Origin of the sequence: Serinicoccus hydrothermalis (genome assembly GCF_001685415.1) — a bacterium.
Lineage (GTDB): Bacteria > Actinomycetota > Actinomycetes > Actinomycetales > Dermatophilaceae > Ornithinicoccus > Ornithinicoccus hydrothermalis.
The window spans coordinates 3,103,633-3,159,052 of sequence record NZ_CP014989.1; the positions used below are offsets into that span (position 1 = coordinate 3,103,633).

The following is a 55,420-nucleotide window of genomic DNA, read 5'->3' on the forward strand; positions in this document are numbered from 1 at the left end:
CGCGCTCCCCGCCGACTCGGTCGACCGGATCCTGGGCCTGCTCGCCACCCTGCCGGGCTGACCGCGTCCCGTCTACGATCGACACCCATGGCGACCGTGACCGACCAGAGCCTGCCGACGCGCCCGGAGCGCATGGGGCGACTCCCGTACACCCGCAAGCACACCCGGGTCCTGCTCGGCTCGGGCACCGGCTGGGCGCTGGACGCGATGGACGTCGGGCTCATCTCCTTCGTCGGCCTCGCGATCGCGACCCAGTGGGACCTCACGCGCACCGAGCAGTCCTGGCTGCTGTCGATCGGCTTCGTCGGGATGGCGCTGGGCGCCACCTTCGGTGGCATGCTCGCGGACCGCTACGGCCGCCGCACCGTCTTCGCGACCACGCTGCTCGTCTACGGCCTCGCCACGGGCGCGTCGGCGCTGGTCAGCGGGCTGGCGGCGCTGCTCGTGCTGCGCTTCCTCGTCGGCATCGGGCTCGGTGCCGAGCTGCCGGTCGCCTCGACGCTGGTCAGCGAGCTGTCGCCCACGCGGATCCGCGGGCGCATGGTCGTCCTGCTCGAGTCGTTCTGGGCGGTGGGCTGGCTGCTCGCGGCGCTCATCGGCTACTTCGTCGTGCCGGCCAGCGACAACGGCTGGCGCTGGGCGTTCGCGCTCGGGCTCGTCCCGGCGATCTACGCCGTCGTCATCCGTTGGGGTATGCCCGAGTCCCCGCTCTTCCTCGAGCGCCGCGGTCGCGAGACCCAGGCGGAGGAGGTGGTGCGCTCCTTCGAGGAGTCCGCCGGGGTCCCGCACGAGCAGAGCCGGCCGCTGCCCGAGGCGCCGCCCCGGAGCGCGGGGGCGCTCTGGTCCCCGGCATACCGGGTGCGCACCGTCGGCATCTGGGTGGTGTGGTTCTGCGTCAACTTCTCCTACTACGGCGCCTTCATCTGGCTGCCGACCCTGCTCTACGCGCAGGGCTTCGACCTGGTGCGCTCGTTCGGCTACACCCTGGTCATCACCCTCGCCCAGCTCCCCGGGTATGCCCTCGCGGCCGTGCTCGTCGAGGTCTGGGGGAGGAGGGCGACGCTGGCGACCTTCCTGCTGGGCTCGGCGGTCTCGGCCGTCTTCTTCGGCTTGTCCGGCGAGGTCTGGCAGATCATCGCCGCCGGTTGCGCCATGAGCTTCTTCAACCTCGGTGCCTGGGGCGCGCTGTATGCCGTCACCCCGGAGATCTACCCCACCAGCGTGCGCGCGTCCGGGGCGGGCGCCGCGGCGGGCTTCGGCCGCATCGCCTCGATCGCCGCGCCGCTGCTCGTGCCGGTCATCCTCGGCACCTGGGGCAACGCCGCCCTGTTCACCCTCTTCGGCGCCGCCTTCGTCGTCGGCGCGCTCGCGGCATACCTCCTGCTGCCGGAGCAGGCCGGCGACGCCCTCGAGACCTCCTGACGCCGGGGTGTCCGATCCATGAGTGATGCATAGGTATGCTGGATCATGCATGACTACACAGCGTGGTGTGGTCGTGCGCACCGATGCGCCGCACCGACCCGCCCCACGTGACCCCTAGGATGACCGCATGACTGAGCTGTCCACGAACCAGGCCTACATCGACCTCGAGGACAAGGTCGCCGCCCACAACTACAGCCCGCTTCCGGTGGTCGTCGAGCATGCCGAGGGCATTCACGTCACCGACGTCGAGGGCAACACCTACATCGACGCGCTGTCCGGCTACTCGGCCCTCAACTTCGGCCACCGCCACCCCGCTCTGGTGCAGGCGGCCAAGGACCAGCTCGACCGCTCCACCCTGACCTCCCGGGCCTTCCACAACGACCAGCTCGGTCCGTTCTGCGAGTCCCTGGCCGAGCTCGTCGGCAAGGACATGATCCTGCCGATGAACACCGGCGCCGAGGCGGTCGAGACCGCGCTGAAGATCGCCCGCAAGTGGGCATACCAGGTCAAGGGCGTGCCGGACGGCCAGGCCGAGATCATCGTCATGGACGGCAACTTCCACGGCCGCACGACGACGATCATCTCCTTCTCCGACGACCCGGAGGCGCACGACCACTACGGCCCCTACACCCCCGGCTTCGTCGCGGTGCCCTACGGCGACCTCGCCGCGATCGAGGCCGCGATCACGGACAACACCGCCGCCGTCCTCGTCGAGCCGATCCAGGGCGAGCAGGGCGTCATGATCCCCAAGGAGGGCTACCTGCCCGGCCTGCGCGAGCTGTGCACGAGCAAGAACGTCCTCATGATCGCCGACGAGATCCAGTCCGGCCTCGGCCGCACCGGGACCTCGCTGGCCTGCGAGTACGAGGGCGTCGAGGCCGACATGTACACCCTCGGCAAGGCGCTCGGCGGCGGCATCGTGCCGGTCTCGGCGGTCGCCGCCGACGCCGAGGTCATGAATGTCATCACCCCCGGCACGCACGGCTCGACCTTCGGCGGCAACCCGCTGGCCGCCGCGGTCGGCAAGGCGGTCGTCGACCTGCTGGCGACCGGCGAGCACCAGGCGCACGCCAAGGAGCTGGAGTCGGTCTTCGCCGACGAGCTCGGCAAGCTGGTCGGCCAGGGCGCCGAGACGGTCCGGGTGCGCGGCCTGTGGGCCGGCATCGACATCGACCCGGAGCTCATGACGGGCAAGGAGGCGTGCAAGGCGCTGGCCAAGAAGGGCGTCCTCGCCAAGGACACCCACGGCTCGACCATCCGCCTCGCCCCGCCGCTGACCATCACCGCGGACGAGCTGCGGCAGGTCACCGACGCGCTCGCCGCCGTGCTCGCGGAGGCCCGCGGCTGAGCGCTCCCCTGCCCGTCCTCGTGACGGGCGTCGTCCTGGCCCCGCTCGGCCTGGTCCTGCCCGGGCTGCTGCTCCGGTATGCCGGGACCCGGCTCGCGCGGGGCCGTCGCGACGCCGACACCCGCGGCGCGCTCACCGGTGGCGTCGCCACGCTGCTCGTGCCCGTCGTCGGCCTGCTCCTGCTGGGGTATGCCTCCGCCCCCGTCCTCGTCGGCCTGGGCGCGGGTCTGATCCTCCTCGCGGCGTGGCCGGGGCTCGTCATGGTGCTGCTCCTGGCCCGGCGCTGGTGGCTGTGCCGGCGCCCGGTGTCGGCGGACCGCCGCGCCGTCATCGTGCTCGGGGCCCCGGTGCCGGACGGCGAGGTGGGGGAGGAGCTCGCCGCCCGTCTGCGTGGTGGCCTCACCGCGCTCGCCCGGCTCACGGCGCTCGGCTCCGGCGCGGTCGGAGCGGCGGTGCTGCCGCTGGTCCTGACCGGGGGACGCGCCCGGGGGGAGCGCCCGGCCGAGGCGGAGGCCATGGCGCGCTGGGTCCGCGCGCAGGACCCCGAAACCCCGCTGATCCTCGAGGACCGGGCCGCGACCACGGAGGACAACCTCCTGCTGTCGACCCGGCTGCTGCAGGAGCAGGGCTGCCCGCCGCCCTACGCGGTCGTGACCAGCGCCTACCACGCCGCCCGCACCAGCCTGCTCGTCGCCCGGCACCGGCTGCCGCTGCAGGTGGTCGGGGTGCGGGTCCCGATCGACTCCCCGGTCGGGGCATACCTGCGCGAGCTGCTCATCGTGCTCAAGGAGGCGCGCCGGCCGCACCTCGTGGCGGGGCTGGTGGTCCTCGGGGGCGCGCTGCTGGCGGGGGTCCTCGCCCGCTGACCACGCCTGTGCACCTCCTGGTGCCGAGGCATGCGTCCTACCCGTCGTGGGGACGACCGGTGTGACACCACCTGCTGCACAAGCCTGCCCGGAGCGGCTCGGGCGGCACCTCCCGCCTCCCCGTGCACCCTTGCGCCTGCCTTGGTCATGTGGTCTACTACTCTAGTAACTAACCAAGGAGGCGAGAGTGATCGAGGAAGGCCGGCCGATCTTCGTGCAGATCGCGGAGAGCATCGAGGGCTCGATCGTCGACGGCACCCTCGCCGAGGAGGAGCGGGCGCCCTCGATCAACGAGCTCGCCGCCTTCCACCGGATCAACCCGGCCACCGCCGCCAAGGGCATCAACCAGCTCGTCGACGACGGCGTGCTCTACAAGCGGCGCGGCGTCGGGATGTTCGTCGCCGAGGGCGCCCGCGCCACGTTGCTGGCCCGGCGGACCACGGACTTCGCCGCCGCGTATGTCGACCCGATGCTGACCGAGGCACGTCGCCTCGGTCTCGGGCCGGACGACGTGGCGGCCCTCATCGCCCAGCGGAGCGCAGGGACCACCAGGAAGGAGCCGAGCTGATGGGTTCGGTCATCGAGGTGCAGCACCTCACCAAGAGATACCGCGAGACGACCGCGTTGGACGACGTGTCCTTCGCGATCCAGGAGGACGCGATCTACGGCCTGCTCGGCCGCAACGGCGCGGGCAAGACGACGCTCATGTCGATCCTCACCGCGCAGAACTTCGCCACCTCGGGGCAGGTCCGGGTCTTCGGCGGGACGCCGGTGGAGAACCCCGCGGTCCTCTCCCGCGTGTGCTTCGTCCGGGAGAGCCAGAAGTACCCCGACGACGCCACCGGACGGCACGCGCTCGAGATGGCCCGGTTGTTCTTCCCCCGGTGGGACGACGACCTCGCGCAGGAGCTGGTGCAGGACTTCGGCCTGCCCCTGGGCCGCCGCATCAAGAAGCTGTCCCGCGGGCAGCTCTCCGCGGTCGGCGTCATCATCGGGCTGGCCTCGCGCGCCGAGATCACCTTCTTCGACGAGCCCTACCTCGGTCTCGACGCCGTCGCCCGCCAGCTGTTCTACGACCGGCTGCTGCAGGACTACGCCGAGCACCCGCGGACGATCGTCCTGTCCAGCCACCTCATCGACGAGGTCGCCCCGCTGCTGGAGCGGGTCCTCGTCATCGAGCAGGGCCAGATCCTGCTCGACGAGGACACCGACGCCCTGCGCGGCCGTGCGGCCGCGGTGGTGGGCGACGCGGCGGCGGTCGAGGACTTCGTCGCCGGACGCGAGGTGATCCACACCGAGAGCCTGGGCCGGGTGACCTCCGCCACGGTCCTCGGGGGCCTGTCCGAGCAGGACCGGCAGCGGCTCGCCGCCGCCGACCTCGAGGTCGCGCCGGTGTCCCTCCAGCAGCTCGTCGTCCGCCTCACCCGACGGGCCAGCGGGTCCGTCCCGGAGCACAAGGAGCTCGTGCCATGAACCGCACCCTGTCCGTCGTCCGCCTGCAGCTGGTCAACAAGCAGACCTACGTCTGGGTCCCGCTGCTCGTCCTCGGTGGCGCCTTCGTCATCACGCTGGCCATCTTCGCCATGCTGCCGGTCGAGGGGATCGTGGGGGGCGGCGCGCAGGCCCCGATGTGGTACTTCCTCGTCGTGGGCGTGCAGTCGCTCACGCTGACCTTCCCCTTCTCCCAGGCCCTCAGCGTCACCCGACGGGAGTTCTTCCTCGGCACCATGCTGACGGCCCTGCTCGCCTCAGCCGCGCTCACCGTGATCTACGTCCTCGGCGGTTTCCTCGAGGAAGCCACCGACGGCTTGGGCACCGGCAGCGTCTTCTTCCAGGTCCCCGGCGTGTGGGCCGAGGGCTGGGCGCCCGCGGCCCTGGCCTACCTCGTCATGTCGATGGCCTTCTTCCAGGTCGGCTTCCTCAGCGCGACGATCTACAAGCGCTTCGGCGCGCTCGTCCTCACCGCCGGCCTCATCGTGGTGGCGCTCGCCCTGCTCGTCGGGGTATGGCTGCTCACCCGGACCGGTGCCTGGGGCGACTTCTTCGGCTGGATGGGCGGCGTCGGGACCCTCGGCCTCACCCTGTGGAGCCTGCCGGTCCTGGCGCTCCTCGCGCTGGTGTCCTACGCCTCGCTGCGCCGCGCCCTGCCCTGACCCCTACCGGAGCCGGTCGCGCACCGTGTCCAGGTGCGCGACCAGCTCCGGTGGCTCGAGCACCTCGACGTCGGCCCCGAGCAGCACCAGCTCGGCCGCGAGGTAGTCCAGGGACTCGCCGCCGGTCACCAGCTCGCACCACCCGTCGGCCAGCTCGGTGACCTCCCCGGCCAGGGGGGAGACGTGCTCGGCCAGCTCGTCCGCACCCATCCGCACCCGCGCGCGGGCGACCCAGCGGTAGGGCGCCTGCGTCACCGAGCGGGTGATGTAGGACGCCGGGTCCGGCACCGGGCGCGCGGCGTTGCGCATCGTCCCGACGGTCAGCCCCTGGACGCGGTCCAGCCGGAAGCTGCGCCAGTCGTCCCGGTCCAGGTCGAAGGCCAGGAGGTACCAGCGGTGGCTCACCGCGACGAGGGTGGCCGGCTCGACCCGGCGGGTCGACGCCTCACCGTCGCGGGCGACATACCGCAGCGTGGTCCGCAGCCGGTCCCGGCAGGCCCGGGAGGCCGCCATGAGGACCTCCGGGTCGACGACCGCCCGCGCGCTGCCGACGGTGACCGTGCTCTCGTGGATGGCCGCCACCTGCTCCCGGGCGTGCGCGGGCAGCACCTGGTCCAGCTTGGCGAGGGTCCGCACGGCGGCCTCGCTCACCCCCGCCACGGTGCCGCCGGCGGCCAGGCGCAGGCAGACCGCCACGGCCACCGCCTCGTCCTGGTCGAGCAGCAGCGGCGGCAGCGACCCGCCGGAGCCGAGCTGGTAGCCGCCCCCGACCCCGCTGCTGGCGCGCACCGGGTAGCCGAGCTCGCGCAGCCGCTCGATGTCGCGGCGGATGCTCCGGGTGGTCACCCCGAGCCGGTCCGCCAGCTCCTGCGCGCTCCACAGGGCCCGGGTCTGGAAGAGCCCCAGGAGCCGCAGCACCCGGGTCGTGGGGTCGGTCATGGCGACACCCTGTCACGCGCCGCGGACAGGATGTGTCCTCGTGCTGTGGTGTCATCGCAGCATGGACTCCCTCACGACGGACCTCGCCGAGCAGCTCGACTTCCACTGGACACACCACGCCCGGCCACGGCTGGACGGGCTGGGCGACGAGGAATACCTCTGGGAGCCGGTCCCGGGGACCTGGAATGCGCGCCGCCGCTCGGACCAGCCGCCGCCCTCGGTGACGGCGCGCGCCGGGGGCGGGGAGTGGCAGCTGGACTGGGCCCACCCCGAGCCCGACCCCGCGCCGGTCACCTCGATCGCCTGGCGGCTCGGGCACGTCATCGTCGGGGTGCTGGGGCTGCGCGCCCACAGCCACTTCGGCGGACCCGAGGCGGACATCCTGCAGTGGGACTACGCCGGCACCGCGCAGCAGGCGCTGGACCAGCTGGACGCGGCGTATGCCGCCTGGTCCGGCGGGGTGCGCGCGCTCGACGACGAGGCGCTCCGCCGGCCGGTGGGTCCGGCCGAGGGCCCGTGGGCGGAGGCGCCGATGCTCACCCTGGTCCTGCACATCAACCGGGAGGTCATCCACCACCTGGCCGAGGTGGCCCTGCTCCGGGACCTGTGGGCCAACGGCGCGCGCTGAGGGGGAGGGCCCGGGACGTGCCGGGCGGGCTCAGACGTCGGCGCCCGGGGTCCAGCGCGCCGAGGTGTCGTCCTGCAGCATCTGCGAGTTGAGCCAGGTCTCCGGGATCCCGAGCCCCTCGACGAGGTCCAGGACCTGGGGCCGCAGCTCGGCGCAGAGCTCGTTGATCTGTGCGACGACGGCCTTCGCCCGCCCCGCGGACATGCGGTTGTGCGCCTGGAACCACCCGGAGTCCGCGTCGATCGAGGTCAGCGCGTGCAGCGTGCAGAGACGGTCCAGCACCTCGCGCACCTGCTCGTCCTCGCACTCCTCGATCCCGGCCACGAAGGCCTCCAGCACGACCCGGTCCATGTGGGTGCGGGCTGCCAGCAGCACGTGGTCCTGGGCGGAGTTGAAGGCCTCGAAGGAGTCCTGGTCGTCGGCGCGGCGGCGCAGGCGGGTCGCGAGCGTCTCCAGCACGTGGCGCTCACGGTCGGCGAACATCGCCAGCTGCCAGCCCCGGTCGAGCAGCGTCTCGCCCTCGCCCTTGCGGGCCGCGGCCGTGCGCAGCCGCTCGATGAGCGGCCGGGCGGCGGTGGCCTCGACGAACTGCCCGCCGAAGGTCCGTGCCGCGAACTGCACCATGCCGCGCATGTCCAGGTCGCCCCACATCTCCTTGTAGCCGGAGAGCAGCCCCTTGGCGACGAGCTGCAGCAGGACGGTGTTGTCGCCTTCGAAGGTCGCGAAGACGTCGGCGTCGCCCCGCAGGACGGTCAGGCCGTTCTCCGCGAGGTAGCCGGCGCCGCCGCAGGCCTCCCGGCAGGTCTGGATCGTGTCGTTGCCGAAGCGCGTGATGACCGCCTTGAGGCCGGCCGCGCGGGTCTCCAGCTCGCGCTGGGCCACCTGGTCCTTCTCCGGCATCTCGTGCAGCTCCTGCAGCCGCTCGACCACCTCGTTGACCGCGAAGGTGTGCGCGTAGGCGGTGGCGATGGCCGGGATGAGCTTGCGCTGGTGGGCGAGGTAGTCCATGAGCACGACGTCGCCGTCGTGCCCGGGCGCGCTGAACTGGCGCCGGCGCAGGGCATACCTCGTGGCGATCGAGAGCGCCTTGCGGGACGCGGTGGCCGCCCCGGCGGCGACGCAGATCCGGCCGCGCACCAGGGTCCCGAGCATCGTGAAGAAGCGCTTGTTGTCGCTGTCGATGTCGGAGACGTAGCGGCCCTCGTCGTCGATGCCGCCGAAGCGGTTGAGCAGGTGGGCGCGAGGCACCCGGACGTGGTCGAAGGTGATCGTGCCGTTGTCGACGCCGGCGAGGCCGCCCTTGGCGCCGTTGTCGCCGAGGGTGACGCCGGGCAGCGGGTTGCCGTCGGCGTCGCGGATCGGCACGACGACGACGTGCACCCCGTGCGACTCCTCGCCGACGTGCAGCTGGCCGTAGACCGCGGCGACGTGCGCGTCCTGGGCGGCGGCCCCGATGTAGGTCTTGGTGGACGACGGGGTGGGGGAGTGCACGACGATCTCGTCGGTCTCCGGGTCATAGGTATGCGTGGTCTGCAGCGACGCGACGTCCGACCCGTGGCCGAACTCGGTCATCGCGTAGCACCCGATCTGCTCCAGCGCGAGATTGGGGCGCAGGAAGGTCTCGTGGTGCCACTCGTTGCCCAGCGCGGTCACCGCTCCGCCGTAGAGGCCGAAGTGGACCCCGGACTTCACCGTGAGCGAGAGGTCGCCGTGCGCGGTCATCTCGAAGTCGACGCAGGAGCGGCCGACGTCGTCCAGGCCGCCCACCGTCGTCGGGAAGCCGCTGCCGGCCATGCCGTACCGCACCAGGCTGCGCAGGGCCTCGTTGGTCCACGCCCGGGCGCCGGCCATGTCGAGCGAGGCGTCGCGGACCATGACCTCGGCGGGCACGCTCGCCCGCGCTAGGTCGCGCACCGGGCCGTAGCGCCCGCCGGTGGCCGCGCGCAGCCCCTGGCCCAGGTCGGTCAGCTGCTCGGTGGAACGGGGCTCGCTCGCCTGCGGCGCCGCGGCGTCCGGCATGGCGACGTCGGTGCCGGGGTGGGGGGTGGTGGTCTGCCGGGTGGAGGTGGTCATCGGGTGCTCTCTCCTGCGAGTGCGGGTCGGATGAGCTCGATCACCGCGTGGGTGGCGTCGTCGACGCCGAGCCGGGTGGTCGAGGTGCTGGTGAGGACGTGGTCGGCGGTCGCCCGGACGAGGCCGACGATGCCGTGGCCCCACGCGGGGGCCAGCAGGTCCGCCTCGTCGGCGCGGCCGTGCTGCTCGAGGTGGGTGCGGATCGCGCCGGTCAGCTGCTCGCTGACCCGGTCGGTGATCCGGTGCACCGGGTCGTCGGGGTCGCCCTCCGTGGTCTCCAGCGGGCGCGTCATGACGAAGCGGTAGATCTCCGGGTCGCGCTCCACGAGCGAGAGGTAGGAGTGCACCATCGCCTGGATCTTGGCGAGCGCATCGGTGCCGTGCTGCGAGGCCGCCCCCAGGTCGCCCAGCACAGTCTCGTCCACGGCGGCGACGACGGCGCCGTAGAGGCCGGCCCTGTCGCCGAGGTGGCGGTAGAGCACGGTCTTGCTCGTGCCGGCCTGGGCGGCGATCTCGTCCATGCCCACCCCGGCGCCGTGCTGGCGGATCGCCTTGAGCGCCGCCTCGACGAGCTGCTGCCGGCGCTCGGTGCGGTGCGCCTCCCAGCGCGAGTCCCGCCCGTCGCGCACGACCGGGCCCGAGGCCGTCCGGGGCTGGGTGTGCGTGGTCATGCCGACCACAGTACCGCGTACGTGCCGTATCGGCTACAGTCGGTACCGGATAGTTCGGGACCACAGCTCACCAGGAGACCCTTCTCATGCCAGACCAGCTCACCGACGCCGTCATCCTCGGCGGCAACCGGATCCCGTTCGGCAAGGCCGGTGGCGCGTATGCCCACGCCTCGAACCAGGCGATGCTCACCTCGACCCTCGACGGCCTGGTGGCCCGCTTCGGCCTGGCCGGCGAGCGCCTCGGCGAGGTGGCCGCGGGCGCCGTGCTCAAGCACGCCCGCGACTTCAACCTCACCCGGGAGGCCGTGCTCGGCTCCGCGCTGGCCGCGGACACCCCCGCCTACGACCTGCAGCAGGCGTGCGGCACGGGGCTCGAGACGGTCGTCCAGGTGGCCAACAAGATCCGGCTCGGCCAGGTCGAGTCGGGGGTGGCCGGCGGGGTCGACTCCGCGAGCGACGCGCCGATCGCGGTCGGCGAGGGTCTGCGCAAGGCGCTGCTCGGCGCCAGCCGCGCCCGCACCCCGATGGCGCGGGCCAAGGCCCTGGCGGCCGTCCGGCCGGGCGACCTGGCCCCCGAGACGCCACGCAACGCCGAGCCCCGCACCGGGCTGTCGATGGGCGAGCACCAGGCGCTGACTGCCCGGGAGTGGGGCATCACCCGCGAGGCCCAGGACGAGCTCGCCGCCGCGAGCCACCACAACCTCGCCCGGGCCTGGGACGAGGGCTTCTTCGACGACCTGGCCACCGGCTTCCTCCGGCTCTCGCGCGACGAGGGCCTGCGGCCGGACACCTCGGTCGAGAAGCTGGCCGGCCTCTCCCCGGTCTTCGGCAAGGGTGAGGGGGCGACGATGACCGCGGGCAACTCGACCCCGCTGTCCGACGGCGCGGCCCTGGTCCTGCTCGGCAGCCCGGAGTGGGCGGAGCAGCACCGGCTCCCGGCGCTCGCGCGCTTCGTCGACGCCGAGGTCGCGGCGGTCGACTACGTCGACGGCGAGGAGGGCCTGCTCATGGCCCCGGCGTATGCCGTCCCCCGGCTCCTCGCGCGGCAGGGGCTGACGCTCGCGGACTTCGACCGCGTCGAGATCCACGAGGCCTTCGCCTCCACCGTGCTGGCGACGATGGCCGCCTGGGAGTCGGAGGAGTTCTGCCGCGACCGGCTGGGCCTGGACGCGCCGCTCGGGTCGGTCGACCGGAGCCGGCTCAACGTCAACGGCTCCTCCCTCGCGGCGGGGCACCCCTTCGCCGCGACCGGTGGGCGCATCGTCGCCTCGATGGCCAAGATGCTGCACGAGATCGGCCCGGGCTCCCGTGGCCTGATCTCGATCTGCGCGGCCGGTGGTCAGGGAATCGTCGCGATCGTGGAAGGGTGCTGACATGGCCGACCTGATGCAGATGCTCACCACCAACCCGCTCGCCAGGCAGCTCGGCGTCCCGCAGCCCACGCGGCTGCGCCGCGGCCGTGAGCTCCCCTCGGGCACGGTCGCCCTGGGCTCGGCCGGCGGTGGACGGCTCGCCGCCCGGACGCTGGAGCTGCTCGGGGTGCCGGTGCGCGACGCGCTCGTCGACACCGCGCAGACCCGGGTGGCCGAGACCACGGACGACGGTCGCACCCGCGAGGTGCCCGAGGCATACCCGAGCAAGATCGGCGCACTGGTCCTCGACGCCACGGCCGCGACCTCGCTCGCCGACCTGGAGACGGTGCGCGGGCTGCTGCGCCCGGCGATGAAGGGGCTGGAGCCCTCCGGTCGCGTCGTCGTGCTCGGCGTGGACCCGGAGACCGCCGGTGCCCCCACCGCCGTCGCGACCCAGCAGGCGCTCGAGGGCATCGTGCGCAGCGTGGGCAAGGAGCTGCGCGCCGGTGCCACGGCCAACCTCGTGCGGGTCGACCTGCTCACCAGCGAGCCGACCACCGCCGCGGAGCTCGCCTCGACGCTGTCCTTCCTGCTCGAGGGCCGCTCGGCCTACGTGTCCGGGCAGGTGCTGCGGCTCGGGCACGCGGCGGTCGAGCCGGGTCAGGTGGAGGCGCGGCCGTTCGAGGGCCGCATCGTCGTCGTCACCGGCGCCGGACGGGGGATCGGAACCGGGATCGCCAGGACCTTCGCCCGGGACGGTGCCCTGGTCGTCGCCGTCGACGTCCCCGCAGCGGGGCAGGGGCTGGCCGAGGTGGCCAACGGCATCGGCGGCACCGCGCTGCAGCTGGACATCACCGCTGCCGACGCCGGCAGCCGGATCGCCGCCCACGTCGCGCAGCGCTTCGGCGACGCCGCCCGCATCCACGCGATCGTGCACAACGCCGGCATCACCCGCGACAAGCTGCTCGCCAACACCGACGAGGAGCGGTGGGGCAGCGTGCTCGAGGTCAACCTCGCCGCCCAGATCCAGATCAACGAGGTCTTGCTCGACCCCGACCTGCCGGGAGGCCTGGACGAGGGCGGCCGCATCATCGGCGTGGCCTCCACGTCCGGGATCGCCGGCAACCGGGGCCAGGCCAACTACGCCGCCTCCAAGGCCGGGGTCATCGGCCTGGTCCGCGCGATGGGTGCCGACCCCCGCCTGGCCGGGCGGGGCATCACGGTCAACGCCGTGGCCCCGGGCTTCATCGAGACCGAGATGACCGGCAAGATGCCGGTGGCCACCCGCGAGGTGGCGCGCCGGATCAACAGCCTGCAGCAGGGCGGCAAGCCGGTGGACGTCGCCGAGACCATCGGCTACCTCGCCGACCCGGCTAGCTCGGCGGTGACCGGCCAGGTCGTGCGGGTCTGCGGCCAGAGCCAGATCGGGGCCTGAGCATGTCCTCGCGCCCGGAGACGACCCAGGCACCCTCAGACGTGGAGGTGGAGCTGCTCGAGGGGACGCCCAGCATCGCGGCGGCCTTCGCCACCGGGATCGCCACCGGCCTGCGCCGACCGGGCGCACGCGGCGAGCTGCCACGGCGCCGGCTGGTGCTCACCGGCGTCACGCAGGACGTCGCTCGCCTCGCCGACTTCTGCGAGGTGACCGGCGGGCTGGTCGAGGACACCGTGCCCGCCACCTGGCTGCACGTCCTCACCTTCCCGCTGCAGGTCCGGCTGATGGCCTCACGCGACTTCCCCTTCCCGATGCTCGGGATGGTGCACGTCGCCAACCAGATGCGGGTGCACCGCCCGGTGCGCGTGGACGAGGAGCTGACCCTGTCGTCCTGGGCCGACAGCCTCGCGCCCCACCGCAAGGGCAGCACGGTGGACCTCGTCGGCGAGGCGCGTGTCGGGGACGAGGTCGTCTGGGAGGGGCGCAGCACCTACCTAGTTCGCGGCGACAGCCCGCCGGGGACGTCCGCGCCGGAGCAGGAGCCCGGAGCCGCGGAGCAGCAGGCGCCCGACCCGGCGCAGGACGCGACGACGGCCCGGCAGGTCGCGCTGTGGCGGGTCCCCGCCGGCCAGGGGCGGGCCTACGCCCGCGTCGCGGGGGACGCCAACCCCATCCACCTCTCGGCGCTGTCCGCCAAGGCCTTCGGCTTCCCCCGCGCCATCGCGCACGGGATGTGGACGCACGCCCGGGTGCTGGCCGCGCTGCGGCGCCGGCTGCCGGAGCGGTATGCCGTGAGCGTCACCTTCGCCAAGCCGGTCCTGCTGCCCTCGGTCATCGTGCTGCGCCGCCTCGTCTCGTCGGGTCCGGGATCGTATGTCGTGACCAACCGGGACGCCTCCCGGGTGCACCTGTCGATGCAGGTCACGGACCTGGACTGAGCACGTCGTCGGGGCCGCTCGCTCGTTTTGGAATCGCCCGAGGGCCTCGTGTAAAGTTGCATCTCGCTGCCTGCGGGGCCCGGCGCCCCGGCAGGACCCACAGCCCGCCCCTATAGCTCAGTCGGTAGAGCGTTTCCATGGTAAGGAAAAGGTCAACGGTTCGATTCCGTTTGGGGGCTCTGGTGTGCCGGCTCGGCCGGTCGCCGCGAGGCGGAGTAGCTCAGCTGGTTAGAGCGCACGACTCATAATCGTGAGGTCGCGGGATCGAGCCCCGCCTCCGCTACCACGTACCTCGCCGGTACGCACCGCACAAGCACAGATCACCACCCGAGAGCAGGTTGCACCGTGGCCAAGTCCACCGACGTCCGCCCCAAGATCACCATGGCGTGCACGGAGTGCAAGGAGCGCAACTACATCACCAAGAAGAACCGTCGGAACAACCCCGACCGGCTCGACATGGCGAAGTTCTGCCCGCGCTGCGGCAAGCACACCGCGCACCGCGAGACCCGCTGACGCACCGCGCCAGCCACGACCGGGCCGTCACCCCTGCGGGGTGGCGGCCTTCGTCATACCTCCCTACTCACGCAGGTCAAGGGTCACGCTCCGCATCGGTCGCAGGGTCGCGAGACCGGCGACCACCAGCGATACGGCGAACGCCACGAGCGCTCCCCGCGCTCCGTAGGCGAGAACCGCCGGCTGCAGGGGCCCGACGATCAGCGCCATCAGCAGGCATACCTGCATCGCCAGGATGGAACCACCTGCCATCCCTGTGAGGAACTCCACGACCCGCAGCACCCTGATCTCGGGCGCCCTCGCGCCCAGCGTGATCAGCAGCGCGTCCTCGCGCCGGCTCATCCACCAGCGCAGACCCACGAGGAGTCCCAGGGCTGCGCCGAGGAGCGCAGCGACGAGGAAAGGATGCCGTTGCTCCTGGCGCTGTTCTGGCGTCAGGTCGAGTGCTCCGTTCGCCAATCTCGGGCTCACCACGACGCCTTCTGTACCGCCAAGGAGCAACGGCAGCACGGACGCTACGGTGTCCTGACTCGCTGGCGACGAACGGACGAAGCACCGGTCGACACCTCCGAGATCGGCGGACACCAGCAGCACATCCGTCGCGCGCTCGTCCCCGAGGACGGAGAGATCGGCTGCGTGGACCGGAGCCAATGGCGAGTCAAGATATGGAAGCAAAGCGGTCGTCGCAGGGTCTGTCTCAGGCCGCGCCTCTGTGAGCACGATCGCCCCACCCGTGGTGCCGGTCTCAGTCGTACCTTCGGTAGGGGTGGGGCGGATCGCCACAGCTGGCGCTGCCGTGAAGAAGTCGACGACGCCGGGGGTGGCCAGTGTTGCGGCGAAGACGCTTCCTGGCCGCGAGGCCTCGACGAGCGGGACCGCAGCGCGCCTTGCTCCGAAGGCCCCTTCGACGCCAGACAGGGTGGCTAGGCCGTCGCAGGCCGCGCCGTCGATGACTCCGTCGTCCGAGGTGGAGACGATCAAGATGTGGCCGCCGCTGCTGATCCATCGTTGTTCCTGCTGGGTGATCGAGTGGGTCGGCAGAGCCTCTGCTAGGGCGGCCAGGACGAGGCAGGCCGCGCTGGCGATGCAGGTGACCAGCCCGTGGCGGTTCGCTGAGGACGATATGCGCACCCCTTCGAGCAGGACCTCCTGCCAGCGCCACCCACGGTTCGACGTGCTCGTCCTCATGCCGGCCTGAGCCTTCCGTCGTCGAGGACGAGCGTTCGGTCGCAGGACGCCGCGACCTGCAGGTCGTGCGTGACCACCAGCAGGCCGGCTGTGTCGCGGACGGTTTGCATGGCTTCCATCACTTCTCGAGTGGTGTCCGCGTCGAGCTGGCCGGTGGGTTCGTCGGCAAGGATGAAGGAGGCCCCACTGATGGTCGCTCGGGCGACGGCCACGCGTTGCGCTTCGCCGCCGGACAAGGTGGCGGCTCTGGCGTGCAGGCGATCCGACAGGTTCAACGCGTTCAGAGCCATCCGGGCGCGTGCACGTGCCTCCTTCCAGGCCAGGCCTTGCTGGAGGCCGCCGAGAGCCACGTTGTCCTGTGCGGATCGGAACGTGAGGAGGCTGACGGTCTGGAGCACAAAGGCGACGTGGTGACGCGGTCCGTCCTGCCTGCCATCGTCCGTGCGGACTGTCGCCGAGCCTTCATCCGGTGAAAGAAGGCCACCGGCCACTTGCAGGACCGTCGACTTGCCGGATCCCGAGGGTCCCACCACAGCGACGGTCTCGCCCGCCTCCATCTCGAGGTCGATCCCCCGGAGTACGCGATGCCCGGTGAACGACTTCGTGACCCCCGTCAACGAGAGGTGCATGACAGCCCTGGCATGAGCCGGCGTGCGTTGACCAGCACTGCATCGAGGTCGGTGTCCGCGGGAAGCCGTGTTCCGCCGGCGTCGCTGTCCACCGCGTCCACGCGCACGATTCTCTGTCCAGGCATCGCGACGACACAGGTCGCGCCGGTCGCGTCCGTCACCACCGAGGCCGATGGGACCACCAACGCAGGTTGTGGGTCGCGTGCACGGATCTCCCCGACGCCTTCGGTCCGGGGCAGGGCCTGCGCGATGCGTTGTGCCTCTTCAGGGTCTGTCACGGCCCATGCTTCCCGGTCGAGAGTCGCCTCCTCACCTGCAGCCCGGAGCGTGAGAGGACCCTCCGCCAGCGCTGTTCGTGGGCGGGCGTCGATGCGTTCGACGACATCGGGGGTGCGGGCGACAGTCTGTCCGGGTGTCGTGATGGCACCTACGGCTACGACCCGTTCGACGAGGGACGTCGCAGGTTCGTGGGGAATCCACACCACCGAGGCGACACCGAAAGTCTGCCCCTGACGCCCGTGCGCGGTATTCCACTCCTCCACAGCCGCGACGACCTCCTCTGTCATCGTGTCTCCCTCGACGTCGGCGCCCCCCTGAGCCAGGAATTGCACGAGCCGAGCGACGTCTGGTCCGGTATCGCCAGGCCCGAGGTCGCGGTGCAGTGGTGCCGACGCGGCCATCAGCACAACTGGAGTGTCGTCAAGAGCCAGCAGCGTTTCTCCCGACTCCAGACTGGCGCCGAGCTCGACGGACCAGGAGGTGATGGTCCCTCCACCTCGCAGGATCAGTTCAGGACCCGGTCGCGACACCACCTCGAGCGTCTGGCTGACGGTTGGGGAGACATCGTCTCGCTGCACGTGTACCACGACAGGTGCTGGAGCAGTGTCCGCTTCCAGCGGGCTCGAGGCAGTCACAACGACCAGAGCCCAGATCCCGAGCCCGGTGCCGATCACGCCCAAGAGTGTGATGACACTCCATAGGGGCCGGGGCAACTTCATGGGCCGAGTCCGGCCGCGACCAGACAATCAGTCCCGTCGTCGATCAACAGATCTGTCGCCTGACGTCGTAGGACCCAGGGCTCGGCGTCGGCCATCACGTCGAGGCCTGCTTCCTCCAGGCATGACACCAGCTCTTCACGAACCTGGTCGAGCTGGACATCGCGCGCCTCGCGTACCTGCGGCGAAGAGGTATAGATGGCCTCCATATACAGCGAGTGTGTCCTGAGGCACTCCTGCGCGAGAGCATCGGTCTGCTCGGCGGATCTTCCTTCTGACGAGGCGCCGTAGGCATAGTCGAGTCTGGGATATCCCTCGGACTCGTCGACGGTCGCATCGATGACGGGGATGTCCGCCGAACGCATACACGACAGGCTCCGGCCCACTGCCTCTTCCAGCTCTGGAAAAGTCAGTTCCCCCTGATCCTGCGCCGCTCTCAAGTCGCGCAACTGTGCGTCGGATGCGCCTTGCTCTGATGCCCTCTCCAAGGCTGACTCCACAACTTGATCCCATGCAGGAGGTGGTTCGTACCTCTCTTCAGGTGGCGTTTGGCATCCGGTGAGGACGACACCTACGGTCAGCATGGCGGCAGGGACACCTTCACGCATTCGAGTCCTTACCATCCCCTCGCCCTTACATCGTAGAGAACTGCATTGGGAACCGTTCTGTAGTAGTTGTCAGATCCGCCAAACCAGGGTGTCCAGTAGTTGACATTTGACCAGTAAGGGTCGTAAGCATGGCGAACAGAGACGTAGTCGCAGTTGTCACCCAGGTCATGCACCTCGGCCGAATCTCCTACCTGGCGTGACCACATGCTGCACTCATCGGAGGCGCTGGCGGGATTCACCATCACTGCCGTCGTCGCAAACAATCCTGCGATGGCAGCGAGGCCGAACCACCGTCGGCCAGACCGTCTACCTGTCGAGGATGATGCCATCAGAACGTCACCTCGTGAAAGCGCAGTTCGGGCGATGGGCGAGTGTATCCAGGCTCTCCCCAATCGCCAACCACCCAATTGGTATAGAAATTGTGGCTGCTCCACGCGGGATCATAGTGATGTCTGACGAAGACCGGCGAGCACAGTCCGACGGGAACGGCCCATGCGTAGTCGCCGGCCGTCGTGTGTTGTGATTTTGCTTCACATGCCTGAGCGGGAATCGCGGTGGCTAGTATCCCCCCCCGCTGCCAGTCCGACGATGGAGAAGAGCGCAAAGTGTCGTTTCATGAAGAAACCTCCTAGGTATTCTTAGGCGATCATGGATGATCGAGGGTGTCAAGCGGGGTCGACGCCAGACGTCGGGAGTTCCTGCGCTCCCGCTGCGACTTGACGAGAAGTTGCGTCCCGGCGGCGGTGTGGCCACGCCCGTGCCCGATGACTCGAGTGTCGTCCGGGCGCAGCTTCCGCTCCGCGCGGGCAGCGTGATGGTGCGCGCCCTGATCGCTGGAATGCTTGCGATCGTGAACTACGCGGGTCCCGACGCAGCCGCGCTCGACATGCGCGGGCCATCAGCCTGCGGGGTGGAGCCTTCGTCATGCCCGCCCTTCCCACTCGGTCCCGCAGGGGCAGGGCATCGCTAGGCTGGAGGTATGTCCGTCAACCCAGACTTCGCCGGGCGGGAGTACCCCCCGGCCGGCCCGTTCGAGGTGACCGCCGACCAGATCACCGCCTTCGCCGACGCGGTCGGCGCGACCGGGGCCGCGCACCGTGACCCGGCCGCCGCGCAGGACCTGGGGTATGCCGACGTCGTGGCACCTCCGACATTCGCCGTCCGCCTCGCGCAGCAGTGCGAGGCGCAACTGGTCCAGGACCCGCAGGCCGGGATCGACTTCTCCCGGGTCGTCCACGGGCAGGAGGGCTTCGTCCACCACCGGCCGATCGTCGCCGGCGACGCGCTGACCGGCACGCTGCACGTCGACACCATCCGCGAGGCGGGAGGGCACGGCATGGTCGCCACCCGGGTCGAGCTCACCGACGCCCAGGGCGGCGCGGTGACCACCGTGACCTCGACCATCGTCGTCCGGGGGGAGGGCTGATGAGCGACCTGACCCGCACCGTCACCGTCGACCGGGACCTGCTCGTCGCGTATGCCGCGGCCTCCGGCGACCAGAACCCCATCCACCAGGACGCCGAGGTCGCGCGCTCGGTCGGCCTGCCCGACGTCATCGCCCACGGCATGTGGACGATGGGGGCGGCGCTCGAGCTCGTCACGGACCACGTCGGGGGCGATCCCGGCCGCATCCTGTCCTGCCAGACCCGTTTCACCGGCATGGTCGTCGTGCCCGAGGGCAGATCAGTCGAGGTGCTCGTCGAGGGCGTGGTGACGAAGACCGACCCCGAGGCGGGCACCGAGACTCTCGAGCTCACCGCCACCTGCGCCGGCGAGAAGGTGCTGGGCCGCTGCCAGGCCGTCGTGCGCACGGGCGGTGCCGACGCGTGAGCGGAGCCGTGGGGCATACCGCTGCCGCGGACGTCGGGACGACACCGCTCGCCGAGCTCACGACGATGCGGGTCGGCGGGGCCGCGCGCCGCCTCGTCACAGCCACCACCGAGGCCGAGCTCATCGACGCCGTCCGCGAGGCCGACGAGGCAGGTGAGCAGCTGCTCGTCGTGGGTGGCGGGTCCAACCTCGTCGTGGCCGACGAGGGCTTCCCGGGCACCGTCGTGCTGGTCCGGACGCGCGGCGTCGCGGTGCCGCACGACTCCGCCTGCGGCGGGGTGAGCGCCACCGTCGCGGCGGGGGAGAACTGGGACGAGGTCGTGGCCCACGCCTGCGAGCAGGGCTGGTCGGGGATCGAGGCGCTCTCCGGCATCCCCGGCGCCACCGGCGCCACGCCCGTGCAGAACGTCGGCGCCTACGGCCAGGAGGTCGCCCAGACCATCGCCAGCGTCCGGGTCTGGGACCGCGACCAGGGCCGGGTGCGGACGCTCTTCTCCGCCGACCTCGGCTTCGCCTACCGGCACTCGGTGCTCAAGGAGTCCATGGTCGGCCCGGAGGCGACACCGGGGGCGGTCACCCCACGGCACGTCGTGCTCGACGTCACCTTCTCGCTGCGCCCGACCGAGCTCTCCCAGCCGATCAGGTATGCCGCGCTCGCCGACGGTCTCGGCGTCGAGCTGGGGGAGCGGGTCCCGTTGGCAGACGCCCGGGCCGCGGTGCTGGAGCAGCGGGGGCGCCGGGGGATGGTCCTGGACGCACCGGACCACGACACCTGGTCCTGCGGCTCGTTCTTCACCAACCCGATCCTGCCGCGCGAGCAGCTCGAGGAGGTCCGTGCCCGGGCGGCGGCGGGAGCCGGTGAGGACGCCGATGCGGCGGTCCCGCCGATGTACCCCACCGACACCGAGGAGCTGGTCAAGACCTCCGCCGCCTGGCTCATCGAGCACGCGGGCTTCACCAAGGGCTACGCCACGCGTGAGGGCAGGCCCGCCGGGCTGTCGACCAAGCATACCCTGGCGCTGACCAATCGCGGCTCTGCCCGCGCGCAGGACGTCGTCGAGCTCGCGCGCGAGGTGCGCGACGGGGTGGAGGAGTCCTTCGGGGTGCGGCTGGTCAACGAGCCGGTGCTGGTCGGCCTCAGCCTCTAGGGACGTGGGTCCAGCGGGCGGCGCCAGGCCAGTCCGGGGAACCGGGCGAAGTCGGCGTCGTCACTGATGAGCGTCGCGCCATGTTGCATCGCCGTGGCCGCGTGAGCCGCGTCGGCGACGAGGTTGCCGGTGGCGCCGGCCCGCTCGCACAGGTCGAGGACCAGTTGCCAGTGCCCCGCCAGCGTCCGCAAGGTGCGCACGTTGGGGTGTCTCAGCAGGTTGCTGATCGACGCGGCCGCCTCCGGCACCGTCGCAGGGGTCGTGAAGACCCGGGGGTGGGTCACGACGCGCAGGGTCCCGGTGAGCACCGCGTCGCTGATGCCCACGACCTCCTCCCCGTCGACCGCCCGCTCCAGCCAGGGCCGCAGTGTCGTGTGGCCGGGTGAGCCCCGGTGGAGCGCCCCCACCAGCACGTTGACGTCAAGGGCGAGCATCGGTCATGAGCTCTTCCAGGGCGGCCTGGTCGCTCAGGTCGACGCCCGGACGGAGCCCGCCGTCCCCGCCGACCGGCGTGAGCGAGAAGGGCGCGTCGTGGCGCCGGTGGCTCCGTGAGGCCAGGGCCTCGCGCAGCGACTCCTCGATGAGTGAGGTCACGGTCCTGCGCTCGCGGAGCGCCGTCTCGCGCACCTCGTCGTAGAGGTCCTGGGGCAACCGGATGGTCGTGCGCACAGGTCGAGCATACCGTGGCTGACATATGTATGTCGGGCCCTCGCCTACCGTTCGCGGACGCCGGAGGCGTCGGCGTCAGCGATGGTCTTCAGCTCGGCAGCAGGCACCTGCTCAACTGGGTCAACCTCTCGCCGGGTGACGAAGCGCACGTGGCGACCGTTGTCGACCACGGGGGCGATCTGCGGCGAGCCCGGTCGCTGTTCCGCCGGCAGCGCGTCGACCCGCGCCTCCACCGCCTCGAAGAGCGCCCGACCGGCTTCTGGCGGCGTCTCGCGGTCGGTGACGTAGGCCAGGGCCGAGGAGAAGAAGGAGTACTGCATGGACACGGTGGCGACGTCGCCGCCGGTGAGGTACTCCAGCGAGGAGACCGATCACGCCTGCACGTAACCGGTACCGTCGAGGTGACGTGTACCACGGACCGGTCGAGGGCGCCGGTGCGGTCGATCTCCGCCATGACGGCGGCCACCGCGGCCTCGATCGTGTCGTTGTCCTCCTTCCCGGCATACAGCCGGATGGGCTCGAGCGCCGGGGCGCCGGTCACCCGCTCGAGGTCCGCCGCCCTCGGGCCGTCCGCCATGATCGCCTGCCCGTCGCGCCCCAGGTCGTCCCACGACGAGCAGCGCCGCGGCGACGAAGGAGGCGACCACCCCGGGCAGCCAGCGGCGGCCCAGCCGGGCGAGCCTGCGCCACAGCGAGCCGACCAGCTCGACCGCCAGCACGAGCAGCACGCCGAGCCCCACCCCTCCGGCGACGCCGACGGCCATCCCCGCGTTGCCGACGGTGTCGAGCCCCACCAGCTCGGCGTTGCTCGCCTGCTGGCGCACGCTCCACCACCACACGACGACGCTGATGATGAGGGGGAGCAGGCTGGGGCTCAGGGCGACCCAGAGCATCACCAGCCCGAGGGTGAACCCCATCTGTGACACGCGACCGAAGAGCCACGCCCGCCCCGAGCGCACCGTGCGGGGATAGAGCAGCACGGTCCGGGTCGCGCCCACGACCCAAATCTAGGACGAGGTGCCCTCCGACCCGAGCCAGGTGTCGACCTGCGCCAGCAGGTCGCGCCTCACCTGCGGGGGAGCGGTCGAGCCCTCGATCGAGCCACGCGCGAGGAGCGCCAGCCCGGCGTCGTCGAGCCCGTGGTCGAGGCGGGCCGAGACGTACTGGTCGGCCAGCCGGTTGCCGAAGAGCAGCGGGTCGTCGGCGCCGAGCGCCACCCGGGCCCCGACCTCGAGCAGCCGCCGCAGCGGCACCGCGCCCGGGGAGTCGTAGACCCCCAGCGCGACGTTGCTGCCGGGGCACACCTCGAGCGTCACCTGCTCCTGGACCACGCGGTCCAGCACCGCCGGGTCCTCGACCGCGCGGATCCCGTGCCCCAGCCGGTCGGGCAGCAGGTGGTCCAGCGCCACCTGCACGTGGTCGGCTCCGAGCAGCTCGCCGGCGTGCGGCACGCTCGCGAGCCCGGCCCGCGTCGCGATCCGGAAGGCCGGCTCGAAGTCACCGGTCCAGCCCCGCCGCTCGTCGTTGGACAGCCCGAAGCCCACCACGGTGCCGGCACCCTCCCCGGCATACCTCGCCGCCAGCCGGGCCAGCGCGCGGGCGTCCAGCGGGTGCTTCATCCGGGACGCGGCGACGACGACGGCGACCTGGGTGCCGGTCGCCGCGGTCGCGACGCGAGCCTCGTCCAGGACGATCTCCAGCGCCGGCGTGAGCCCGCCGACGAAGGGGGCGTAGGACGTCGGGTCGACCTGGATCTCCAGCCACCGGGATCCCTCGGCGGCGTCGTCCTCCGCGGCCTCCCGCACGATCCGCCGCATGTCGTCCTCGTCACGCACCACCGCCCGCGCGGCGTCGTAGAGGCGCTGGAAGCGGAACCACCCCCGCTCGTCCAGCCCGGACAGCTCCGGCGGCCACTGCGTGGTCAGCGCGTGCGGCAGCCGCAGGTCGTGCTTCTCGGCGAGCTCACGCACCGTCTCCACCCGCATCGAGCCGGTGAAGTGCAGGTGCAGGTGCGCCTTCGGCAGCGCGAGCAGCGAGCGCGTCCCCTCAGGCATCTGCTCAGGGTAGACGTGCTGTCCCGCTGCCGCCGATAGACTTCCGGTATGCCGCAGGTCAGCGCCAGCATCTGGGTGGGGGTGGAGCCGGCCGACGCCTTCGCGGTGTCGCAGACGACGGGTCGGGTGCGGCGCGCCTGGGACCCGTTCATCCGCCGGCAGCACTTCCTCGACGGGGCCACCTCGCCCGAGGTGGGCGTCCGCACCTGGACGCGCGCCCGCGTCGGCCCGGCCATGGTGAGCCGCTACGTCAGCTACCGGCCGCCGCGGCAGGCCGGCATGACGATGGAGTCGGGCCCGTGGTTCTTCGACACCTTCGGCGGGGGATGGCGCTTCACCCCGCAGGCGCAGGACGGGGTCGCGGGCACGCTGGCGGTGTGGAAGTACACCTTCAGCACCCGCCCGGCCTGGCTGCGGCCGGTCGCCGACCGGGTCGGGACGTGGCTCCTCGGCCGGGAGATCCGGGCCCGCATCGCCGCGTGGGCCCGGGCCTGCACGGAGCCCGAGGTCCTGGCCGCGGCGCGGTCCGACCGGGCCGAGCGCGAGGGGAGCGTGGTGCGCGGCTCGTCCGCGGGCCCTCCCGGGGGCTCACCGGAGCAGGGCTCGGGGGATAGCCCCCTGGGGTGAGTCAGGGGAGCGATCTAGGGTCGAGCCGTGACAGTCATCCAGACCGAGGCGCTCACCAAGCGCTACGGCTCCAGCCAGGTCGCGGCGCTCGCCGACCTCTCGATCGAGGTCGGCGACGGCGTCACCGGCCTCGTCGGCGCCAACGGCGCCGGCAAGTCCACCCTCATCAAGATCCTGCTCGGCCTGCTCGCGCCTACCTCGGGGTCGGCGTCCGTGCTCGGGCACGACATCCGCGCGGACGGTGAGGCGATCCGCCAGGTCGTGGGCTACATGCCCGAGCACGACTGCCTGCCGCCGGACATGCGCTGCATCGACTTCGTCGTCCACATGGGCCGGATGTCCGGCCTGCCGCCCGCCCCGGCCCGCGAGCGGGCCGCCGACGTGCTCCGCCACGTGGGCCTCGCCGAGGAGCGCTACCGGCTCATGGGCGGCTACTCCACCGGGATGAAGCAGCGCGCCAAGCTCGCGCAGGCCCTGGTCCACGACCCGGCGCTGGTCATGCTCGACGAGCCCACCAACGGCCTGGACCCGGCGGCCCGCGACGACATGCTGGCCCTGGTGCAGCGCATCGGCCACGACTTCGGCATACCCGTGCTCGTCACCTCGCACCTGCTGGGCGAGCTGGAGCGGATCAGCGACCACGTCGTCGTGCTCGACGGCGGGCAGCTGCTGCGCTCGGAGGCGACGCAGGCCTTCCTCGCCGACACCGGGGTGGTGCTCGTCGAGGTGCTCGGGGAGGACGACGCCCAGACCCGCATGGGCGAGGCGCTGGCCGCACGCGGCCTGGTCTGCCGGCCCCGCGGCACGATGATCGAGATCGACCCCGTCGAGGTCGAGGGCGCAGGCGACGACGCCGCGGCGGCCGCCCTCGCCCACGACCGGCTCCGGGACCTCGTCCGGGACGCCGCCGCCGACCTCGGTGTGGGGCTGGTCCGGCTGCAGCCGCAGACCGGGCGCCTCGAGGACGTCTTCCGCGAGGAGGTGCCGGCATGAGCGCCCCGGCCGAGCGGGCCGGCGTGATCCACGACATCGGCTACCGCCGGTATGCCGGGACCCGGGTGGGCCGTCGCGGCATCGCGGCCTCCCTGCTCGCCTCGGGGGTGCTCGCCGTCTTCGGCTTCGGCCGGTCGGGCAAGGCCAAGATCCTGCCCTTCGTGCTCCTGGGCATGACCCTCGTCCCGGCCGTCGTGCAGGTCGGCATCATGAGCTTCATCGGCCTCGACGCCGACCTGCTCAACTACGCGGGCTACAACTCCGGCAGCTCCTTCCTCGTCGTCCTCTTCGTGGCGGCCCAGGCGCCGGTGCTCTTCAGCCGGGACCTGCGCTCGGGGGTGATCAGCCTCTACCTCGCGCGGCCGCTGGGGGCGACGGCCTTCGCGCTCATCCGGTGGGCCTCGCTGGTGCTGGCGATCCTCGCCTTCGTGCTCACGCCGCTGCTCGTGCTCTTCATCGGTGGCCTGACCGCCGGGGCCTCCTTCCGCGACGAGATCGGGCCGGTCGCCTGGGCGCTGGGCGGGGCCGTCGTCCTCGCCCTGCTCGTCGCCACGGTCTCCGCCCTCGTGGCGTCCTGGACGCTGCGGCGCGGCCTCGCGATCGCGGGCACCATCATGGTGCTGATGGTCGGGTTGGGCGTCACCGTGGCCCTCAAGGAGACGCTGTTCGCCGAGGGCATGGACACCGCGGCCCACTGGGTCTCGCTGCTCTCGCCCTTCGCCCTCGTCGACGCCGTCACCGCGGTGCTCGGCGACACCGCCGGCCAGATCTCGCAGGCACCGGAGTCGGCGCTCACCGGGTGGCTGCTGCTGCTCGCCGCCCTGGCCCTCATGGCCGGCGGGCTGCTCCTGCTCGTCCGCCGCTACCGCAGCAAGGGGGCATGATGACCGACCTGACCCTGAGCGAGGTCTCACGGTGGTACGGCAACGTCGTCGCCGTCAACGACGTCTCCATGACGATCGGCCCGGGCGTGACCGGCCTGCTCGGTCCCAACGGGGCCGGCAAGTCCACCCTCATCGCCCTCATGGCCGGCTTCCTGGCCCCGTCCTCGGGCGAGGTCCGCCTCGGCGACCAGCGCGTGTGGCGCAACGTGCAGGCATACCGCGACCTGGGGCTGGTGCCCGAGCGGGAGGTGAGCTTCGCCTATCTCACCGGGCGGCAGTTCGTGCAGGCCAGCGCCGAGCTGCACAAGCTGCCCGACGCGCGCGCCGCGACCGCGCGGGCGCTCGCCGAGGTCGACCTCACCGAGGCCGCCGACCGGGCGATCAGCACCTACTCCAAGGGGATGCGGCAGCGGGCCAAGCTCGCCTCGGCGCTCGTCCACGAGCCCGGCGTGCTGCTGCTGGACGAGCCCTTCAACGGCGTCGACCCGCGGCAGCGGATGCGCCTCATGGACCTGCTCACGAGCATGGGCGAGCAGGGCCGGACCGTGCTCTTCTCCAGCCACATCCTCGAGGAGGTCGAGCAGATCGCCCGGCAGATCGAGGTGGTCGTCGCGGGGCGGCACGCCGCCAGCGGCGACTTCGGCGCGATCCGGCGGCTCATGACCGACCGCCCCAGCCACTACGTCGTCCGGTCCACCGACGACCGCGCCCTCGCGGCCGCCCTCATGGGCCAGCCCGGCGTGCGCAGCGTCGCCCTGGGTCGGGTCGGGTCCGGCGAGGCCATCACCGTGGAGGTGACCGACATGGGTGAGTTCACCCACGCCCTGCCGCAGCTCGCGCGCTCGGCCGGGATCACGGTGCGCGAGCTCGCACCCTCGGACGAGAGCCTGGAGTCGGTGTTCACCTACCTGGTGCAGTCATGAACCCCACGATCATGCGGTTGGCGCTGCGCTCCATCGTCGGTGGCTGGCGCGGGGTCGTCCTCGTCGCCCTCCCGGTGCTGCTCGTCGTCTTCGCGGGGGTGCTGCGCGCCGTCACCGGGGAGCCGGTCAGCGCCTCGGCGGTCATCGGTGAGATCGGGCTGGCGCTCGTGGTGCCCCTCGTGGCGCTGCTCGCGGCCAACGGCGTCCTGGGCCCGGAGATCGACGACGGCTCGGTGGTCTACCTCCTCTCCACACCGGTCAGCCGGTATGCCGTCGCGGCGTCCAAGTTCGGCGTCGCCGCCGGCACGTCCGTCGTGCTCTCGGTGGCGGGGCTGCTCGGCGCCACCCTCGCAGGCGGCCTCTCGGACCGGTGGCTCGTCGTGGCGCTGGTGACCGGCGGCGGGGGAGCGGTGCTCTACGCCGCCCTCTTCACCGCGCTCGCCGCCGCGACCCGGCACGGCATGATCGCCGGGCTCATCTACGTCCTCGTCGTGGAGCAGCTGCTCCAGCGCTTCCTCGGCGGCTTCCGCTTCGTCTCCGTGCGGGCCGTCGCCGAGCGTCTGGGCGAGGTCGCGGCGGACGTCGACCTCCCGGTGGCCGACATGACCGTGGGGTATGCCGCCGTCGCCTCGCTCGTCCTCCTCGTCGCGGGTGTCGTGGCCGCCGGGTGGCGGCTGTCGCGCTTCCAGCTCAGGGGCGACGAGTAGGGCGACGGCCCCACCGCCGGCCGGGGCGGCGCGCCCTCCGCAGCGAGATGAGGAGCGCCCGGTCCAGCGGCGCGAACTCGTGCGAGACGGTCGGACCGGGTAGCGGTCGCTCCCCCTGCTCGCTGCGCCAGCGGGCGTGCGCCGCCGCGCGGGCCGGGGCGTCGAGCACCTGCAGGATGCGGTCGACCGCACGCAGGATCGAGCCCCGCAGCAGCCACTGACCGCCCCCCGCGCCACCGCCGGACTCCATGAGCATGAGCTCGGTGAGGATGGCCCTGGTCTCGCGCAGCAGCTCCATGTTGTCGTCGAGCAGGGCACGCCGCTGCTCGAGGTCCCCGACGGTCTCGGCCTCGACGAGCTGGCCGAAGGAGTCGATGCACGAGCCCACGTCCCGGAGCACCACGGCCATCGCGGCCCGCACCTCGGCGGAGAACTCCGAGGGTCCTCTGCCCTCCTCGTCGGGTGCCTCGTGGCTCAGCGCCACGAAGAGGGCGCTGGTCGCGGAGGCGCAGTCCTGCAGCGAGTCCAGGCCGGAGCGCAGCAAAGGGCTCACGTCCGCCCGGCCGATGGTGCGGGTGTTCCACTGCCACATCTCCTGGACCTGGCCGACGAGCTCGCCCGCCCGACCCAGGTCGTCGCCGACGTCGCGGGCCGCGCGCAGGTGGCCGCCCAGCCGCTCGTGGGTCACCGGCCCCTCGTCGAGGGTGGTGGCCGCCGCGGTGAAGACGTCCGACAGCCGCCGGGCGACGGCGCGCACCGAGGTGGCCGCCGAGCCGACGGGGATCGCCGGCGGCCACAGCAGCGGGAGGGCGATGCCGACGCCGGCCCCGATGAGCGTGGTGAGGACGCGCGTCTCGGCCGCCGTGTTCTGCAGCGAGGCGCCGAGGATGAGCATGCCGCTGATCGGGGTCTCCAGGGCCTGCGGACCGAGCCGTAGCAGGCTCGCGAGGAGCAGGGAGGCGAAGATGACCACGGCCAGCGACCACCAGGTGAGCCCCACCCAGATGGAGACCACGAGGGCCACCCCGATGCCGGTGAGGACGGCGCCGACCCGCACCATGCCCATCCGCAGCGAGCCCGTCGCGCTCGCCTGGGTCACGAGGATCGCGGTGAGCGAGCAGGTGAGGTCGATGGGGCCCACCGTGACCAGCCGGGTGATGACGTAGGCGAGGACCGCCGCCGTGGTCACCCGCACCAGGTTGACGAGGTCCGGGCGCCAGCCCTCGAGCAGCGCGGCGCCGGCCCGGGTGGAACACTGCCGGGCGGCCCGCAGACCGTTGCTGCTCATGCCCCATCTCACCACGGCCCACTGCGTCGGTGGAAGAACCGCCTGACCTGCGGATTGCATAGATATACGGAGGTGCGCATACACTCGTCACCATGTCCAAGGTCTTGACGAGCATCCCTGTCGGTGAACGTGTCGGGATCGCCTTCTCCGGCGGTCTGGACACCTCGGTCGCGGTGGCGTGGATGCGCGAGAAGGGCGCCGTGCCCTGCACCTACACGGCCCACATCGGTCAGTACGACGAGACCGACATCGACGGCGTCCCCGGGCGCGCGGAGGAGTACGGCGCCGAGCTCGCCCGGCTGGTCGACTGCCGCCCGGAGCTGGTCGAGGAGGGGCTGGTGGCGCTGGCCTGCGGGGCCTTCCACATCCGCTCCGGCGGACGCACCTACTTCAACACCACCCCGCTGGGCCGCGCCGTCACCGGCACGATGCTCATCCGGGCCATGAAGGAGGACGACGTCCACATCTGGGGCGACGGCTCCACCTACAAGGGCAACGACATCGAGCGGTTCTACCGCTACGGGCTGCTGGCCAACCCCCAGCTGCGGATCTACAAGCCCTGGCTCGACGAGGCCTTCGTGCACGAGCTCGGCGGGCGTGACGAGATGAGCCAGTGGCTCGCCGAGCGCGACCTGCCCTACCGCGCGAGCAAGGAGAAGGCATACTCCACCGACGCCAACATCTGGGGGGCCACGCACGAGGCCAAGAAGCTGGAGCACCTCGACGTCGGCATGGAGATCGTCGAGCCCATCATGGGCGTGCGCTTCTGGGACCCGGCGGTCGAGATCGAGACCGAGGACGTCACGGTGTCCTACCGCGACGGCCGACCGGTCGCCATCAACGGTGACGACTTCGGCGGCGACGCGGTGGCGCTGGTCATGGAGGCCAACGCGATCGGCGGGCGGCACGGGCTGGGGATGGCCGACGAGATCGAGAACCGCATCATCGAGGCCAAGTCGCGCGGCATCTACGAGGCCCCCGGCATGGCGCTGCTGCACATCGGCTACGAGCGGCTGGTCAACGCGATCCACAACGAGGACGTCATCGCGGCCTACCACAACCAGGGGCGGGCGCTCGGGCGGCTGATGTACGAGGGTCGCTGGCTCGACCCGCAGGCGCTCATGGTGCGGGAGTCGCTGCAGCGCTGGGTCGCCTCCGCGGTCACGGGCGACGTCACGGTCCGGCTGCGGCGCGGCGAGGACTACACGATCGTCGCCACCGACGGGCCGGCCTTCAGCTACCACCCGGACAAGCTGTCGATGGAGCGGGTGACCAACGCGGCCTTCGGTCCCACGGACCGGATCGGCCAGCTGACGATGCGCAACCTGGACATCGCCGACTCGCGCGCGCGGCTGGAGCAGTATGTCTCCAAGGGCCTGCTCGGCGTCGGTGCCGCCGCCCACGCGCAGGGGCTGGCCGAGGGTGCGGCCACAGGCGCGGGCCGCAATGGCCTGGGCCTGGCCTCCACCTCGCTCGTGGGCGACCTCACCCCCGGCGGCGCGGACCGCATCGCCGGCGGCGTCGGTCCGACCGAGGACGAGGAGGAGTCGCTGGACTGGGCGGCCATGGAGTTCGGCACCGACTGACCGGACACCCCTTGCGTCCGCGTCACCACGGACGCAAGGGGTGTCTGGTCGGGGGTCGGCCACAGGGGTATGCCTGCCCGACGGGTAGGAGACGTCAGGCAGCGCCGCTGTCCGAAGCCTCCGTCCCGGCGTTGCCGTCGTCGGTAGGCGTCGCCAGTATCGGCTCGACCAGCGCGGTCTGCGCCTGCAGCAACAGCCGGTTCAGGTGGGCCGCGAGGCGCTCAGCCTCCGTCTCCACCTTCTGTGCGTTGCTCTTGGCAAGGCCCGCGAACCTGCTGATGTTCTGGATGCGGGACAGCTCGGCCAGCGCCTGAGCGATGTGCTCCCGAGCGACCTCCACGGCGCCGGTGCGCTGGTCAGTCGTTGCGGCCAGTGCCGCGACCCGAAGGATCTGAACGGTGAGCCGCAGCATGGCCGGGTCGTCCGTCTGCGGATCGAAGACGACCACGACCCGGCGGGGCCCCAGCACCCGCACCTGCTGGTCAGCGTTCTGCGCGAGGCTGGGCACCACGCCGATGGAGGTCGTCGCGCCTCTGTTCCGCTCTGACTCCTCCAGGTATGCCGTCCACTCCCGAGGTGCCTTGGTGGCCGACATCTCCAGGACCACGCGAGCCGGCCCGCCCATGACCGTCAGGACGCCGTCACCCTTCTTGGAGCCCGCGACGTTGCCCACGACCGTGCCGGTCTCGGCATACTCGTCACTGAGCCCGGTCGCGAGCGCGTGCATCACGGCGTGCACCTGGCTCTCGAAGGTGCCGCCCTTCAGCGGCGTCACCGACGCCAGCTGCGCAGCGACCTCGGCGGCGGCCTTCTGGCTGGCCAAGGTGGTCTTGATCTCCTCGACACCCTTGGCCAGGGCCGCGTGCTGTTCGTCGAGGCGACTGGTCAGGTCCGCCTGCTGCTTGGCCAGCTCGTGCTGGTGACGAGCCAGGGGTGAGGTGGGATCGGCGGGGTCCAGCGCCTTGGTGGCCTTCTCGAAGAGTTCTGCCGTCCGCTTGTCGGTGTGGTCGGTCAGGTTCGAGCCGAAGGTGGCGAGGAGCGAGTCCAGCTTGGCCACGAGCTGCGGATCGTCGCCGCCGACGAGAGCGAGGACCTGGCTCTGCAGGTCCGCGCGCGCCTGGGCCACCGTCTGGGTGAAGGTTGCGCGCGAGGTCTCGCCCGCCTCCTTGAGCGCCTTGTTCACCTCGGTCGTCATCTGTCGCATCGTCGCTGTCGCTCCGGAGATGACCTTGTCGGTGGCCTGGGCCGCAGAGGCCGACGCCTCGGCGGTGCGCGAGCCGACATCGTGGATGAGCTGCTCCAGGTTGTAGGTGTCCTGTGCTCCGCCCGCTGCGGCGATGGCCTGCGCGCCGACGATGAGCGCCTGCTCGGCGTATGCCGTGAGGTCGAGCTCGGCGGCGGCCTCGGCCGCGACCGGCGCGCCGCGCACGCCCGTGGTCCACCGCAGTGCTTCCGTGGTGACGGCAGGGTGGCTGAGCGACAGGGCGTCGATGGTGAGTGCCGATGCAGCGTGGTCCAAGCGGACTGTCGTGTTGGGGGAGGAGTTCATGGTTGTGCCTCTCGGGGAATGGGATGTAGCTGACTCCACCACCCTGGCGCTGGCTGAGAGTGGGAGCAACAACACATTCTGATAAATAGGGTTATCAAGCAAGACACTTGATAGGCGAAGGCGTGGTCAGTACTGTTCATCGCATCAACACCGACACCAGAAGGGAGAGCCAGCACCGTGACCACCGACCAGCCCGTGCTCTCCTTGCGTGCCGTCGCCGCACTCGCCCACGTGCAGCGACCCGTGGTGTCGATGTGGCGCTCTCGGTCCGCCGACTCTGAGCTGCCGTTCCCGGAGCCGGTGGCGCAGCGAGGTCGCGCCGAGCTCTTCGGCGGTGACGACATCGTGTCGTGGCTCGAGGCGAGCGGCCGTGGCAACAACCCCGATGCCCGCGCTGACGTGATGCTGCACGCGCAGCCGGCAGAGCTCTTCGACAACGACTTCGGGGACGAGCTGGAGGCCCTCCTGTGTCTGCTCCGGTTGACGGCTGGAGAGCGAGTCGGGTCGACGACCGACCAGATCCAGGATCTCGCGGAGGAGAGGGATCCCGACGACGACCTGCTCTTTTCCGAGGTGGTCCGCGCGGGTGAGCGGGCGCCGTCCATCATGCGCTACCTGAGTCGGCTGGTGGACGCGTCATACGGGCATGCGAACGCCCTCGAGATCTTGGATCGCCGTCAGGCGCACCTGTCTCGGGACTCCGCGACCCTCACCGCCGAGGCAGAGGACCTGTTCGGCGAGCTGACGGCCGCCACAGCCCTCGACGTCGGCGCATCTGCCATCTGTCTGGAGGATGTTGGTGGGCACGCAGCGGCGATCGTGGCCGCAGGCATCGCGTCGCTGCGAGAGGGCATCGAGGTCGACGTCGTGGTGTCCGGGGACGATGCGCTGGCGCGCTCGGCACGCCGGCGCTATGTCATCTCCGGAGCAGGCCCCACGATGAGTCCACCTGCCCAGCGGCTCGTGATCGGCAACCTGCAGCCGAGTGACGGCTCGACCGACGTCGGCGTCGTGCTGGATGCCATCGACAACCTGCAGCTGGAGCAGACCGACGCAGACCGCGTCGTCATCGTCGGTCCAGCCTCGGCCCTCTGCGACGATCTTCCGGGGGAGGCGGAGAAGCAGCGGGCAGCGGTGCTGCGGCTCGGCCGGGTGCGCCTGGTCGCCAAGCTGCCGGCCGGGCTGCTGGTCCACCACCCGAGGCAGCATCTCGGTGTCTGGGTCCTGGGGCCGGAGGGGAGGGAGCGACCCGCTGACCGGCGCGCCGTCATGACGGCCGACCTCTCCGACGTCCAGATGAGCCCGAGAGCCGTCAGCGAGCTGGCGACTGATGTCGTCGCGGCCTTGGAGTCTCGCCAGGTCCTGCACGCCTTCGCTTTCGCCACCTACCGCCCCTTGGTCGAGGTCTTGGCCGACGGAGGGCCCGTTGTGGTGCCCGGGTCCCGGCCCCGGCCGGCGGCGACCAGCGATGCAGAGGACGTGCTCGCCGTGCAGGACCTGTTGCGCAGTGCTCGGTGCGACGACCTGGTCGCGCTGGATCCGTCCGGCGGTTCCACGGGAGGACGCATCACGGTGGAGCAGGCGTTGAGGTCGAGACTTCTCACCCTCGTCCCGGGAGTCCGGCTTGCTGCCGAACCTCTCGGGTCGGGGTCGCTCCGACTCATCACCTCGGCTGTCGTCCAGGAGCAGTCCCACCCGCTCCACGTGGACCCTCTCGACCCGGGGGTCGCCGGTGGTCGTCGCACCGAGCCCGGTGATGTCGTGTTCGTGACCTCGCCGCGGCCGCGCGCCATGGTGGATCGCGACGGTATGTCCGTCGTTGCCTACCCCGCACGCGTTCTGCGGTCGGCGCCCGGCTCCGGCCTCGTGCCCGACGTCCTGGCGGACGTCGTCAATGCCTTGCCAGACACGGCCCGCCAGTGGCGGGGATGGCTTCTGCCGCAGGTCGATCCGTCTGCGGCCGACGATCTGGGCGCTGTCCTGGGGCGTCTGGCGGACGAGGAGTCTGAGCTGCGTCGGCGCTCTGCCGCGCTGCGGCACGCACGATCCGTGCTGGCTGGCTTGGTGGCCGACGGGGGCGCAGCAGTGACTCTGCGTAATGTCGAAAAGCATGATAAACATGAGAGTCAGCATTATGCAGAGCGGAGGGTGTCATGACGACCGCGGCCGACTCGCGTGTTCGGGCACCGCAGCTCGCCGACTGGGCACTGGCCCACGGTCGGGCCGCGCTCACCACGCAGGAGATGGCGGAAGCCCTTGGAGTCCCGCCGGGTCAGGTCAGCGCGCGACTCGCAGCGCCTGCGGCTCGCCATGAGTGGGTCAGCCCCGTCCGCGGCCTGTGGCTGCCGGTCGCCCCGGAGTTCCGGACGTGGGGCGCTCCTCCCGGCGTCGAGATGATCGATCTCGTCGCCACGCACCTGAGCCTCGACTACTACGTCGGATGGCTGTCGGCTGCGCAGCTGCACGGGGCAGCGCACCAGGCGCCGCAGACCTTCCAGGTCGCCGTGTCGCGACAGCTGCGCGACCGCGGGATCGGCCGGACCGCCTTCCAGTTCCGTCTGCGATCGGACATCCCCAAGGTCCCTGTCGTGCATCACCCAACCAGGGCGGGTCAGGCGCGAGTCTCCACGCCCGAGTCCACGGCCGTGGACATCGCCACGGATGTCACGCTGTCCGGCGGGATCGACAACGCAGCCACCGTGATCCTGGAGCTCGACGAGGTCTGTGATCTGGATCGCTTCGAGCTGGTGCGCCTCGCCGCCACCGTGCCAGCCGCAGCGGTCCGGCGCATGGGCTTCACGCTGGACCGCCTCGGGGGCCGTGGCGGGATGGACGATCTGCGCGCGCTGGCGCTCGCTGGCCCGCCCACCCCCGCCCGGCTGGATCCGTCGGCAGCCGCTACAGGACCTGTGGACCCCAGATGGATGGTGCGCCTCAACCGTGAGGTGGAGGTGGACTGGTGATCCCCTACAACGCCGTCACCGCCTGGGGTGTCGACCACCCGTGGCCCACGCGGGAGCAGGTCGAGCAGGACCTGTTGCTGTCGCGCGCGATCTGCGCCATCGCGAGCGACGCATACCTCGGTCAGGAGCTGGTCTTCCGTGGGGGCACGGCGCTGCACAAGCTGCACCTGCCTGAGCCGTGGCGATACAGCGAGGACCTCGACTACGTACGGACCTCCGCCGGTGGGATCAAGCCGCTGACGCAGGCGTTGACCGAGCTGGGTCGCGAGCTGGGCTTCTCGGTCAGCACCCGGGTCAGCGAGCATCCCAAGATCCTGTGGCGCACCACGGCGCAGACCGGCACGCCACTGCGGCTCAAGATCGAGGTCAACACCTTCGAGCGCTCGCCTGCTCTGCCGCACCTGCTGCTGCCGTATGCCGTCCGCTCGGCCTGGTGGTCCGGCGAGGCGCAGGTGCGGACCTTCCGGCCGGAAGAGCTGATGGCGACCAAGATCCGCGCGCTCTACCAACGCAGCAAGGGCCGTGACCTGTTCGACCTCTGGCTGTCGCTCGACGTGCTCGACCTCGACCCTGGCGAGATCGTTGCGGCCTTCCTGCCCTACCGCCCGTCGGGGATGACGCAGGCCCGTGCCGAGACGAACCTCGCTGCCAAGCTGCGTGACCGCACCTTCCGCTCCGACCTCGCACCGCTGATCCGTTCGGTATCGCTGGCCTACGACCCCGACACCGCCGCCGAGCGAGTCTCCACTCTCCTGCTCTCCCGCCTCGACGGCGGCCCGACCCCGAAAGGACGTTGACCCATGCCACCGACCAAGAAGGCCACCGTGCCTGCTGCTCCGTCCACCATGAAGGAGCTCAAGGACACCCTGTGGAGGGCCGCCGACAAGCTGCGCGGCTCGATGGACGCCTCGCAGTACAAGGACGTCATCCTCGGCCTCGTCTTCCTCAAGTACGTCTCCGATGCCTACCAGGAGCGTCGCGATGCCATCGAGGCCGACCTGCGCGAGGCGGGGATGGACGACGACCAGGTCGCGATGCTCATCGACGACCCGGAGGAATACAACGGCTACGGCGTCTTCGTCGTCCCGCCGACCGCGCGATGGCCCTACCTCGCTCAGCACGCCAAGGGCCTCCCCGCCGCGATGGGGGAGTCGGCCCAGAACGTCGGGCAGCTCGTCGACGAGGCGATGGACCTCGTCATGGGTGCCAACCCGAGCCTGGCCGGCACATTGCCGCGCATTTTCAACCGCGACAACGTCGACCAACGTCGGCTCGGAGAGCTCATCGACCTCTTCAACAGCGCGCGCTTCTCCCGCGTCGGCGAGGGGCGCGCCCGCGACCTTCTCGGCGAGGTCTATGAGTACTTCCTCGGCAAGTTCGCGCAGGCCGAGGGCAAGCGAGGTGGGGAGTTCTACACGCCGCCGAGCGTGGTCAAGGTCCTGGTCGAGGTGCTCGAACCCACGTCGGGCCGCGTCTACGACCCGTGCTGCGGTTCCGGCGGCATGTTCGTCCAGACCGAGAGGTTCATCTACGAGCACGACGGCGATCCGAAGGACGTCGTGATCTACGGACAGGAGTTCAACGAGCGCACGTGGCGCATGGCGAAGATGAACCTCGCCATCCACGGCATCGACAACAAGGGTCTGGGCAGCCGCTGGGGTGACACCTTCGTCCGCGACTACCACGTCGACACCGACATGGACGTCGTCATGGCCAACCCGCCGTTCAACATCAAGGACTGGCACCGGATCGAGAAGGACCCGCGTTGGCGCTATGGCGTGCCGCCCGCCGGAAACGCCAACTACGCCTGGATCCAGCACATCCTGTCCAAGCTCAAGCCGGACGGTCGGGCCGGTGTCGTCATGGCCAACGGCTCGATGTCCTCGAACTCCGGAGGCGAGGGTCAGATCCGGGCCCGCATCGTCGAGGCCGACCTCGTGTCGTGCATGGTGGCGCTGCCGACGCAGCTGTTCCGGAGCACAGGTATCCCGGTCTGCCTGTGGTTCTTCGCCAAGGACAAGACGGCGGGGGAGCAGGGGTCGGTCGACCGGACCGGGCAAGTCCTCTTCATCGACGCCCGGGAGCTGGGTTTCATGGTGGACCGCGCCGAGCGGTCCTTCACGCCGGAGGACATCGCGCGCATCGGCGACACTTTCCACGCCTGGCGCGGCACCCAGTCGGCGGTCGGCAAGGGACTGGAATATGACGATGTCCCCGGCTTCTGCGCATCGGTATCTCTGACGGACATCAAGGCTGCGGACTATGCGCTGACGCCAGGGCGGTACGTTGGGGCGGTTGAAGCCCAGGACGACGGGGAGCCGATCGAGGAGAAGATCGAGCGGCTCACAAACGAATTGCTGAGGCAGTTCGAGGAGAGCGACCGCTTGCAGGCTTCTGTTCTGGCGCAGTTGGGCCGTCTCTCATGACCACGATGGGTGCGCTTGCAGCCGATGGAGTGCTCTCTTATAGCGACGGCTACCGCACGAAGCGGGGGGAGCACGGTCAGCCCGGTTACCGGATTCTCCGTGTGGCGGACGTTGCGGATGGAGTTGTCTCACCAGCCGGATCCGACTACGTATCGAGGGACCGCGTGGGCCAGATCCGCGAGAAGCTCGCCCGAGCCAATGACGTGATTCTCACGACGAAGGGCACCGTAGGCAGAGTCGCCATAGTGCCGAACCTTGAGGAGGAACTTGTCTACAGCCCTCAGCTTTGCTATTTCCGGGTGATCGACGACGACCGGATCGATCGGCGTTGGTTGAGCTATTGGTTCCGCAGTGAGGATTTCCTGCGCCAAGCCTCACATCGTGCCAACAACACCGATATGGCCGCCTACATCAACCTGACCGATATCGGATCACTGGATCTACCAGATGTGCCTGTGGAAGAGCAGCGGGCGATCGCGGAGGTGCTAGGGGCGCTCGACGACAAGATCGCAGCTAATCGACAGTGCGAGTCCGGCATCGATGAGTTAGTACGCGCGCTTTATGTTGGTGCAGTTGAGAAATCAGCAGTGCCGCGTCCCTTTTTCGACGTTCTTGAAGTGGACTTCGGCGAGTCGTTCAAAGGAGAACATTTCTCGGAACCGGGTCATGGCCGGCCACTCCTTCGAATCCGTGATCTGCGGACCTTTGAGTGTCAGACTTGGACGACCGAGTCGCGCCCAAGGGAGACTCTGGTTCTGCCGGGCGACGTGTTGGTGGGTATGGATGGGGAGTTTCGGGCCAAGTACTGGCTGGGGGAGCCATCGCTGCTCAACCAGCGAGTCTGCCGCGTTCGTGGTCGCGGAGTGGGAAATGCCCTGGTGTACGAGCTGCTAAGGGCACCTCTGACTCGGATCGAGCGGTCCAAGACCGGTACGACCGTCATCCACTTGAACAAGTCAGACCTCGCGCAAGCAACAGTCATGCTGCCGGAAGGCGAAGCGCTTGCGACCTTCGAGAGCCGGGCCGAGCCGCTGGCACGACTCCGAGTCGCGAAAGCGCAGGAGCGCAAGACCTTGAGTCGGGCACGCGACGCGCTGCTTCCGCTGCTCATGTCGGGCAAGGTCACGATCCAGGACGCGGGAAGCAGGTCGAGGAGGTCGTGTGATGGGGCATGAGATGGGGTTCAACGAGGACGCCTGGGAGCAGGTAGCGCTGGAGACGTTGGCGGAGTACGAGTGGAAGCCTCTGTCCGGTGTGGACATCGCTCCCGGTTCTGGGGAGCGGCAGACCTGGGACGACCCGGTCATCCAGCCGCGCCTGCAGCAGGCGCTGGCGCGGCTCAACCCGGACGTGCCGACGCAGCACCTGCAGCAGGCGATGGCCGACCTCCTGGCCCCGAAGTCGCAGGACGCGATCACCGAGAACCATCGCATCCACGGCTACCTCGTCCACGGCTACCGCGGGATCTCCTACGTCGACACCGACGGTTCGGAGCAGAACCCGACGATCCGCCTGGTCAGCCACGACCCCGCCCAGAACGACTACCTCGCGGTCAACCAGGTCACCGTCCGCGTGGGCGACCACCAGCGGCGCTTCGACGTCGTCCTTTACCTCAACGGTCTGCCCGTCGCGATCGTCGAGCTGAAGAAGGGGGGCAACCACCGCGTCGGAGTCGCGAACGCCCATGCCCAGCTGGAGACATACCTCCGCGAGCTCCCGATGGCCTTCCGGTTCTGCGTGCTCACCGTCGCCAGCGACGGCGTGGCCGCCCGCTACGGCACGCCGTTCACGCCGCTCAACCACTTCTCGCCGTGGAACGTCGACGACGAGGGGCAGCCGGTGCGTCCGGAGGAAGGGAAGGAGGGCTATCTCTCGACGGGGATCGAGCAGCTCATCGCTGGGATCTTCAACGTCGAGCGGTTCGGCCACCTGCTGCGCGACTTCACCGCCTTCGACAACGACAGCGATACCGGGCTGGCGAAGCGGATCGCCAAGCCGCACCAGTACTTCGCCGTCACCAAGGCGGTGGGCAGCACCATCGACGCGGTCCGCAGCAATGGCAAGGCCGGCGTCGTCTGGCACACCCAGGGCTCGGGCAAGTCGATGGAGATGGAGCTCTACACCGCCAAGGTGCTCACCCACCCTGCGCTGCTCAACCCGACGGTCGTCGTCATCACCGACCGCAAGGAGCTCGACGGGCAGCTTTTCGAGGGGTTCAAGCGCAGCGACCTGCTGCCGGAGGAGCCCGTGACGATCAAGACCCGCACCCAGCTGCGCGACGAGCTCACCAGCCGCGTCACCGGGGGAGTTCTCTTCACCACGCTGCAGAAGTTCGGGCGTAGCCAGGCCGAGCGCGAGTCCGGGATCGACCACCCGCTGCTCTCCGACCGCCGCAACGTCATCGTCATCGTCGACGAGGCGCACCGCAGCCACTACGACGACCTCGACGGGTATGCCCGCCACCTCAAGGACGCCCTGCCCAACGCCACGCTCATCGCCTTCACCGGCACCCCGGTCTCGTTCGAGGACCGCAACACCCGGGACGTCTTCGGTGACTACATCGACGTCTACGACCTCAGCCGGGCCGTCGCCGACGAGGCCACCGTGCCCGTGCTCTTCGAGGCACGCCTCATCCAGATGGGCCTCGCCGATCAGGTGAGCGAGGAGGACATCGACAGAGCCGCCGACGAGGCCAGCACCGGAGTCGACCTGGCCGAGCGGGAGAGGCTGGAGAAGAGCGTGGCCGTCATCAACGCCGTGTATGGCGCACCTGCCCGCCTCCAGGCTCTCGCCGCGGACATCGTGACCCACTGGGAGCAGCGGCGCGACCAGATGGCCCAGTTCATCGAGGCGCCGGGCAAGTCGATGGTCGTCGGGGCGACCCGGCACATCTGCGCTGCGCTCTACGACGAGATCATCGCCCTGCGGCCGGATTGGCACAGCGACGACCTGGAGAAGGGGATCATCAAGGTCGTTTACAGCGGGGACGCGCAGGACCCCGAGCACATCGCCCGGCACGTGCGACGGGAGTCGGAGAACGCCACGATCAAGGAGCGGCTGCGCCAGGTCGACGACGAGCTCCAGATCGTCATCGTCAAGGACATGATGCTCACCGGCTACGACTCCCAGCCGCTGCACACGCTCTATCTCGACCGTCCATTGAAGGGGGCACTGCTCATGCAGACCCTGGCCCGGGTCAACCGGACGTTCCGGGGCAAGCAGGACGGGCTCCTCGTCGCCTACGCCCCGCTGGCGGAGAACCTCAACAAGGCCCTGGCCGAGTATTCCGCCGAGGACCAGAGCGGCAGGCCGATGGGCAGGGACATCGACGAGGCGGCGGCGCTCTCGGAGACCTTGGTCGCGCAGCTGCGTGAGCTCTGTGCCGGATACGCCTGGCGGGACAAGATCGACCCGACAGTGCGCCGATCCTGGATGGATGCGGCTCTGGGCCTGGCGAACCACCTGCGCTCGCCGCATACCCCCGGCAATGACGTGCCCGAGGGAGAGCAGACCCTCGCCGACCGCTACCGCGCGCTCAGCGGGCAGTTGGCACGGGCGTGGGCGGTCAGCTCAGGGAGCCAGGCGCTGGAGCACCTGCGCGGGGACATCCTGTTCTTCCAGGAGACCAGGGTCTACATGGCCAAGATGGACGCCGAGGCGCGACAGGCGGCGGGAGAACCGATCCCGGAGGAGATCCAGCGGCTGCTCAGCGACATCGTCGCCGCCTCGACCGCCACGGGTGAGATCGTCGACATCTACGAGGCGGCGGGCATACCGAGACCGAGCCTGGCCGACCTCGACCAGTCCTTCGTCGCGCAGGTGCAGCAGGCCGAGCACCCGCATCTGGCGATCGAGGCGCTGAGGGCGATGCTGACCGCGGAGTCGACGCGGGTGAGCCGCCACAACCTGGTGCGGCAGCGCGCCTTCTCCGAACGGATTACCGAGCTGATGAACCGCTACACCAACCAGCAGCTCACGTCCGCCGAGGTGATCGCCGAACTCATCGCCCTGGCCAAGGAGGTGGCTGCCGAGGCGGACCGTGGGCAGACCTTCGACCCGGCCCTGTCCGAGGATGAGCTGGCGTTCTACGACGCCGTGGCCCAGAACGAGTCGGCGGTCGAGCTGATGGGGGACGACGTGCTCGCCGCCATCGCGCGAGAGCTCCTGGGCGTCATGCAGCGGGACGTCAAGACGGACTGGACGGTCCGTGACGACGTGCGGGCCAAGCTGCGCTCTTCGATCAAGCGCCTGCTGGTGCTCCATCGGTACCCGCCGGACCGGCAGCTCGAAGCCATCCGGCTCGTCATCGACCAGATGGAGGCCATGGCGCCCCGGTATGCCGAGAGGAAGGCGTCATGACCCGTCAGGAGCTGCCGCTGCAGTGGCCGGGGCAGCTGCCCTTCGACGAGGACGACCCAGCCGCCGGTCCGACCCTGGAGGAGGCAAAAGCCTCGATCCAGTACCTCATCGACCAGGCCCTGGACCACGGGTCCAGCAAGGACCTCGTCGACATGCTCCGCCAGGTGGCCCGGTTCAAGCAGTACAGCCCGACGAACGCGATGTACGCGCAGCTGCAGATGCCTGGAGCCAGGTATGTCCTGCCGCCGCAGACCTGGGAGCAGCGATACCGGCGCCGGATCGTCCCAGGTGCGCAGCCGATCGTGATCCTTCGGCCGTTTGCTCCCCTCATGTTCGTCTACGACGTCACGCAGACCGAGCCTTTGGAGGATGCGCCGACTCTCCCGGGGGCGATCGAGGCGCCCTACCGGATGCCCGCCATGGTCGGCGTGGATCAGGCACTCGAGGGAATTGGTCGTGGTGCACCACGGGACTTCGTCCGGGTGTCCTACGTGCCCCAGGGCTCGCAGCAAGCCGGATGCGCCATGCCCGCGGACGGGGAGCAGGCGCAGAGCGTCCAGGTGAAATGGCGGCCTAAGCCTGTGGTGGAGGCCGTCCCGGTGCACTACGACATCGTGGTCAACGGACATCTCAGCCCGACCGAACGCCTCGTCACGCTGGCCCACGAGCTGGGTCACGTCTACTGCGGGCACATCGGGACGCAGGACGAACGCCGATGGCCCCGGCGCGTCTCCGTCAGCACCGAGAGCGCGGAGATCGAGGCCGAGGCGGTCGCCCTGCTGGTGGCCGAACGACTGGACCAGCATGTGCAGATGCCTCCACATCTCTACCAGTACGTGCAGCGTGGCCTGCCGCTTCCAATGGTGGATGTGCAACGGGTCATGACGGCCGCCGGACGCGTCCTCACGATCGCAGACGGACGACCACCTCCAGTGCCGGCGGAGAGGAAACCTGGCACCCAACGCTAGCCTTCACGGCGTGGATGCCCGAGGAAAGTGTGAGTCTGCTCGACTCAGTACCACTCGCGGCGCGGCACGCCGAGCTCGTCGCGGAAGCCGTTCTCCGTGAGGTCGAACTCGTAGTCTTCGCCGTTCCCCTCGGGAACCACGTCGGTGTCCCAAGGCAGGCCGACGTTCTGCCGCTCGATGAGCGGCTGGCCGTTCTCGTCCCGGATCCAGTCTCCCTGGGTTCCGTCCGGAGCCGTGGCGTCCGGATCCCACCAGTGGCCCGACCCGCCGCCCTGGGAACGGAACTGGTTGATGTGCCCCAGCTCGTGGAAGAGCACGACGACGGGGGGTTTGCCGGTCCAGCCGTTCGGGTCGGTGCTGTTGTTGATGCTGCCCTGGTAGTCCGGGTTGATGGTCACGATGTAGCCGTCCGGACTGGCATACCCGTTCTGCTCGTCGAACTCCCGGATCGTGACCTTGTCCTTGCCGATGCCGAGGAAGCCGGACTCGTCGTAGTGCCGCCCCTGCGCCTCGAGCATCTCCTGCCCGGTCTCGCTGGAGGCCATCATCTGCAGGTCGGCCAGGATCCGCTCCTTGAAGGCGTCGCTGCCGTCGACCTCGAACTCCAGCCACCGGGTGTAGTGCTCCTCGGAGGGGATCTCGATGGTGATGCGCTGCTCGCCGTCGAGGGTGTCGTGGTCCTCGCCCGTGACCTTGTCGGTGCCCTGGCCGCCGGTGAAGGAGTCGGTGCCGGACCCGGCATACAGCGTGTCGTCACCGCGCCCGCCGTGCCCGGTGTCGTCCCCGAAGCCGCCGGACACGATATCGTCCCCGTCACCGGCGAAGAGGGTGTCGTCGCCGCGCGCCCCCTCGAGGTAGTCGTTGCCCTCGCCGCCGGAGACGACGTCGTCGCCGCCCATGCCGTAGAGGATGTCGTTGCCGAGGCCACCGAAGACCCGGTCGTCGCCGTCGCCGGTGTCGATGTAGTCGTCGTCGGCCCCTCCGTGCACCGTGTCGGAGCCGGAGCCGAGCTCGATGGTGTCAGCACCCTCCCCTCCGAAGGCCTCGATGTCGCCCTCGGCCTCCTGGGCGGACACGGTGTCCTCGCCCTCACCCCCGGAGAAGCGCAGGTCCACGTCCGTCCCGGCGGGCACGGTGATCGTGTCGCTCCCGCCGCCGGTGTTGATGACGACCTCACGTCCGGCGGGTATGCGGATCTCCTCGACGCGGCAGTCGGTCTCCGTGATGTGCGTGATGCGCAGGACCGTCTCCCCGGTCTCCGGGTCGACGGTCACCTCGATCGAGTCCCCGAGGTCACCCGTGGTGACCGTGGTCGTGTTGCCCAGCGTCGTCTGCATGACGCCGTAGGAGATGTCCTTGGGGTAGTCCCAGTCCGGTGTTCCCTCCGCGGGGCCGGCCCACGCGTCCGCGATCGTCAGGGCACGCTGCGCGATCGCGTCCAGCGACGTGGCCCGCGCCCGCAGGGTGTCGCGCAGGCCGCTCAGGACGGTCTGCGCCCGACCCTGCTGGGTGCCGATCTCGTCGGGCTGGTCCTCGTCGTCGGGCCAGGTGAAGGTGACCGACCCGCCCGAGCGGGAGGCGCTGGAGCAGGCACCGCTGGCCCGGACGTAGCTCGAGTCGAGGTCGTTCTGCGCCCCGTCGAGGTCGTCGTCGATCTGCTGCAGCACCCGTTCGACGGCTCCCGCCTCGGTCCCGGCGTCGTCGAGGGCCGACTTCAGCCGCGGGGCGTAGCCGAGGTAGGACTCCGCCCGCGCTCCCTCCCAGTGCTCGGCGAGGTCCGTCCGGGTGGTGCCGACCGTCGTGGCCTGGTCGGTGAGGGTGGTCGCCAGGGAGCGCAGGCGCCCGCGCGCGTCGACGAGCCAGCCGCTCTCGGCCTCGAGGTCCCACACGTCATCGACGGTGACGCTGCTCATCGCTCGTCTCCGGGCAGGGGGATCGGCTCGCTGCAGACGAGCGCCGTGTCACCGGCGTCGGCGGCGATGGTCGAGGCGAAAGGCTCCTCCTGGCCGGGTGTCGGTCCCGGTGCGATCTGGACGCAGACCTCGAGGCGTCGCACGGCGTCGGGATCGGTGAGCGGCGACTCGGTGACGGTGATGGTCTCGCCGCCGCTGGGCAGCTCCGGCTGCAGGGGGAGCGGGAGGAAGGCGGAGTCCTCGGTGGTCGCACCCGGCTCGACCGTCACGCTGGTGGCGCGGTGCACCTCGTTCGGCAGCACCCCGTCGGGTATGCCGAAGACCTGCTTGGACAGCCGCGCCACGTCCTCTTCGCTCCCGGCGCTGGTCCAGACCGCGGCTGGTGCCTGCGTCGCCGAGCGGGCCTGCGCCGCGGCCCGGTCCGTGGCCACCTTGATCGGCTCGGCGCCCTCGTTGGTCACGGAGTAGGACACGAGGAGGCCCTCCAGCCCACTGGTGAAGCCCTCCGGCGCGCTGCCCGGCTCCACGGTCGCGGTCACCGACGCGACCAGCTCGACCGGGGCACTCGGTGCGGACGACGTCGCGCCGCCGCCGGAGGACTCCGGCCCCTGTCCTGTCGGCGTCATCTCTTCTCCCTCGTTGGTGCAGGCGGTCACGGCGAGGGCGAGGAGCAGCGCCGCAGGCAGCCGCCGGCCCCCCGGGCTCACTGCGGCACCCCCGTGCCAGGGGGACGGCCACCGCCGCCACCGCCCCCGCTGCCACTGCCACCGCCGCCAGGGTCGGCCGTGGCCTCGTCGAGCTCCCGGGAGGCGCGCTGCAGGTAGTGCCCGTCGGTCGCGCAGGTCGACCCCAGCCGTCCGGCGGCCCGCAGCAGCTCGGCGACGGCTCCGTCGAAAGCCGCGGCGACGCCGCTGTCCTCGGCACGGCCCAGGGCGGAGGAGGCGAAGCTGCGGTACCCGCCCAGGGCCGTGTCGGCGCCCTGGACGTCGGTCGCACAGGTCATCATCGTGTTGCCGGACTCGTTGAGCCGCGCCGGATCCCCACCTACCACGCCGTTACCTCCCTGCGGCGAAGCATAGCGAACGGGTCAGCGCGCCTCGGCGAGCAGCGCCTGGATGCGGCCGACGCCCTCCTTGAGGTCGTCGTCACCGAGGGCATACGACAGCCGCAGGTAGCCGCTGGGCCCGAACGCCTCGCCCGGCACCACCGCGACCTCGACCTCCTCAAGGATGAGGGCGGCCAGCTCCACCGAGGTCTGCGGCGTCCGGCCGCGGATGGTCCGGCCCAGGACCCCCTCGACCGAGGGGTAGGCGTAGAAGGCGCCCTGGGGGACCGGGCACTCGACGCCGTCGATCTCGTTGAGCATGTCGACCATGAGGCGGCGGCGCCGGTCGAAGGCGACCTTCATCTCCTCGACCGCGTCCAGCGATCCCTCCAGCGCCGCGATCGCGGCCCGCTGCGAGACGTTGGCGACGTTGGACGTGGCGTGGCTCTGCAGGTTGGTGGCCGCCTTGATGACGTCCTTCGGCCCGATCATCCAGCCGACCCGCCAGCCGGTCATCGCGTAGGTCTTGGCGACCCCGTTGAGGACCACGCAGGTGTCGGCGAGCTCGGGCACCACCACCGGCATCGACGGCGCCTGCGCCCCGTCGTAGAGGAGGTGCTCGTAGATCTCGTCGGTGACGACCCAGATGCCGTGCTCCAGCGCCCACCGGCCGATCGCCTCGACCTGCTCGGTCGGGTAGACCGCGCCGGTGGGGTTCGACGGGGAGCAGAAGAGCAGCGCCTTGGTCTTCTCCGTCCGCGCGGCCTCCAGCTGCTCCACGCCGACGAGGTATGCCCCGGGCTCGGCGTCCGCGCCGGCGAAGACCTCGACCGGGACGCCCCCGGCCAGCCGGATCGCCTCGGGGTAGGTCGTCCAGTAGGGCGTCGGCAGGATGACCTCGTCGCCCGGGTCCAGCAGGGCGGCGAAGGTGTTGTAGACCGCCTGCTTGCCGCCGTTGGTGACGAGCACGTCCGCCGGCTCCACGGCATACCCGGAGTCGCGGCGGGTCTTGGCCACGATGGCGGCCTTGAGGGCCGGGAGGCCGCCGGCGGGGGAGTAGCGGTGGTTGACCGGGTCGGAGCAGGCCTCCACCGCCGCCTGGACGATGTAGTCCGGGGTGGGGAAGTCGGGCTCGCCGGCGCCGAAGCCGATCACCGGCCGCCCCTCGGCCTTGAGCGCCTTGGCCTTGGCGTCGACCGCCAGGGTGGCGGACTCGGCGATGGATCCGATGCGGGTGCTGATGCGGGTCTGCTCACTCACGCGGCCCATCATGTCACCGCCGCTTCACGCCACGTCAGCCCCCGTCCGGGGACGGGCCGTCTTTGCCCAACCTGTCGGCCGTCCCGTAGACTGAGCGTTCGGGTGTTCGCACCGTGCGCCAGCCTGCCCCCCAACGGCAGGAAGTCGCGGCGATCATCCGGTGAAGGGCAATAGCTCAATTGGTAGAGCACCGGTCTCCAAAACCGGCGGTTGGGGGTTCGAGTCCCTCTTGCCCTGCGTGACCGGTGGGCAGCCTGCCCGCCGCGACCACCCAGACCTGCGACAGGAAGGCGACCCGTGGCGAATCCCGCCCGCGACACCGATGGTGCCGCCCGCCACCAGGCCGGCGACAGCCAGTCCGGTCGCCCGGCGACCTTCGTCGAGCAGGTCATGGCCGAGCTGCGCAAGGTCGTCCAGCCGACGCGCAACGAGCTCATCACCTACACGATCGTCGTGTTCGTCTTCGTGCTCGTGATGATGGCTTTCGTCTTCGGCCTGGACCAGCTGTTCCAGTGGCTGGTCGGTCTGGTCTTCGGGGCCTGACCGCCGCCTCCGGTGCCGCACGGCGCCGGGCCACAGAAACGACATTGAGGAAGTAGGGCATGTCCGAGCAGACCCCTGACCACGACGAGGTCACGGCAGAGCAGTCCGTGCAGGACGCCGACATGGAGGCCGCCGAGCGTCACGACGGCGAGCCCGCTGCCGACCCCGTGGAGGAGGCCGTCTACGGCCAGGACGAGCAGGTGAGCACGGACGAGGACGCTCCCGTCGCCGTGGAGACGCCCGAGGCCGAGGCCGAGCTGGCCGAGGAGGCGGTCGAGGACGCCGAGGAGGAGGCCGTCGACCCGCTCGAGGAGTTCACCTCCGTGCTGCGCGGCAAGTTCGGCGACTGGTTCGTCGTCCACTCCTACGCCGGCTACGAGAACCGGGTCAAGCACAACCTGGAGACCCGCATCACCAGCCTCAACATGGAGGACTACATCTTCGAGGTGGAGGTCCCCATGGAAGAGGTGACCGAGATCAAGAACGGCCAGCGCAAGCAGGTGCGCCGCGTGCGTATGCCCGGCTACGTGCTGGTCCGCATGGAGCTGACCGACGAGTCCTGGGGCGCCGTCCGGCACACCCCGGGCGTCACCGGCTTCGTCGGCAACGCGCACCAGCCGGTGCCGCTGTCGATCGACGAGGTCGTCTCGATGCTCGCCCCGGTCTTCGACACCCCGAGCCCGGCGGCCGCGGCCGCGGCGGGCACCGGCGGCGAGGGCGCCGACACCGGCACGGGTCGTCCGGCCCAGCCGCAGGTCGACTTCGAGGTCGGCGAGTCCGTCACGGTCATGGAGGGTCCGTTCGAGACCCTGCCCGCGACGATCTCCGAGATCCTGCCCGAGAGCAACAAGCTCAAGGTGCTCGTCTCGATCTTCGGCCGCGAGACCCCCGTCGAGCTGGCCTTCAACCAGGTCGCCAAGATCTGACAGACCTCGGGCCGCACGGCCCGACCACCCGCCGGGGTCGACCGCCCCGACACTGCAACCGGGTCATCGCCCAGGGCGTCGGCCCACGACGAAGGAGAGCACATGCCCCCCAAGAAGAAGGTCAGCGGCTTCATCAAGCTGCAGATCCAGGCCGGCGCCGCCACCCCGGCCCCGCCCGTCGGCCCCGCGCTGGGTCAGCACGGCGTCAACATCATGGAGTTCGTCAAGGCGTACAACGCCGCGACGGAGTCCCAGCGTGGCAACGTCATCCCGGTCGAGATCACGGTCTACGAGGACCGCTCGTTCACCTTCATCACCAAGACCCCGCCGGCCGCGGAGCTCATCAAGAAGGCCGCCGGTGTCGGCAAGGGCTCGGGCGAGCCGCACAAGACCAAGGTCGGCACGCTGACCGACGCCCAGCTCACCGAGATCGCCGAGATGAAGATGGCCGACCTCAACGCCAACGACCTCGACATGGCGAAGCGCATCATCGCGGGCACCGCCCGCTCGATGGGCATCACCACCAGCTGAACCCCCCCCCGGTATGCCGCCCGCCCGGCGCGCGGCATACCGGAACCCTGTGGCAGGGCCTCGCGCGGCCCGTCCGACCACAGCTCCACCATCACCACAAGGAGTGACACATGAAGCGCAGCAAGGCCTACCGCGCCGCCGCGGAGAAGCTCACCGAGGGGTCGTTCTACGCCCCCCGTGAGGCGATCCGCCTGGCCAAGGAGACCTCCCCCACGAAGTACGACGCGACCGTCGAGGTCGCCCTGCGCCTGGGCGTCGACCCGCGCAAGGCCGACCAGCTGGTCCGCGGCACCGTCAACCTGCCCGGCGGCACCGGCAAGACCGCCCGCGTCCTCGTCTTCGCCAACGGCGACAAGGCGCAGGCCGCGCTCGACGCCGGGGCGGACTACGTCGGCTCGGACGACATGATCGAGAAGGTGTCCGGCGGCTGGACCGACTTCGACGCCGTCGTCGCCACCCCGGACCTCATGGGCAAGGTCGGCCGGCTGGGCAAGGTGCTCGGCCCCCGCGGCCTCATGCCGAACCCGAAGACCGGGACCGTCACGATGGACACGGGCAAGGCCGTGTCCGACATCAAGGGCGGCAAGATCGAGTTCCGCGTGGACAAGCACAGCAACCTCCACTTCATCATCGGCAAGACCTCCTTCGACGAGTCGACCCTGGCCGACAACTACGCCGCGGCGATCGAGGAGATCCTGCGGCTGAAGCCGGCCAGCTCCAAGGGCCGCTACGTCACCAAGGCGACCATGTCGACGACCATGGGCCCGGGCATCCCGATGGACCCGGCCCGCGTGGGCAGCGTCCTGGAGACCGTCCCCGCCGAGTGACCGCGCGCTAACACACGACGCCCCCGGAGAGCCTGGCTCTCCGGGGGCGTTGTCGTTCCCAGGCCCCTCCACCGACCTGGGCAAGGTTGTGCACCACAGGCAGCCTTCTCGACGGCGTCTCCGGTGCACAACCTTGCCCAGGTCGTCACCGGGGGAGGTTGTGGTGCATACCCTTGCCCAGGTTCAGCCGTGGGCGACGCAGCCTGTGGACAACTTCTACGGCCGAACGCCGCGGCGGGCCAGACTCGACGCATGGAGGGGGATGTCGTGACGGTGCTCGAGGCCCAGGGTGGTGCGGGGGCCGTGGACCAGCTGCTCCGGGCGGGATGCTCGCGACGGACCGTGGAGCGCCTGGTCCGCACCGGGGTGGTCGTGCGGGTGCGGCGGGATGCCGTCGTGCTCGCCAGCGCGCTGCGCGGCATGACGCCGTGGCAACGCCGTGCCCTCCGTGCCCGCGCCGTGGGGTTCAGCCTGGCCCACCCACGGGAGGGCTCGGACCCTGCCGTGCACGCGCTGAGCCACCAGAGTGCCTTCGCGGTGCGGGAGCAGGCCTACGGCGGCGGTGGTGAGGACATACACCTCTCCCGCATCGACGGGCACCGGGGTCGACGCGACGGTTCCCTCTGGGTCCACGCGCCGGTGCCGTCGACCTGGGCCGCCGTGGAGGACGGGCTGCTCGTGGTGCATCCGGCGCTGGCCGCGCTGCAGGTGGCCGCCACGTCCGGCCCGGAGAACGGGCTCATCTGCCTCGACGGGGTGCTCCACTCGGCGGCGCTCGCCGATGCCGCAGCGCGGGGCCAGGGGATAGAAGTGGTCCGCCTGGGACGCGCGTCGCCGGGTCCGGAGACGACAAAGGTCCGACGGCAGATCGAAGCAGCCGTGAGCGCCGGCTTCGGGCGGGGTCAGCCCGCTGTGGAGCAGGTCGTGGAGGCCGCCGACGCCCGCAGCGAGTCGCCGGGGGAGAGCCGGAGCAGGTGGCTCGTCGAGCTGCTCGGCCTGGGGCCGTGCACACCGCAGTTCGCCGTGCGGGACGGCAGCGTGTTCGTGGGGTATGCCGATGTCAAGCTCGACCGGTGGTCCGTGCTGGTCGAGTTCGACGGCCAGGGAAAGTACTCCGGCCTGGATGACCTGCTGGCCGAGAAGGGACGCGAGGACCGTCTGCGCGAGCTCGGCTACGAGGTCGTCCGGATCACGTGGGCCGACCTGGCTCGTCCGCACCTGGTCCGGCAGCGCATCCTGGCCGCCATCGCCCGCGCCGAGGCGCGAGGGGCCGTGTCGGGATGAGCCATGTGGGTCAGGCTGACTCCTCGCACTTCTCCAGCACGACCTGGGCAAGGTTGTGCACCACAAGCAGCCTTCTCGACAGCGGACACGGTGCACAACCTTGCCCAGGTCGGTGGGGTGCCGGGTCGGCGCGGTCTGAGGGGCGCTCAGCCGCGCGAGGCCTCCGGCAGCCGCCAGGACAGCAAGGCCCCGAGCAGGCCCAGCACGGCGAGGAAGACCAGGGCCGGCACGTGCCCGAAGGCTGCCAGCCCGGCGCTCACCGCCCCCGTCACGAGCAGGATCACGCCCATCGCGGTGTTCGAGACCGCGACGTAGCGCGTGCGCCGGTCACCTTCGGCGACGTCGACGACATACGTCTTACGGGCCACGCGGACGCCCACGTGGACGAGGCTGAGCAGCAGGTATGCCGTGACCAGCACCACGGCGAGCGCGGGGGAGCCCGGGGGCAGCGCGAGCACCGCGCCGACGACGAGGAGCACGACAAGCGAGGCCACGAGGGCGCCGAGCGCCATGACCAGCCGGCTGGACCGGTCGGCGAGCCCGCCGAAGACCCGGCCCCCGACGACCGAGGCGACGCCCTGGGCGATGACGAAGGACCCCAGCCCGGTGAGCAGACCGGCGCCCTCGGTGCTCGCGGCGAGCGTCACGAGGAAGGGCGGCGCGAGCGCGGAGACGAGCAGCAGCCCCCTGGCCAGCACGAACCGACGGAAGTCGGCGTCCTCCCGCAGCAGCTCCACCGTCTCGGTCCACCACGGCTCCCCGGCCGACTCCGGCTCCCGCGGGCGCTCCGGGATCCCGGCGTAGACGACGACCCCGAGCACCCACATCAACGCAGCGCCCAGCAGGAAGGCCGCGAGCACCGGGGCCCCCAGGTCGGGGCCCAGCAGCTCCAGGGTGACCCCGATGACCAGCGCCGCCGCGCCGGACACCATGGTCGCGGCGCCGGTGACCTGACCCCGCTCACCCTTGGGCACCGTCCGGCCCTGCACGTCCTTGGCCGCCATCGAGCACAGGGCGCGCGAGAGCGCGAAGACCGCCAGCGCGAGGAGCACCGCGACCCCGGCCGCCGCACCCTCCAGCAGCAGCGCGGCGCCGGCCATCCCGACCGTCGCGAGCCCCTGCCCGGCGGCGCCGAGCATCCACACCCGCGTGCGTCGTGGGCGGGACACCACCCACGGCGTCAGGGCGGCCTGCGGGAGCATCGACCCCGACTCGCGGACCGGCACCAGCAGCGCGACCATTGCGGCCGGCGCACCCAGCACGCTGAGCAGCCAGGGAAGCACGGTCTTGGCGTTGACCACCTGATCACCGATGCTCTGCAGGGCGTTGGCGAGGATGAGGCGCAGTCCGCCCGAGGCCACCCGGGCCGGCCCGCCCATCTCCTGCTCCGCCTCGGGGTCCCGGTGCACGAGGTGGTGGTAGGCGCGCTGCGGGGCGGGTTCGTCGGGCATACCCCCATCCTCCCGCCCGGGGGAGCGGCGGCCGCACGCGCCTGCGGGGATTTGGCCGCCTCCGACGGTATGCCGTAGCCTAGAGGCATACCCAAGACCGCCGGTTGTCGGCGTGCCCGGGGCGTGACCGCGCACCGGAGACGTCGGCCGAAGGTTCCGATCACCTCGGAGCGCCAGCGCAGGTGATCCGAGCAGACCTGGACGGACTCTCTCCTCCAGATCCTTCGAGCCCCGGTGCACCTGTGCCGGGGCTCTCGTCGTGCCGGGCCCGGGGGTAGCCGGCACCACGACGTGAAGGAGGCCAGTATGGCAACGCCCGAGAAGGTTGCTGCCATCGCCGAGCTGGCGGAGAAGTTCCGCAGCTCCGGCGGGGCCGTGCTCACGGAGTACCGCGGGCTGCGGGTGAGTCAGATCACCGAGCTGCGCGCCTCCATGCGGGAGCACGCCACCTACGCCGTGGTGAAGAACACGCTGACCAGGCGTGCTGCTGCCGAGGCCGGTATCGACGGCCTCGACGAGCACCTGCAGGGCCCCACGGCCATCGCCTTCGTGACCGGTGACCCGGTCGAGGCGGCCAAGGGGCTGCGTGACTTCGCCAAGGCCAACCCGGCCCTGGTCATCAAGGGTGGGGTGCTCGACGGCAAGCCGTTGACCCCCGCCGAGATCACCACGCTCGCGGACCTCGAGTCCCGCGAGGTCCTGCTGGCCAAGCTGGCAGGTGCCATGAAGGGCAACCTGTCCAAGGCCGCCGGCCTGTTCGCCGCTCCGCTGTCGTCGACCGCCCGGGTCGTCGAGGCGCTGCGCGCCCAGGTCGAGGCGCAGGGCGGTCCCGCCGCCGAGTCTGCGTCGGCACCCGCCGACGAGGCCGACACCACCGCCGAGGCAGCCCAGCCTGCCGAGGCGACCACCGACGTCGCCGAGGGTGGCGACGAGAGCTGAGCGGGCGGCCACCCGGCCACCACGACCCAGCACATTCACCAACGCCACTCACGGCACACAACAGGAAGGAACGCCCATCATGGCGAAGCTGAGCACCGAGGAGCTCCTGGAGCAGTTCAAGGAGATGACCCTCATCGAGCTGTCCGAGTTCGTCAAGGCCTTCGAGGAGACCTTCGAGGTCACCGCTGCCGCCCCGGTCGCCGTCGCGGCCGCCGGCGCCCCGGCGGGTGGCGGCGACGCCCCGGCCGAGGAGGAGCAGGACGAGTTCGACGTCGTCCTCGAGGCCGCCGGCGACAAGAAGATCCAGGTCATCAAGGAGGTCCGTGCGCTGACCTCCCTCGGCCTCAAGGAGGCCAAGGACCTGGTCGACGGCGCGCCGAAGCCGGTCTTGGAGAAGGTCGACAAGGAGGCCGCCGAGAAGGCCAAGGAGCAGCTCGAGGGCGCTGGCGCCACCGTCACGCTCAAGTGAGCCAGGCGGGGCCCACGGTATGCCGTGGGTCCCGGCCGCTCCACTCCGCACCATCCGTCGGGCGGGGTCGCGCATCATCGATGCGGGGCCCCGCCCGCGGTGCGTTAGGGGCGGATGTGGCGCTCGGACACGCGTGAGACGCCTGTGTGCTTGACGAAGGGGGTCTCCGAGGAGCACCATCGACGCTGAGCGTTCTGTGGGCGCCCGAGTTGGACTCCTGGGGGAGGAGCGTGTAACGTAGTCCTTTGCGCTGCCCTTCATCTGCCCTCGATCCCGCCGAAGAGATCGGTGCGCGCTCCGGCCGGTCCGTCGGTGCGACTGACACCTTCACTTCGTGCTGCGTCCCGAGCAGAGATGGCGACGCGTGACCGCCGCACACATTTAGGCCCGTGGAAGGACCATCCTTGGCTGCCTCGCGCACTGCGAAGAAGACTGTGTCCACCGCTCAGACGCCCTCCGGCCGGCTGAGCTTTGCGAAGATCCGGGAGCCCCTCGAGGTCCCGGACCTTCTCGCCCTCCAGACCGACAGCTTCGACTGGCTGCTCGGCAACGAGGCCTGGCAGGCGCGGGTCGCCGCTGCCCAGGCCGAGGGGCGCGACGACATCCCCACCACCTCCGGTCTGGAGGAGATCTTCGAGGAGATCTCGCCGATCGAGGACTTCTCCGGCTCCATGTCCCTGAGCTTCCGGGACCACCGGTTCGAGGAGCAGAAGTACTCCGTCGAGGAGTGCCAGGAGAAGGACATGACCTACTCCGCCCCGCTCTTCGTCACCGCCGAGTTCATCAACAACTCGACCGGTGAGATCAAGAGCCAGACGGTCTTCATGGGCGACTTCCCGCTCATGACGCCGCGCGGCACCTTCATCGTCAACGGCACCGAGCGCGTCGTCGTCTCCCAGCTCGTGCGCAGCCCGGGCGTCTACTTCGAGCGCAGCCTGGACAAGACCTCCGATAAGGACGTCTACTCCGCCAAGGTCATCCCCAGCCGTGGCGCGTGGCTCGAGTTCGAGGTCGACAAGCGCGACCAGGTCGGCGTGCGCGTCGACCGCAAGCGCAAGCAGAGCGTCACGGTGCTGCTCAAGGCGCTGGGCTGGACCAACGACCAGATCCTCGAGGAGTTCGGCGACTACGAGTCGATCCGCCTCACCCTGGAGAAGGACAACACCACCAACCAGGACGAGGCGCTGCTCGACATCTACCGCAAGCTGCGGCCGGGCGAGCCGCCGACCCGCGACGCCGCGGAGGCGCTGCTCAACAACCTCTACTTCAACCCCAAGCGCTACGACCTCGCCAAGGTCGGCCGCTACAAGATCAACAAGAAGCTGGGGCTGCAGGCGCCGCTGTCGGAGTCCGTGCTGGGCATCGACGACATCGTCGCCACGATCAAGTACCTCGTCGCTCTGCACGCTGGCGAGGAGTCGGTGACGAGCCCGACCGGCGACGTGCCGGCCGAGGTCGACGACATCGACCACTTCGGCAACCGCCGGCTGCGCAGCGTCG

54 protein-coding genes, 3 tRNA genes and 2 pseudogenes (2 of these 59 running past the window's edge) are annotated in these 55,420 nt (G+C 70.7%); 39 read left to right on the forward strand and 20 right to left on the reverse strand.

Annotated features, from left to right (window positions below; translation table 11 throughout):
* The 7 genes from SGUI_RS14480 to SGUI_RS14510 all read left to right on the forward strand — a co-directional run.
* Window positions 1–61: the end of a TetR/AcrR family transcriptional regulator gene (locus SGUI_RS14480; RefSeq protein ID WP_066641464.1), read on the forward strand. It extends 470 nt beyond the left edge of the window; the window shows 61 of its 531 coding nt (coding positions 471–531); the start codon falls outside the window, past its left edge; its stop codon occupies window positions 59–61.
* A gap of 26 nt (window positions 62–87) precedes the next feature.
* A complete protein-coding gene (locus SGUI_RS14485; protein ID WP_202816586.1) occupies window positions 88–1,422 on the forward strand; it encodes an MFS transporter in 1,335 nt (444 codons plus the stop codon).
* Between the two features lie 127 nt (window positions 1,423–1,549).
* Entirely contained in the window at window positions 1,550–2,770 is a 1,221-nt protein-coding gene (gene rocD, locus SGUI_RS14490) for an ornithine--oxo-acid transaminase (protein ID WP_066641466.1), read from the forward strand.
* A 20-nt stretch (window positions 2,771–2,790) separates the two neighbouring features.
* Window positions 2,791–3,636 (forward strand): YdcF family protein, encoded by an 846-nt coding sequence (locus SGUI_RS14495; protein ID WP_066641468.1) that lies wholly within the window; start codon window positions 2,791–2,793, stop codon window positions 3,634–3,636.
* 187 nt (window positions 3,637–3,823) lie between these two features.
* Entirely contained in the window at window positions 3,824–4,204 is a 381-nt protein-coding gene (locus SGUI_RS14500) for a GntR family transcriptional regulator (RefSeq protein WP_066641470.1), read from the forward strand.
* On the forward strand, window positions 4,204–5,109 hold the full coding sequence (locus SGUI_RS14505; protein WP_066641471.1) for an ABC transporter ATP-binding protein: 906 nt from the start codon (window positions 4,204–4,206) through the stop codon (window positions 5,107–5,109). Before SGUI_RS14500 ends, SGUI_RS14505 begins: the two co-directional genes overlap by 1 nt.
* A complete protein-coding gene (locus SGUI_RS14510; protein WP_066641472.1) occupies window positions 5,106–5,789 on the forward strand; it encodes a hypothetical protein in 684 nt (227 codons plus the stop codon). The genes SGUI_RS14505 and SGUI_RS14510 overlap by 4 nt, the downstream gene beginning before the upstream one ends.
* A gap of 3 nt (window positions 5,790–5,792) precedes the next feature.
* On the opposite strand, the gene SGUI_RS14515 is transcribed toward SGUI_RS14510, so the two are convergent.
* Window positions 5,793–6,728, reverse strand: coding sequence for a helix-turn-helix transcriptional regulator (locus tag SGUI_RS14515; protein WP_066641473.1), 936 nt, complete (start codon window positions 6,726–6,728; stop codon window positions 5,793–5,795).
* Window positions 6,729–6,789: 61 nt separating this feature from the next.
* On the opposite strand from SGUI_RS14515, the gene SGUI_RS14520 reads away from it, so the two are divergent.
* Window positions 6,790–7,356 (forward strand): DinB family protein, encoded by a 567-nt coding sequence (locus SGUI_RS14520; protein ID WP_066641474.1) that lies wholly within the window; start codon window positions 6,790–6,792, stop codon window positions 7,354–7,356.
* Between the two features lie 30 nt (window positions 7,357–7,386).
* Here SGUI_RS14520 and SGUI_RS14525 read toward each other — a convergent pair whose 3' ends face one another.
* Window positions 7,387–9,429, reverse strand: coding sequence for an acyl-CoA dehydrogenase family protein (locus SGUI_RS14525; RefSeq protein WP_066641476.1), 2,043 nt, complete (start codon window positions 9,427–9,429; stop codon window positions 7,387–7,389).
* Window positions 9,426–10,100 carry a TetR/AcrR family transcriptional regulator gene (locus SGUI_RS14530; RefSeq protein ID WP_066643477.1) on the reverse strand — a complete coding sequence of 225 codons (675 nt, stop codon included), beginning with the start codon at window positions 10,098–10,100 and terminating at the stop codon, window positions 9,426–9,428. The genes SGUI_RS14525 and SGUI_RS14530 overlap by 4 nt, the downstream gene beginning before the upstream one ends.
* Window positions 10,101–10,186: 86 nt before the next feature.
* On the opposite strand from SGUI_RS14530, the gene SGUI_RS14535 reads away from it, so the two are divergent.
* The 6 genes from SGUI_RS14535 (at window position 10,187) to rpmG (ending at window position 14,338) form a co-directional block, all read left to right on the forward strand.
* Window positions 10,187–11,473, forward strand: a complete 1,287-nt coding sequence (locus SGUI_RS14535; protein WP_066641477.1) for an acetyl-CoA C-acetyltransferase — start codon at window positions 10,187–10,189, stop codon at window positions 11,471–11,473.
* 1 nt (window position 11,474) lies between these two features.
* Complete coding sequence (locus SGUI_RS14540) at window positions 11,475–12,887, forward strand: 3-oxoacyl-ACP reductase (RefSeq protein ID WP_066641478.1); 1,413 nt, start codon at window positions 11,475–11,477, stop codon at window positions 12,885–12,887.
* Window positions 12,888–12,889: 2 nt separating this feature from the next.
* A complete protein-coding gene (locus tag SGUI_RS14545) occupies window positions 12,890–13,825 on the forward strand; it encodes a MaoC/PaaZ C-terminal domain-containing protein (protein ID WP_066641479.1) in 936 nt (311 codons plus the stop codon).
* Between the two features lie 106 nt (window positions 13,826–13,931).
* Window positions 13,932–14,004, forward strand: a tRNA-Thr gene (locus SGUI_RS14550).
* A gap of 30 nt (window positions 14,005–14,034) precedes the next feature.
* Window positions 14,035–14,111, forward strand: a tRNA-Met gene (locus SGUI_RS14555).
* Window positions 14,112–14,170: 59 nt separating this feature from the next.
* The gene (gene rpmG / locus SGUI_RS14560; RefSeq protein WP_010148718.1) at window positions 14,171–14,338 is read left to right on the forward strand and encodes a 50S ribosomal protein L33; all 168 of its coding nucleotides are present in this window, start codon (window positions 14,171–14,173) and stop codon (window positions 14,336–14,338) included.
* A 63-nt stretch (window positions 14,339–14,401) separates the two neighbouring features.
* Here the strand turns inward: rpmG and SGUI_RS14565 are convergent, their stop codons facing one another.
* Genes SGUI_RS14565 through SGUI_RS14580 form a run of 4 tightly spaced genes read right to left on the reverse strand, consistent with a single transcriptional unit; the run spans window position 14,402 to window position 17,515 of the window.
* Window positions 14,402–15,526 (reverse strand): hypothetical protein, encoded by a 1,125-nt coding sequence (locus SGUI_RS14565; RefSeq protein ID WP_066641480.1) that lies wholly within the window; start codon window positions 15,524–15,526, stop codon window positions 14,402–14,404.
* Complete coding sequence (locus SGUI_RS14570; RefSeq protein WP_022925258.1) at window positions 15,523–16,155, reverse strand: ABC transporter ATP-binding protein; 633 nt, start codon at window positions 16,153–16,155, stop codon at window positions 15,523–15,525. Before SGUI_RS14570 ends, SGUI_RS14565 begins: the two co-directional genes overlap by 4 nt.
* Window positions 16,140–17,108 carry a hypothetical protein gene (locus tag SGUI_RS14575; protein ID WP_157621863.1) on the reverse strand — a complete coding sequence of 323 codons (969 nt, stop codon included), beginning with the start codon at window positions 17,106–17,108 and terminating at the stop codon, window positions 16,140–16,142. The genes SGUI_RS14570 and SGUI_RS14575 overlap by 16 nt, the downstream gene beginning before the upstream one ends.
* A 41-nt stretch (window positions 17,109–17,149) precedes the next feature.
* Window positions 17,150–17,515 (reverse strand): hypothetical protein, encoded by a 366-nt coding sequence (locus SGUI_RS14580; RefSeq protein WP_157621864.1) that lies wholly within the window; start codon window positions 17,513–17,515, stop codon window positions 17,150–17,152.
* 1,222 nt (window positions 17,516–18,737) lie between these two features.
* Here SGUI_RS14580 and SGUI_RS14585 point away from each other — a divergent pair.
* From SGUI_RS14585 to SGUI_RS14595, 3 genes are all read left to right on the forward strand, one after another.
* The gene (locus SGUI_RS14585; protein ID WP_066641483.1) at window positions 18,738–19,184 is read left to right on the forward strand and encodes an FAS1-like dehydratase domain-containing protein; all 447 of its coding nucleotides are present in this window, start codon (window positions 18,738–18,740) and stop codon (window positions 19,182–19,184) included.
* A complete protein-coding gene (locus SGUI_RS14590) occupies window positions 19,184–19,588 on the forward strand; it encodes a MaoC/PaaZ C-terminal domain-containing protein (RefSeq protein ID WP_066641484.1) in 405 nt (134 codons plus the stop codon). Before SGUI_RS14585 ends, SGUI_RS14590 begins: the two co-directional genes overlap by 1 nt.
* Before the next feature lie 65 nt (window positions 19,589–19,653).
* Complete coding sequence (locus tag SGUI_RS14595; protein ID WP_066643479.1) at window positions 19,654–20,736, forward strand: UDP-N-acetylmuramate dehydrogenase; 1,083 nt, start codon at window positions 19,654–19,656, stop codon at window positions 20,734–20,736.
* Here SGUI_RS14595 and SGUI_RS14600 read toward each other — a convergent pair.
* The 6 genes and pseudogenes from SGUI_RS14600 to SGUI_RS14620 form a co-directional block, all read right to left on the reverse strand.
* Complete coding sequence (locus tag SGUI_RS14600; RefSeq protein ID WP_022925264.1) at window positions 20,733–21,170, reverse strand: TA system VapC family ribonuclease toxin; 438 nt, start codon at window positions 21,168–21,170, stop codon at window positions 20,733–20,735. The genes SGUI_RS14595 and SGUI_RS14600 overlap by 4 nt on opposite strands.
* The gene (locus tag SGUI_RS18465) at window positions 21,157–21,405 is read right to left on the reverse strand and encodes a ribbon-helix-helix protein, CopG family (protein ID WP_066641485.1); all 249 of its coding nucleotides are present in this window, start codon (window positions 21,403–21,405) and stop codon (window positions 21,157–21,159) included. The genes SGUI_RS14600 and SGUI_RS18465 overlap by 14 nt, the downstream gene beginning before the upstream one ends.
* Before the next feature lie 44 nt (window positions 21,406–21,449).
* On the reverse strand, window positions 21,450–21,725 hold the full coding sequence (locus tag SGUI_RS14610; protein ID WP_157621865.1) for an alpha/beta-hydrolase family protein: 276 nt from the start codon (window positions 21,723–21,725) through the stop codon (window positions 21,450–21,452).
* Between the two features lie 131 nt (window positions 21,726–21,856).
* A pseudogene (locus tag SGUI_RS18430) lies at window positions 21,857–21,982 on the reverse strand (hypothetical protein); the annotation flags it as partial.
* A 91-nt stretch (window positions 21,983–22,073) separates the two neighbouring features.
* A pseudogene (locus SGUI_RS18435) lies at window positions 22,074–22,322 on the reverse strand (hypothetical protein); the annotation flags it as partial.
* A 90-nt stretch (window positions 22,323–22,412) separates the two neighbouring features.
* On the reverse strand, window positions 22,413–23,459 hold the full coding sequence (locus tag SGUI_RS14620) for an adenosine deaminase (protein WP_066641490.1): 1,047 nt from the start codon (window positions 23,457–23,459) through the stop codon (window positions 22,413–22,415).
* A 48-nt stretch (window positions 23,460–23,507) separates the two neighbouring features.
* Here SGUI_RS14620 and SGUI_RS14625 point away from each other — a divergent pair, with 48 nt between their 5' ends.
* Genes SGUI_RS14625 through SGUI_RS14645 form a run of 5 tightly spaced genes read left to right on the forward strand, consistent with a single transcriptional unit; the run spans window position 23,508 to window position 27,593 of the window.
* The gene (locus tag SGUI_RS14625) at window positions 23,508–24,086 is read left to right on the forward strand and encodes an SRPBCC family protein (protein ID WP_066641492.1); all 579 of its coding nucleotides are present in this window, start codon (window positions 23,508–23,510) and stop codon (window positions 24,084–24,086) included.
* A 27-nt stretch (window positions 24,087–24,113) separates the two neighbouring features.
* Window positions 24,114–25,079 (forward strand): ABC transporter ATP-binding protein, encoded by a 966-nt coding sequence (locus SGUI_RS14630; protein WP_066641494.1) that lies wholly within the window; start codon window positions 24,114–24,116, stop codon window positions 25,077–25,079.
* The gene (locus SGUI_RS14635) at window positions 25,076–25,963 is read left to right on the forward strand and encodes a hypothetical protein (protein WP_066641500.1); all 888 of its coding nucleotides are present in this window, start codon (window positions 25,076–25,078) and stop codon (window positions 25,961–25,963) included. Before SGUI_RS14630 ends, SGUI_RS14635 begins: the two co-directional genes overlap by 4 nt.
* Window positions 25,960–26,886: an ABC transporter ATP-binding protein gene (locus tag SGUI_RS14640; protein ID WP_237141380.1), complete on the forward strand. Its 927-nt coding sequence runs from the start codon at window positions 25,960–25,962 to the stop codon at window positions 26,884–26,886. The genes SGUI_RS14635 and SGUI_RS14640 overlap by 4 nt, the downstream gene beginning before the upstream one ends.
* Window positions 26,883–27,593: an ABC transporter permease gene (locus tag SGUI_RS14645; RefSeq protein ID WP_066641504.1), complete on the forward strand. Its 711-nt coding sequence runs from the start codon at window positions 26,883–26,885 to the stop codon at window positions 27,591–27,593. The genes SGUI_RS14640 and SGUI_RS14645 overlap by 4 nt, the downstream gene beginning before the upstream one ends.
* Here the strand turns inward: SGUI_RS14645 and SGUI_RS14650 are convergent.
* The gene (locus SGUI_RS14650; RefSeq protein ID WP_066641506.1) at window positions 27,577–28,881 is read right to left on the reverse strand and encodes an FUSC family protein; all 1,305 of its coding nucleotides are present in this window, start codon (window positions 28,879–28,881) and stop codon (window positions 27,577–27,579) included. The genes SGUI_RS14645 and SGUI_RS14650 overlap by 17 nt on opposite strands.
* A gap of 92 nt (window positions 28,882–28,973) precedes the next feature.
* On the opposite strand from SGUI_RS14650, the gene argG reads away from it, so the two are divergent.
* Window positions 28,974–30,467, forward strand: coding sequence for an argininosuccinate synthase (gene argG, locus SGUI_RS14655; RefSeq protein ID WP_066641508.1), 1,494 nt, complete (start codon window positions 28,974–28,976; stop codon window positions 30,465–30,467).
* A 94-nt stretch (window positions 30,468–30,561) separates the two neighbouring features.
* On the opposite strand, the gene SGUI_RS14660 is transcribed toward argG, so the two are convergent.
* Window positions 30,562–32,085, reverse strand: a complete 1,524-nt coding sequence (locus SGUI_RS14660; protein WP_157621867.1) for a Fis family transcriptional regulator — start codon at window positions 32,083–32,085, stop codon at window positions 30,562–30,564.
* 108 nt (window positions 32,086–32,193) lie between these two features.
* Here SGUI_RS14660 and SGUI_RS14665 point away from each other — a divergent pair, with 108 nt between their 5' ends.
* Genes SGUI_RS14665 through SGUI_RS14695 form a run of 7 tightly spaced genes read left to right on the forward strand, consistent with a single transcriptional unit; the run spans window position 32,194 to window position 42,732 of the window.
* Window positions 32,194–34,173: a hypothetical protein gene (locus SGUI_RS14665; RefSeq protein ID WP_066641512.1), complete on the forward strand. Its 1,980-nt coding sequence runs from the start codon at window positions 32,194–32,196 to the stop codon at window positions 34,171–34,173.
* Window positions 34,170–34,979 carry a type IV toxin-antitoxin system AbiEi family antitoxin domain-containing protein gene (locus SGUI_RS14670; RefSeq protein ID WP_066641514.1) on the forward strand — a complete coding sequence of 270 codons (810 nt, stop codon included), beginning with the start codon at window positions 34,170–34,172 and terminating at the stop codon, window positions 34,977–34,979. Before SGUI_RS14665 ends, SGUI_RS14670 begins: the two co-directional genes overlap by 4 nt.
* A complete protein-coding gene (locus tag SGUI_RS14675; protein ID WP_066641517.1) occupies window positions 34,976–35,776 on the forward strand; it encodes a nucleotidyl transferase AbiEii/AbiGii toxin family protein in 801 nt (266 codons plus the stop codon). The genes SGUI_RS14670 and SGUI_RS14675 overlap by 4 nt, the downstream gene beginning before the upstream one ends.
* 3 nt (window positions 35,777–35,779) lie before the next feature.
* Window positions 35,780–37,405, forward strand: a complete 1,626-nt coding sequence (locus SGUI_RS14680) for a class I SAM-dependent DNA methyltransferase (protein ID WP_066641519.1) — start codon at window positions 35,780–35,782, stop codon at window positions 37,403–37,405.
* Window positions 37,406–37,410: 5 nt separating this feature from the next.
* Entirely contained in the window at window positions 37,411–38,580 is a 1,170-nt protein-coding gene (locus SGUI_RS14685; protein ID WP_335675535.1) for a restriction endonuclease subunit S, read from the forward strand.
* Entirely contained in the window at window positions 38,570–41,764 is a 3,195-nt protein-coding gene (locus tag SGUI_RS14690) for a type I restriction endonuclease subunit R (RefSeq protein ID WP_066641523.1), read from the forward strand. Before SGUI_RS14685 ends, SGUI_RS14690 begins: the two co-directional genes overlap by 11 nt.
* On the forward strand, window positions 41,761–42,732 hold the full coding sequence (locus SGUI_RS14695; RefSeq protein ID WP_066641525.1) for an ImmA/IrrE family metallo-endopeptidase: 972 nt from the start codon (window positions 41,761–41,763) through the stop codon (window positions 42,730–42,732). The genes SGUI_RS14690 and SGUI_RS14695 overlap by 4 nt, the downstream gene beginning before the upstream one ends.
* A 44-nt stretch (window positions 42,733–42,776) precedes the next feature.
* Here the strand turns inward: SGUI_RS14695 and SGUI_RS14700 are convergent, their stop codons facing one another.
* The 4 genes from SGUI_RS14700 to SGUI_RS14715 are packed head-to-tail and all read right to left on the reverse strand — an operon-like array spanning window position 42,777 to window position 46,959.
* Window positions 42,777–44,645, reverse strand: coding sequence for a M91 family zinc metallopeptidase (locus SGUI_RS14700; RefSeq protein ID WP_066641529.1), 1,869 nt, complete (start codon window positions 44,643–44,645; stop codon window positions 42,777–42,779).
* A complete protein-coding gene (locus tag SGUI_RS14705; RefSeq protein ID WP_066641532.1) occupies window positions 44,642–45,352 on the reverse strand; it encodes a hypothetical protein in 711 nt (236 codons plus the stop codon). The genes SGUI_RS14700 and SGUI_RS14705 overlap by 4 nt, the downstream gene beginning before the upstream one ends.
* Window positions 45,349–45,696: a hypothetical protein gene (locus tag SGUI_RS14710; RefSeq protein WP_157621868.1), complete on the reverse strand. Its 348-nt coding sequence runs from the start codon at window positions 45,694–45,696 to the stop codon at window positions 45,349–45,351. Before SGUI_RS14710 ends, SGUI_RS14705 begins: the two co-directional genes overlap by 4 nt.
* Window positions 45,697–45,732: 36 nt before the next feature.
* Window positions 45,733–46,959 (reverse strand): pyridoxal phosphate-dependent aminotransferase, encoded by a 1,227-nt coding sequence (locus tag SGUI_RS14715; protein ID WP_191090992.1) that lies wholly within the window; start codon window positions 46,957–46,959, stop codon window positions 45,733–45,735.
* Window positions 46,960–47,114: 155 nt separating this feature from the next.
* On the opposite strand from SGUI_RS14715, the gene SGUI_RS14720 reads away from it, so the two are divergent.
* From SGUI_RS14720 to SGUI_RS14745, 6 genes are all read left to right on the forward strand, one after another.
* Window positions 47,115–47,187: transfer RNA gene (locus SGUI_RS14720), tRNA-Trp, on the forward strand.
* A 60-nt stretch (window positions 47,188–47,247) separates the two neighbouring features.
* Window positions 47,248–47,493, forward strand: coding sequence for a preprotein translocase subunit SecE (gene secE, locus SGUI_RS18150; protein WP_066641535.1), 246 nt, complete (start codon window positions 47,248–47,250; stop codon window positions 47,491–47,493).
* A gap of 59 nt (window positions 47,494–47,552) precedes the next feature.
* Window positions 47,553–48,419, forward strand: a complete 867-nt coding sequence (nusG, locus tag SGUI_RS14730; RefSeq protein WP_066641536.1) for a transcription termination/antitermination protein NusG — start codon at window positions 47,553–47,555, stop codon at window positions 48,417–48,419.
* Between the two features lie 102 nt (window positions 48,420–48,521).
* Complete coding sequence (gene rplK / locus SGUI_RS14735) at window positions 48,522–48,950, forward strand: 50S ribosomal protein L11 (protein ID WP_066641537.1); 429 nt, start codon at window positions 48,522–48,524, stop codon at window positions 48,948–48,950.
* Window positions 48,951–49,060: 110 nt separating this feature from the next.
* Window positions 49,061–49,777, forward strand: coding sequence for a 50S ribosomal protein L1 (rplA, locus tag SGUI_RS14740; RefSeq protein WP_066641538.1), 717 nt, complete (start codon window positions 49,061–49,063; stop codon window positions 49,775–49,777).
* Window positions 49,778–50,029: 252 nt separating this feature from the next.
* Entirely contained in the window at window positions 50,030–51,061 is a 1,032-nt protein-coding gene (locus SGUI_RS14745) for a hypothetical protein (protein WP_157621869.1), read from the forward strand.
* 146 nt (window positions 51,062–51,207) lie between these two features.
* Here the strand turns inward: SGUI_RS14745 and SGUI_RS14750 are convergent, their stop codons facing one another.
* Window positions 51,208–52,512, reverse strand: a complete 1,305-nt coding sequence (locus SGUI_RS14750; protein ID WP_066641541.1) for an MFS transporter — start codon at window positions 52,510–52,512, stop codon at window positions 51,208–51,210.
* A 306-nt stretch (window positions 52,513–52,818) separates the two neighbouring features.
* Between SGUI_RS14750 and rplJ the strand changes: the two genes are divergently transcribed.
* From rplJ to rpoB, 3 genes are all read left to right on the forward strand, one after another.
* On the forward strand, window positions 52,819–53,451 hold the full coding sequence (rplJ, locus tag SGUI_RS14755; RefSeq protein WP_066641544.1) for a 50S ribosomal protein L10: 633 nt from the start codon (window positions 52,819–52,821) through the stop codon (window positions 53,449–53,451).
* Window positions 53,452–53,530: 79 nt separating this feature from the next.
* Window positions 53,531–53,920 (forward strand): 50S ribosomal protein L7/L12, encoded by a 390-nt coding sequence (gene rplL / locus SGUI_RS14760; protein WP_066641546.1) that lies wholly within the window; start codon window positions 53,531–53,533, stop codon window positions 53,918–53,920.
* 404 nt (window positions 53,921–54,324) lie between these two features.
* Window positions 54,325–55,420: the 5' portion of a DNA-directed RNA polymerase subunit beta gene (gene rpoB, locus SGUI_RS14765; RefSeq protein ID WP_066641548.1), read on the forward strand. It continues 2,378 nt past the right edge of the window; 1,096 of the gene's 3,474 nt are visible here — the first part of the coding sequence; its start codon is at window positions 54,325–54,327; the stop codon falls past the right edge of the window.

Coding starts and splice junctions, on each gene's coding strand:
- SGUI_RS14485 (WP_202816586.1), top strand. CDS start 88: ATGGCGACCGTGACCGACCAGAGCCTGCCGACGCGCCCGGAGCGCATG.
- rocD (WP_066641466.1), top strand. CDS start 1,550: ATGACTGAGCTGTCCACGAACCAGGCCTACATCGACCTCGAGGACAAG.
- SGUI_RS14505 (WP_066641471.1), top strand. CDS start 4,204: ATGGGTTCGGTCATCGAGGTGCAGCACCTCACCAAGAGATACCGCGAG.
- SGUI_RS14510 (WP_066641472.1), top strand. CDS start 5,106: ATGAACCGCACCCTGTCCGTCGTCCGCCTGCAGCTGGTCAACAAGCAG.
- SGUI_RS14515 (WP_066641473.1), bottom strand. CDS start 6,728: ATGACCGACCCCACGACCCGGGTGCTGCGGCTCCTGGGGCTCTTCCAG.
- SGUI_RS14520 (WP_066641474.1), top strand. CDS start 6,790: ATGGACTCCCTCACGACGGACCTCGCCGAGCAGCTCGACTTCCACTGG.
- SGUI_RS14525 (WP_066641476.1), bottom strand. CDS start 9,429: ATGACCACCTCCACCCGGCAGACCACCACCCCCCACCCCGGCACCGAC.
- SGUI_RS14530 (WP_066643477.1), bottom strand. CDS start 10,100: ATGACCACGCACACCCAGCCCCGGACGGCCTCGGGCCCGGTCGTGCGC.
- SGUI_RS14535 (WP_066641477.1), top strand. CDS start 10,187: ATGCCAGACCAGCTCACCGACGCCGTCATCCTCGGCGGCAACCGGATC.
- SGUI_RS14540 (WP_066641478.1), top strand. CDS start 11,475: ATGGCCGACCTGATGCAGATGCTCACCACCAACCCGCTCGCCAGGCAG.
- SGUI_RS14545 (WP_066641479.1), top strand. CDS start 12,890: ATGTCCTCGCGCCCGGAGACGACCCAGGCACCCTCAGACGTGGAGGTG.
- SGUI_RS14565 (WP_066641480.1), bottom strand. CDS start 15,526: ATGAGGACGAGCACGTCGAACCGTGGGTGGCGCTGGCAGGAGGTCCTG.
- SGUI_RS14570 (WP_022925258.1), bottom strand. CDS start 16,155: ATGCACCTCTCGTTGACGGGGGTCACGAAGTCGTTCACCGGGCATCGC.
- SGUI_RS14580 (WP_157621864.1), bottom strand. CDS start 17,515: ATGCGTTCGGCGGACATCCCCGTCATCGATGCGACCGTCGACGAGTCC.
- SGUI_RS14585 (WP_066641483.1), top strand. CDS start 18,738: ATGTCCGTCAACCCAGACTTCGCCGGGCGGGAGTACCCCCCGGCCGGC.
- SGUI_RS14590 (WP_066641484.1), top strand. CDS start 19,184: ATGAGCGACCTGACCCGCACCGTCACCGTCGACCGGGACCTGCTCGTC.
- SGUI_RS14595 (WP_066643479.1), top strand. CDS start 19,654: ATGCGGGTCGGCGGGGCCGCGCGCCGCCTCGTCACAGCCACCACCGAG.
- SGUI_RS14600 (WP_022925264.1), bottom strand. CDS start 21,170: ATGCTCGCCCTTGACGTCAACGTGCTGGTGGGGGCGCTCCACCGGGGC.
- SGUI_RS14610 (WP_157621865.1), bottom strand. CDS start 21,725: ATGCAGTACTCCTTCTTCTCCTCGGCCCTGGCCTACGTCACCGACCGC.
- SGUI_RS14620 (WP_066641490.1), bottom strand. CDS start 23,459: ATGCCTGAGGGGACGCGCTCGCTGCTCGCGCTGCCGAAGGCGCACCTG.
- SGUI_RS14625 (WP_066641492.1), top strand. CDS start 23,508: ATGCCGCAGGTCAGCGCCAGCATCTGGGTGGGGGTGGAGCCGGCCGAC.
- SGUI_RS14635 (WP_066641500.1), top strand. CDS start 25,076: ATGAGCGCCCCGGCCGAGCGGGCCGGCGTGATCCACGACATCGGCTAC.
- SGUI_RS14640 (WP_237141380.1), top strand. CDS start 25,960: ATGATGACCGACCTGACCCTGAGCGAGGTCTCACGGTGGTACGGCAAC.
- SGUI_RS14645 (WP_066641504.1), top strand. CDS start 26,883: ATGAACCCCACGATCATGCGGTTGGCGCTGCGCTCCATCGTCGGTGGC.
- SGUI_RS14650 (WP_066641506.1), bottom strand. CDS start 28,881: ATGAGCAGCAACGGTCTGCGGGCCGCCCGGCAGTGTTCCACCCGGGCC.
- argG (WP_066641508.1), top strand. CDS start 28,974: ATGTCCAAGGTCTTGACGAGCATCCCTGTCGGTGAACGTGTCGGGATC.
- SGUI_RS14670 (WP_066641514.1), top strand. CDS start 34,170: ATGACGACCGCGGCCGACTCGCGTGTTCGGGCACCGCAGCTCGCCGAC.
- SGUI_RS14680 (WP_066641519.1), top strand. CDS start 35,780: ATGCCACCGACCAAGAAGGCCACCGTGCCTGCTGCTCCGTCCACCATG.
- SGUI_RS14685 (WP_335675535.1), top strand. CDS start 37,411: ATGGGTGCGCTTGCAGCCGATGGAGTGCTCTCTTATAGCGACGGCTAC.
- SGUI_RS14690 (WP_066641523.1), top strand. CDS start 38,570: ATGGGGCATGAGATGGGGTTCAACGAGGACGCCTGGGAGCAGGTAGCG.
- SGUI_RS14695 (WP_066641525.1), top strand. CDS start 41,761: ATGACCCGTCAGGAGCTGCCGCTGCAGTGGCCGGGGCAGCTGCCCTTC.
- SGUI_RS14700 (WP_066641529.1), bottom strand. CDS start 44,645: ATGAGCAGCGTCACCGTCGATGACGTGTGGGACCTCGAGGCCGAGAGC.
- SGUI_RS14715 (WP_191090992.1), bottom strand. CDS start 46,959: ATGGGCCGCGTGAGTGAGCAGACCCGCATCAGCACCCGCATCGGATCC.
- nusG (WP_066641536.1), top strand. CDS start 47,553: ATGTCCGAGCAGACCCCTGACCACGACGAGGTCACGGCAGAGCAGTCC.
- rplK (WP_066641537.1), top strand. CDS start 48,522: ATGCCCCCCAAGAAGAAGGTCAGCGGCTTCATCAAGCTGCAGATCCAG.
- rplA (WP_066641538.1), top strand. CDS start 49,061: ATGAAGCGCAGCAAGGCCTACCGCGCCGCCGCGGAGAAGCTCACCGAG.
- SGUI_RS14745 (WP_157621869.1), top strand. CDS start 50,030: ATGGAGGGGGATGTCGTGACGGTGCTCGAGGCCCAGGGTGGTGCGGGG.
- SGUI_RS14750 (WP_066641541.1), bottom strand. CDS start 52,512: ATGCCCGACGAACCCGCCCCGCAGCGCGCCTACCACCACCTCGTGCAC.
- rplJ (WP_066641544.1), top strand. CDS start 52,819: ATGGCAACGCCCGAGAAGGTTGCTGCCATCGCCGAGCTGGCGGAGAAG.
- rplL (WP_066641546.1), top strand. CDS start 53,531: ATGGCGAAGCTGAGCACCGAGGAGCTCCTGGAGCAGTTCAAGGAGATG.